Here is a 56,933-nt window from a genome sequence, read left to right on the forward strand (position 1 = left end):
AATTGCGGAAGACGCCGGACTGTTGGAGAAGCTAGCCAAGCTCCTGAGGCCGCTTGTCCGCTTCCTGTTTCCCGGCATTCCGGCCGATCACCCGGCGCTCGGCTACATCATGTCCAATATGAGCGCCAACATATTAGGGCTAGGCAATGCAGCTACCCCGATGGGCATCAAAGCCATGCAGGAACTGCAAAAGCTGAATGGGCACAAGGAAATCGCAAGTCCCGCCATGTGTACGCTGCTTGCGCTCAACACGTCGAGCATCACGCTTGTTCCGACGACGCTGATCGCGATCCGAATGAATTTCCAGTCGCTCAATCCGGCCGAGATCGTCGGAACGACGCTCATCGCTACCGCCATATCGACAACCGCGGCCATTGTCGCCGACCGCTGGTACAGGCGGCAATATATTCGCAATCTGCGTTAAAGCGGATGTTCAAAAAGACACCTTATGATCACGATGAGTTTCGAGAAGTGGATTCGACATCGAATCTTGCGTTCAACTTCGAAGTCTGGTGCTCATTTAGGTTTTGCCTAAACTCCGCTCCTCCTTCTTCAGCTTCACGCAACCTTCTCGGTGCTGATAAGTCGACTTTTTGAACTCGCACTTTTAGCGGCGCTTGCCGCCGCAGTTTCATTCGTGTTCCGGAAAGGGGAGTATACCGTTGTACGCATTGGTCTCGCTCATTTCGGCTTGGGCTATCCCGGTCATTATCGTCTTCATTCCTCTTTATGCGGCTTACAAAAAAATACCCGCCTACGAATCCTTCGTAGAAGGAGCCAAAGACGGCTTCGATACGGCCATAAAAATAATTCCGCATCTTGTCGGCATGATGGTCGCCATTACCGTTTTTCGCGCCTCGGGTGCAATGGATCTTCTTGTCGGCGTCTTCCGGCCGCTTCTGGATAAAGTGGGCATCCCGGGAGAGGTGCTTCCTCTCGCCGTACTGAGGCCCATAACCGGAGCGGGCTCGCTCGCGTTTACGACCGACCTGATTCGCGAATTCGGTCCGGATTCGATGATAGGACGTATCGCCTCGACCATTCAAGGGAGTACCGATACGACCCTGTACGTGCTGACCGTTTATTTCGGAGCGGTAGGCATTCGCAAGGCGGGCTATGCGCTGAAGGTCGGACTTATTTCGGATGCGGTAGGCTTTATCGCGGCTATTGCCATTTGCTTTCTCGTCTTTGCCTGAGTTTTCAAGAGGGAACGGCAGAACATTCGCCTTGACGCGCACATATACTGCTAGCACTAGAATGCGTTAGAGGTGAAGGGCATGCAGGTAACGGGCATCATCATTCACGATTCGGCTTGTTCGTCCATTAACGGCAAAGGCTACGATTTCTATATTTCCAAGAGCGGCTCGATTTTTCCGGCATCCGACCGGACGGATTCGGAGTATATCCATATTTGCGTGGAGGGCGATTTCGCCAAGCCGCATACGGTTTCTGTTCCTGAACTGAAGGAGCAGATTTTTTTGTTGTCTAAGCTTATCGTTCGCGTATCCGAATCGTTCGGTTTCTCCCATGAGCGTATTTTTCCGCACGGTCATCGTTGTCCCGGCAAGTATTTTCCTTGGGCGGAACTTGTGATTTCGGACAATGATCGTTATCATTAGCATATCGTCTATGCGAGCGCGAACTGCGTATGGCCTAATGCTCGCGTTTAGACGCCTCTTACAGGGACAAGCATATTGCGGGCGACCGATAAGGCGTTCCGTTAACATGCACTATTTATTCGTTACGATCATGGAAGGGTGGCACAAAGAGATGGAACGGTTGCAAAAAGTATTGGCACAAGCAGGTATAGCCTCGAGGCGCAAATGCGAGGAATACATAACGGCAGGCAGAGTGACGGTCAACGACATTCCCGTGAAGGAGCTTGGAGCCAAGGTGGACCCGGCGAAAGACCAAATCAAAGTCGACGGCAAGCCCATCAAGGCGCAAAAGAAGCTTTATATTATCATGAACAAACCCAAAGGGGTCATTACGAGCGTAGACGATCCGGGCGGACGCAAAGTGGTGACCGATTTTTTGCATGGCATCACCGAACGGCTGTATCCCGTGGGAAGGCTTGATTACGATACCGAAGGCTTGCTGATCTTGACGAATGACGGCGAGTTCGCGAATATGCTGACCCATCCGAAGCATCATGTGCCCAAAACGTATCATGCCAAGGTCAAGGGCGTTCCGCACGGCTCGTTGCTCGAAAAGCTGGCTAAAGGAGTCAAGCTCGAGGACGGGATGACCGCTCCGGCGGAGGTCGATTATGTCGACGTCGATCCGGCGGCGAATGAAACGGTCATTTCCATAACGATATACGAAGGACGCAACCGCCAGGTGCGGCGCATGTTTGACGCCATCAAGTTTCCGGTAGAGAAGCTGAAGCGGGTCAAGTTCGGTCCGATCCCTCTAGCCGGATTGCAGCGGGGCAAGTTCCGGCATCTTACGGCCGAGGAAATCCGAAGCCTGCAGGATGCGGCCAAGCTGACGCAGAAAGCGGACACATAAAATTCAAAATCAGTAATCTTCCGATTCGGGAAAGTTCGCTATAATGAGTTTAGCTTTGCAAACAATTCTCAAGCGGTTGAAGGTGAATGAAGTGGGAAAAAATAGAAAGTGGATCCAGATTACCATTTTGCTTGCCATCGTGGTCATTGGCGCTTGGACGATTGCCGGAAATTTGTTCAACGAGGACAAAATTCCGAAGGCCGGCGACGAGGCTCCAGGATTCAAATTGGCCGGTTTGGACGGACAAACGCATAAGCTTTCCGATTACGAAGGCAAAGGCGTGATTGTCAATTTCTGGGGCTCCTACTGCGAGCCGTGCCGGAACGAGATGCCAGCGCTGCAACGCCAATCGGAGAAATGGGCTGCAACGGGGCTCACTGTGCTTGGCCTCAATGTGGCTGAGAACAAAATTACGGCACAGGGCTATGTGGACCAGGTGAAGGTGAAATTCCCGATCTTGCTCGACCAGTCGGAGGAAATTCGCAGAAAATACGGCGTTATCCAGTATCCGACAACCTTTTTCATCAAGCCGGACGGCAAGGTTCATACGATTAAAGTAGGCGAAATGACGGAATCGTACATTGATCAGACGATCACCGCCATGCTCGGTAAGTGACGGGAGGGTACACATTGTTTCAGAACACCAAATGCGAATGCGGACATCAGAACCCGGTCGGCACCGTGCTTTGCGAGTCGTGTGGCAAGCCGCTGTTGGAGGATGATGGAACGGCGCCTCTTGAAATGCGTTACGATGGCATGGCAAGACGCTCGCAGAAGCATAATCCGAACGTGATCGACAAAGTGTGGAACTTCTTTTCCTCCGTTAAAATCGCCGTCTATCTGATTATCATTACGCTTGTCGCTTCTGCGCTCGGCACGGTTTACCCGCAGGAAAATACGTTCATCAACACCGATTTCTCCGTTTACTACAAGGACACGTACGGCACCTGGGGCCATCTTTATTATTTGCTCGGACTCTCGCATACGTTCGAATCGTGGTGGTTCATCACGCTGCTCTTCATGATCGGCACATCGCTCGTCATCTGCAGCTTGGACCGTGTGCTTCCTCTCTACAAAGCGCTGAACAAACAGCAAATCCGCAAGCATCTAAGCTTCATTATGCGGCAAAAGGTGTCCTATCAAACGGATCTTGGAGAAACGGATCATCAGGCTTGGATCGAACAAGTGTCCAAAAAGCTGCAAAAGCGCCATTACCGCGTACATACGGACGGAACCGCGCTGCTCGCCGAGAAGTACAGGTTCAGCCGTTGGGGGCCTTATATTAACCATATCGGGCTCATCGTTTTTTTGCTAGCCGTTCTGGCAAGGAGTATCCCGGGCTGGCATATGGACCAATACATGGGCTTTTTGGAAGGCCGTGTCGTCAAAATACCGGAAACGCCTTATTATTTGAAGAATGACCGGTTTACGGTCGAGTATTACACGGAAGAAGAAATGTCGGAGGATTTCAAAAAACGCGATACGTCCGTGCCGAAAATATACGAAACGCAAGCGATTTTGTATACCTGCACAGCCGACTGCGACGACCCGAGCAAGAAGCCCCAGCTCGAGGAAGTGCACAGGCAAAACATTATCGTCAATAAACCTTTTGAATACAAAGGGCTTCTGGCGTATCAGTTCGATTATAAGGAAACGCCGATGCTGCTTGCCGCTACGCCCAAACTCAAAAACAAACAAACGGGCGAAGTGTACGGCGAGTTCGAACTCGATATGTTCAATCCGCAGCCTTCGTATCAGGCGGGACCGTACAAGCTTGACGTTAAGGGGTATTTCCCGGATTTCGGGCTTGACGATAAAGGATTGCCGATGACCAAGACGAAGGATCCGAACGCACCGGCGTTCATTTTCTCGATTACCGGTCCCGAGCTTGCCAAGGAAGGCGAACTGTTCATGTACTTTCCGAAGCAGATCGACAAAGAAACGTTCCGCCAGAACGATATTAACGGCGCGATCGGCACGAAGCTCGACATTGCGGTAGGCACGATGGATGACGTCAAAATCGCGGCTTACACGAGCTACCTGAATATCAGGAAAGACCGCGCCATGCCGTATATTTGGATCGGCGCGACCATCTCTATGATCGGATTATTGATGGGCACCTACTGGCAGCACCGCCGCGTCTGGATTCGCATCGATAACGGCCGGATGTCGATCGGAGCGCATACGAATAAAAACTGGTTCGGTATCCGCAAAGAGGTTGCCGACAGTTTGAAGCAGACAGGTATCGCGGTTGACTTGAAGCAACTGGCGGAAAAAGGAGGAAGCTAGTCTTGACGATCTTCAATGATTTGATGGACGCCGTCAGCGCGTACAATGACACGTTCTTTACGTTAACGTTCTTGTTGTATTGCCTGGGGTTTATGTTATTTGTAATCGCCGTCGCAGGGAAGAAATGGAGCGGAACCAATCCTGAGGCGCATATGAAGCGGTGGGGAAGAATCGCTTTCATCACCACGGTAGCCGGTTTTGTCAGCCATCTGTTGTTTTTCTTTACGCGATGGTATTTAGCCGGGCACATTCCGACGAGCAACATGTTTGAGTTCATGACCTTCCTCGGCATGATGATTATTTTTGCTTATATCATTGTGTATCTGATATACCGCACGCTTGTCATCGGAATATTCGCGCTGCCGATCGGAGTCATCATACTCGCGTATGCCGCTGTTTTTCCGCAGGACGTACAGCCGCTCATCCCGGCTCTGCAAAGCTATTGGCTCAAAATTCACGTCACTACGGCTGCGACCGGAGAAGCTTTCTTCGCGGTCGGCTTTGCAGGCGGTCTGATGCACCTGCTGCGGACGATCGATTTTACGGGTACTTCGAAATCGTCCCGCAGAGAACAGCGTGGAGTCGAGTTTACGATCTTTTTCATGATTATGATCCTTGCATTCGTCGCCGCCGTTTTCGCATTCAACGGGGCAGGATACAAGGCGCGCTTCACCGTCGATGTGACGCAAACGGATAAATCCGGCGTCGAGCAAACGATCGCGAGAGAGACGGTTTACGTGCTGCCGCCGCTTATTAAACCTCACGGCTCGACTCAGCTGGAGATGACGCCATTCCTCGGAATGGAAGAACCGCCTTTCGAGGCGCCGTCCTGGCTCGCCGCTCGGAAGACGAATACCGTCATTTGGACGATTGTCGCCGGTTTCCTGTTGTACGGACTGCTTCGCTTGATCGTTCGCAAGCCGCTCAGCCGGGCGATCAGCCCGGTGCTGAACGGGATCGATGCCGAAGACCTCGACGAGATCAGCTACCGTGCGATCGTTATCGGTTACCCGATCTTTACGCTGGGTGCCCTTATCTTCGCGATGATATGGGCGCATGAAGCGTGGGGCCGGTTCTGGGGCTGGGATCCGAAGGAAGTATGGGCGCTTATCACCTGGCTCTTCTATGCCGCCTATCTTCACCTGCGGTTGTCGAAAGGCTGGATGGGCAAGCGGTCGTCATGGTTGTCGGTTCTAGGGTTCCTCGTCGTCATGTTTACGCTGATCGGCGTTAACCTGGTTATCGCGGGCCTGCATTCTTACGCAGGAGTTTAAGGTTTTTGCAGGAATCAGCGTGGTGATTGTCGAAAAATGTAAGTAGCCATTCATGCAGGCCTGCCGGTACATGGCGGCGATTAGCGCCGTTGCCGGCGGGCTTGCGGTTAAAAGAAGGGTTTTCAGATAGAGATGGGAGGCTGCATGCGATGACGGAAATGAAAGCGAACATTTTGATCGTCGATGACGAAGAACGGATTCGGCGGCTGCTTAGAATGTATCTCGAGAAAGAAGGTTTCGTGATTGACGAAGCCGAGGACGGCGAATCCGCGCTGAGAAAAGCGGTCGAACGCGACTTCGATCTCATTCTGCTCGATTTGATGCTGCCGGGCATCGACGGCATAGAAGTATGTACCCGCCTTCGCCAGCAAAAGGCGACGCCGGTCATTATGCTGACCGCCAAAGGCGAGGAAGCGAATCGCGTAAGCGGCTTTGAGGTAGGTGCCGACGATTACGTCGTCAAGCCGTTCAGTCCGCGCGAGGTTATTTACCGGGTGAAGGCGATTCTGCGCCGCTCGTCGGCTACGGCTTACTTGGTGAAGGACGTAAGCTCGAGCAACAACATCGTGTTTCCTCATCTCGTGATCGAGCACGATGCGCACCGGGTAACGGCCGGAGGACAGGAAATCGCGCTCACGCCGAAAGAATACGAGCTGCTGCATTATTTGGCGATTACGCCGGATAAAGTGTTTTCGCGCGAGGAATTGCTCAAGGACGTATGGAATTACGAGTTTTTCGGCGATTTGCGCACAGTCGATACGCATGTGAAGCGTCTGCGGGAGAAGCTGAACAAAGTATCGCCTGATGCGGCCGCGATGATTACGACCGTCTGGGGCGTCGGCTATAAGTTAGAGGTGCCGAAATAGTGTTTATATTCCGAAGCGTAGTAGGCAAGCTGTGGATGACCATCATTGGGCTAGTTGCCGTAGTGCTGATCATACTCGGCTTGTTTTTATTTAAGTACATCGACACCAGCTTCCCGCGCGAGCATGAACAGGAGCAGTCACTATCCCGCCTTGCCGGGGAAATTTCGAAGGAAGCGTACCGGCATATCGGTACGGGCGGCGATACGAAGGAAGCGTACGTCGAATCGATGAACGAGCTGCTTGTCGCCCAGGAAACGGGGATGGCGCTTGTCGATCGTAAAGCGGTCGATACGGGGATGCCGATTTCCTTCGGCGGACAAACGATCGGCATTTTGGACGATATCATTCATCAGTCGGATCTTCAAGTCGTGTTCGCGACCGGCAAAGCGGTAAGCAAATCGTTCGGCGATTACTTCGCCGTCATCGTGCCGCTGCAAGACGCCTCGAAGGCCGAAACGATCGGCGCGATCGTCGTGTACCAGTCGAAAAAGTCGGTAGAGGATACGCAGCTGTATGTCAAAAAACTGTTTGCGCTCGTCTCCTTCATCGGATTTTTGCTCACGACCTTTTTTGCTTTCTTCCTGATTACGCGGATTACGAGGCCGCTTGTGCAGCTGAAGCAAGCAGCGGTGGAAATCACCCAAGGGGAATACGGCATCCGCGTAGCGCCGCTAACGAGCGATGAAATCGGGGAGCTTACGAATACGTTCAATCATATGGGCGAGAGGCTGGAGCAAACGGTCAAAGCGCTCAACCACGAAACGGAAAATTTAAGCAGCGTGCTTAGAAGCATGGCCGATGCAGTCATTTCGTTCGATGCGGTCGGCAACATCGCGTTTACGAATCCGCAGGGGGAAGCTCTGCTGGAGGAATGGCGGGCTATTCAGTGGGATGATGTGGAGGGGGAAGGCAAGCAGGTTCCGGAACCTCTTCTGCAGCTGTTCGAGAGCGTGGCTCAAGCGACCAGGCAAATAACGACGAAGCTGCACGTTCAGAACGGGGTATGGTCGGTTACGATGGCTCCGCTCTATTCGCAGGAGGCCGTACGGGGCGCCGTTGCCGTTCTTCGCGACGTCACGGAAGAACACCGGCTGGACAAGCTCCGCAAGGACTTCGTCGCCAACGTTTCGCATGAGCTGCGTACGCCGCTATCTATGCTCCAGGGCTACAGCGAGGCGCTGCTTGACGACATAGCCGCTACGCCGGAAGAGCGGCAGGAGCTCGTACAGGTCATTCATGACGAGTCTCTGCGAATGGGGAGACTGGTGCGCGATTTGCTCGATCTGGCGCGGATGGAAGCGGGACATATGGAAATGACATTCCGCGAAACCGACTTGGACGGCCTGCTCAAGCGGGTGTACCGCAAATTTTCCGTACTCAGCAAGGAAAGGGAAATTAAGCTGAATGCCGATTTCCGCGTCCCGAATGCGACGCTCCTGCGGGCGGACGAGGACAGGCTCGAGCAGGTGCTGACGAATCTGATGGACAATGCGATCCGCCATACGCCTCCCGGAGCCGAAATCACGATGCGAACGTTTACGGTGCTCGTCAAAGGGAAGCGCTGCATTCAAATCGATATGGAAGACCAGGGGGAAGGGATTCCTCCCGACGATCTGCCGTATATATTTGAACGTTTCTACAAAGCGGACAAAGCGCGGACGCGCGGCTCATCAGGCTCAGGCGGGACCGGGATCGGACTCGCCATCGTGAAAAACATCGTAGAATCGCATCAGGGCACGATACAAGTAAAAAGCACGCTGGGCAAAGGGACGATATTCTCGATCATGCTCCCGACGGAGATAAAAGGATGAAGAACGGCGGCCAAGGAAATAGGGTTCCGTAAGCCTTTCGGTATGAAAAAAGAAGCTATCCTTTCGGGCAGAGCAATCTGCCGGAAGGATAGCTTCTTTAGTCTTTATAGACGGAACCGCCTGGCGATTCCGTCACTTTGTGAGGTTATTTGTAGAAATGTCGAGGAAAATCTTGTTGCCCGTGGAACATCGAGCCCGCCGTATTACAGCGCAAGTTCCTTCACGTGCATGATTTCCGGCAGCTTGGTCAGCTCTGCAAGCACGGCGTCGGTCGCATGATTGTCGATCGTCAGCATCATAATTGCCGAGCCCCCGACCACTTTCCGTCCGACCTGCATCGATGCGATGTTGACGTTGTTGCTGCCGAGCAGCGTTCCCACGCGTCCGATAATACCCGGTTTATCATTGTGCGAGATAAGCAGCAGGGTGCCTTCCGGCGCAATGTCGACCGGATATTGGTCGATCTGCACGATCCGCTCGCCGTAGCCGGAAAGCAGCGTGCCGGAGAGGGTGCGGTCGCCGTTTTTCGTTTTGAGCGTTACCGTAACGAGGTTCGTAAACGTTTGAGCCGCCGACGACTTCTGAACGACGACGTTAACGTCGCGGTTTTTGGCCAGATGCATCGCGTTAACGATATTGACTTCGCCTGCCAGATGGTTGGACAGTACGCCTTTTACAATGTAACGGGTAAGCGGCGATACGTCGACGTCGACAAGCTCGCCGGAATAGCTGACGTTAATTTCTTTGACAGCGCCGTCCGCGATTTGACCGGCAAACCGGCCGAGCTTCTCGCCGAGATTGAAATACGGCTGCAGGATGTTCAGCACGCTTGCCGGTACCGGAGGCATATTGACCGCGTTTTTGAACGGCTCGTCGCGCAAAATATGAAGTACTTCCTCGGAAACGTCGATGGCGACATTTTCTTGAGCTTCGACGGTCGAAGCGCCAAGGTGAGGCGTTACGATAATTTTCGGGTTGTTCAGGAAAGGGTGATCCGGCGCCGGCGGTTCCTCGACGAATACGTCGAATGCCGCACCGGCAACGATGCCGCCGTCGATCGCGTCAACGAGCGCTTTCTCGTCGACGATACCGCCGCGGGCGCAGTTGATGATGCGCACGCCTTGTTTCATAATCGCAAACTGGTCTTTACCGATAATACCGCGCGTTTCATTCGTCAGCGGCGTATGAACGGTAATGAAATCGGCTTGCGCCGCGATTTCGTTGACGGTCCCCAGCTTAACGCCCATTTTCTCGGCGCGCTCCTCGGACAGGAACGGATCGTAGCCGATTACGTTCATGCCGAAAGCTTTGGCGCGCTTGGCGACTTCTCCGCCGATCCGGCCCATGCCGACGACGCCCAGCGTCTTGTTGCGAAGCTCGACGCCGACGAACGTTTTGCGGTCCCATTCGCCGCCGACGGTTTTCTTGTACGCCTGCGGAATTTGCCTGGCTACGGACATCATCATCGCGAACGTGAGCTCGCAAGTGGCGATCGTGTTGCCGTCCGGTGCATTGATGACGACGATTCCCCGTTTGGTGGCTGCTTCCAGATCGATGTTGTCGACGCCTACGCCGGCGCGGCCGACGACCTTCAGCTTTTTGCCGGCTTCCATGATGCGCTCGGTTACTTTCGTTTGGCTGCGAACGAGAAGGGCGTCATAATCGCCGATGATGGCAACGAGCTCGTCTTCGGAGAGGCCGGTCTTCTTGTCGACCGTGACATCCTCCGCGTCGTGAAGCTGTTGAATGCCCATGTCGCTGATCGGATCGGATACGAGTACTTTAAACATTTGGTTATTCCCCCTGTGCATAATGTTTGAAAATAAAAAACTCCCGCTCTTCATACGGATTACGTATGAAGGGACGAGAGTTGATTTCGTGGTACCACCCTAATTCGCCGAACGCTTTCGCGAACAGCCTCATTGGTTTTTGCAAACCTGGAAAGGTAACGGTTTCCTGCCGACAGCGCCTATTGAACGGAAGCTTTACTCGCAACTGTCGTTCAGCGCCATGACTCGGGAATGCTCCGCATCGATCAAACCGCCGGGTTCCACCAATAACCGGCTCTCTGTAGGTAATCCTTGATGCTTGGTTCCTTCATCGTCGTTTCTTGCTATCGTTTTTCATAATTTATCACGATGGATTCAGGCATGTCAATAGACTACCGCCAAAATGTCACAATATTGTCTTTAATATGAGCGAAGGCGTCGGCATCTATACGAGCGTGAACGCTTCACTTTTGTTGCGATTATTGCTATTCTTCAAGTAAAGAAAATGATCGAGGGGGAGGACGGAGCAATGAAACAGATCGATCCCGAACAGCTGCTTGCGCTGATGGCGGACGGCTCGCTCGATGAGGCGCAGCTGGTGGACGTCAGAGAGCAAGAAGAATGGGACTACTACCATCTGGGGGAGGCCGAGCTGATCCCGATGCAGACGATACCCGGCAGGCTTGGCGAAATCGCCCGCGACAAGCCGGTATACGTCATTTGCGCTCACGGCGTCCGGAGTATGATGGTGTGCCGCTTTTTGGAAGAGAACAGTGTCGGCGACGTTATCAATGTGAATGGCGGCATGGCGGCGGTAGCAAGCTTGAGAGGTTTTCAATACGATTGATTGTCGCCGGAAACCGTTAGGACGACAAGGTACACCAAAAACCTCCATGCGCTTAACAGCGGTGGAGGTTTTTGCTTTACTATGATGACAGGCTGGATCCGGCGACGCAAATTAGGTGGTGCGTCTGGCAGCACCCGATCATTTCGATTCCGAAAAGAAAGGCAGCTGCGGCAGCGTTTCGTTCGCATACCACTTCGCTTTGCCGCCGAGGAAGTCCCCTTGCCGGACGGCTCCCGTTCCGACTAAAATATCGACGGTTTGTTGAACGCTTCCGGCGTTCATCTTTTTCGCTTGACCGGACTTGATCATCTGGTCGACATGGTAGACGAGATCTTGCGGGTTGAACGGTTTGAACGTTTTGCCCGTAACGAGTAAACTGGAAATATAGCTGTTCTTGAGATTCAAATTCAGCTGGTTCCACTCGTCGATGGTAAGAGGGGCGTTCTTGAGCAGCTCCGCAGCCTTCAGTTCTCCGCCGGCCGATTCGTTCCATTTGACGATCGCGTCATAGTACAGCTTCTGACCTTGGAGCGCGAACAGCTTGGCATCGGCGAACGCCGCATCCTTCTCCATTTCGCCGGCCAGCACGCTGCCTTTGACGGAATTGGCTTTGGACTGAAAGCTCTTGGCGGCATGGGCGAAAAGCTTCAGGCTTTTCAGGTATTGCTCGTGCGCTTCCTTCAGCAAAGGCGACGATTCCGGCATCGTATTCGTCACCATGCTTTCATACTTCTCGTCGGCGAGCTTGCCAAGTTCTTTAATGATGGATGCGGGGTCGACGGAGCCGCCCTGCGATTCGATTTCGTTCCAGCGCATGAACCACTTGTTCTGGAAATCCTTATACGGGAGAAAGACGGTATGATAGAATGAGACCAAGTACGTTTGATGGTAAGCGGTGAACCCCTTTGCCTCTTCCTCTTGCTTCGCTAAGATCGCTTCGTATTTGGCTTCCGCGCGTCCCTTGCCCATGCCGAATCCAAGGAAAAAAGATCCGAACGCGCACAGCAGCAAAAAGATAACGATAAAGACGAATATGTAGTCAAAGCGTGTCAATTTTCTCTCCATAAGCAGCTCCTTTCGGGCGATGATGTAGGCGCGTGTTTCGACGGCGCAAATTGCGTGTTTCCTCTTCCATTCGACAAATTATAGGTCGATAAGCCTAGTATAGGGGATCCCTTGCCAAAAAGGAATATGCCGTCCACGCGGAGCAGCGACACAACAGACTTGCGACTTACCAACTTTATGGCGTGAAAAGGCGGGAATGCATGAAAAAATGGAAGTTTCTTAAAAATATCCGTTTCCAGGTTCGCAATATCGACGAATTGGACGACCGCTTTTTGCTCGCGAATTTGTATCTGACACAGGCGCTTACTCTTATTATCGGAATGATCGTCTTCTTTTTTCAGAAAAATAAATTTTGGGAACATTTATCGTTCGCGGAGCCTCTTCGCATCGTGCTTTGGGGACTTGGATTCGCCGCCGCTTTCATCGCGGTCGACATGCTCATCTCGCGTTTCGTTCCGGAAGACGTCGCCGACGACGGCGGGATTAACGACAAGCTGTTCGGCCGAAGACCGATCTGGCATATCGCGCTAATATCCCTGGTGGTGGCGGTTTGCGAAGAGCTGCTTTTCCGCGGTGCCGTCCAGCACGCATTCGGTCCTTACTGGACGAGTATCCTGTTTGCCGCGATCCATATCCGGTATTTGCGGCATTGGATTATGACGGGGCTCGTGTTCGGCGTCAGCTACGGCCTCGGCTTGATCTATGTGCAAACAGGCACGCTATGGACGCCTATTATGGCTCATTTTGCGATCGATTTCGTAATGGGCTGCATGATTCGTTTTCGGAGGGAAGCAAATGACAAGGAGTAAAAGACATCATGGCGCTGCCGCCGGCGATAACAAAGAAGAGGGAAGCGGACTGCCGCCGCGAAGCGTCTCCCATCCGGCGGAGAGCGGCAAGTGGACGAAAATATTTTACAGGACGCTGCTGGCTTTGTTCATGCTGCTCATCGCGTCGTTGATCGGGTGGTTTTTATGGGAGAACCGGGAAACGTAAATCGGGACTGTTCGTATCTGAATTGCAACTGTTATATAACTTTTGTACGCTGTTATATATCGTGACAGAGGCCTAGGGCCTCTGTTTTTTTATGGAAATATCGCGGAACACCGCGTCATTACTAAGGGTTGAGAATGATTTTCAATTGTGTCTAAAATGTGTCACAAATCTGTTGCCCCTTTAATGCTCAACTGTTATAATGTTTTTAAACAAATTGTGGATGCCACGGAAACGGGTTCGCAAGCTTGTATGATCGAGAAGGCTGCATCAGTGATTACCCGCAAATTGCCTTGTACGGCAAGGCGCCAAAGCTCGATCTGTCGGTAATGGACGTCTGTAAAAACGTTTTCATTCATTGAAGGGGAAGAAAGGGGAACGAGCAACATGACCATCCTGCCCAAGAAGAACGAGCTTGGTTTTTTTGAAATTCGCCTCGAATCGATCGGTGGTCTAGGCGCGAACTTAGCGGGTAAAATGCTTGCGGAAGCGGGCGTCGTCGGAGTCGGGTTGAACGGTGTCAGCTTTTCGTCATACGGTTCGGAGAAGAAGGGGTCGGCGGTAAAGGCGCACATCCGGTTTTGCGATATGGAGACGCCGATTCGCGATACGTCGCCTGTCGAGCGGCCTCATGTCGTGGGTGTTTTCCATGAGGCGCTTTCCAAGACGATCAATGTCACCAGCGGAATTTACGAAGACAGCGTCGTGCTTATAAATTCGACCAAATCGCCGGAAGAGCTAAAAGAGAAAATGCATATGGTCGGAGGAACGATTGCGGTCATCGATGCGATCGGCATTTCGCTTGAGGAGAACAATCGCGTCAACATGGCGATGCTGGGCGCATTGTTCCGGCTTTGTCCGTTCCTGGATCCGCAAATCATGAGGGACGTTATCCGCAAGTCGCTGGAGAAAAAGTATCCGCAAGCCGTCGATCCCGCTCTGCGTACGTTCGACCGCGGCTACAACGAAGTGAAGTTCCAGACGTTCTCGCTGCCGGAAGGCGTCACGATGCCGGCATTCGTCCGTCACGATACGCCGGTACTCGGTTACGAAACCCAGCCGATCGGCGGTATGGTTTCGAATCCGGGCAACAGCGTGCTGAAGGATTTGAGCATTTCCCGTTCCGGCATGATGCCGCATTATTTTGAAGATAAATGTATTCATTGCGCCGCTTGCGATAACGTTTGCCCGGATTTCTGCTTCGTTTGGGAAGAACTGCCCGACAAGAAGGGGCGTCCGCAAATGTTTCTGCAGGGGATCGATTACCAATATTGCAAGGGCTGTTTGAAATGCGTTGCCGCTTGTCCGACCGAAGCGCTGGATAGCGCAAGGGAAACGGATGGCTACGGCGAAGCGAACCGAGTGCCGCACAAGTTTGATTTGGCAGTGAATTCTTAATCACTAGAGAAGGGTGTGAATTCGATGGCTATCGAAATCAAACGCGAGCTCGGTCAAGGGAAAGTCGAGCAGCGCATGGTGTATGAGTCCGGCAACGAGATGGCAGCCTATGCCGCGCATCAAATCAATTATCATATCATGGGTTATTTCCCGATATCGCCTTCTACGGAAGTGGCGCAGTTTCTGGATCTGATGAAGACGAGCGGGCAGCATGACGTCGTGCTGATTCCGGCCGACGGCGAACACGGCTCGGCAGGGGTGTGCTACGGCGCATCGACGGCCGGCGGGCGGGTTTTCAACGCGACAAGCGCGAACGGCTATTTGTACATGCTGGAGCAAATGCCGGTGCAGTCCGGAACGCGGTTCCCGATGGTGCTGAATCTCGTTTGCCGTTCGGTTTCCGGTCCTCTCAACATTCACGGCGACCATTCGGACTTGTATTACGCGCTGAACACGGGTTGGCCAATTCTTATGTGCCGCGATCCCCAAGCCGTCTACGACATGAATATCATGGCGATTAAATTGGCGGAAGACCCGGAGGTTCGCCTGCCGGTAATGGTTGCTTCCGACGGTTACTTCACGTCCCATCAGAAGCGCAGGGTGCAAACGTTCGCCCACCGGGCGGATGTGCATGCATTCGTCGGCGAGAAGCCGCCGGGCGGCTACCCGGACGTGCTCGACCGGAACAATCCGATCACCGTCGGACCGTACATGAACGAGCCGGACTATATCAACAACTGCTATCAGCAGTCTGTCGCCATGTATAACGCGGAGAAGGTGTTTGACCGCATCCGGGAGGAATACAAGGAGCTGACCGGACGCGACTATCCGATTCTTGACCTGTACCGGATGGATGACGCGGAGGTTGCCGTCTTCCTGATGAACTCCTCCTCGGAAATCATCAAGGATGTCGTCGATCAGCTCCGCGAGCAGGGCATTAAGGCAGGCTCGATCGCGCCGAACATGATTCGTCCGTTCCCGCAGAAGCAGATTGCCGAGGCGCTCCGCAACGTCAAAGCCGTTACGGTAGGCGACCGTTCCGATTCGTTCGGCGCATACGGCGGTAACATGACGAACGAAATCAAAGCGGCATTGTTTACGCACGGCAATAAGGATACGATGGTTGTCAGCCGTATTTACGGCTTGGGCGGCAAAGATTTCTACGCCGAAGACGGTCATGCCATGTTCCAGTATGCGCTGGACGCGATTAAAGCGGGGAAGGTCGAAACGCCTTTCGACTATCACGGCCATACGCCGGGGGATCCTTCCAAGGCGCCTAAACGGGTGCTGAACCCGATGAAGTTCGAGGATTTGAAAACAGGCCTGATTACGGTTACGCCTGACGAAACAAGCGGCAAGCTGAATGTCAAAATTCCGCCGCTCCGTTCGCTGACCAAGAAGCCGAAGCGGATTGCTCCAGGTCACGGCGCTTGTCCGGGCTGCGGCATTTTCTCCGGACTCGAGCTGTTCTTCAAGGGAATCGAAGGGGATATCGTATCGCTCTTCCATACGGGCTGCGCGATGGTCGTCACGACGGGGTACCCGTACAGCGCGCACAAGGCGACTTACATCCACAACCTGTTCCAGAACGGTGCGGCAACGCTGTCCGGCGTCGTAGAAATGTTCTGGGAACGCAAGCGCCGCGGCGAGCTCGATCATCTGAACTTGAAGGACGATTTCACGTTCGTCATGATCACGGGCGACGGCGGCATGGACATCGGTATGGGACCGGCAATCGGCGCCGCGCTGCGGAACCATAAAATGATCATTCTCGAATACGATAACGAAGGATACATGAACACGGGAGCGCAGCTTTCGTATTCGACGCCGCTCGGTCACCGCACGTCGACCTCCAACGTCGGCAAGCATCAAGGCGGCAAGTTGTTCCACCATAAAGACACCGCGCAAATTATGGCGGCGACGAACATCCCTTATGTATTCACGGGCTCCGAGGCTTACCCGATGGATCTTGTGAAGAAGGCTGCTAAAGCGCAATGGTATGCGCAGAACGAGGGGCTCGTTTACGGCAAAATCCTGATCACTTGCCCGCTCAACTGGCTGTCGGAGGAGAAGGAGGGCACGTCGATCATCAATTATGCTGTAGACTCCTGCTTCTTCCCGCTCTATGAAATTGAACGCGGCGTAACGTCGATTACGTTCAATCCGGAGGACAAGGGCAAGCGCGTGCCGGTTGCCGAGTGGCTCAAAACGATGGGCAAAACGAAGCATATGGTGAAGCCGGAATACGCCGAATCGCTCAAAAGCTTCGAGGACGAAGTGGAACGTCGCTGGGTGCGGCTGAAGGCTCGTCACGAAAACGAGTATTTGTAAGATACGCTAAAAGAGGCTGTGTCCGAAGCGGGGAATCCGCTTTGGCTCACAGCCTCTTTTACGTGCCTAGCTTTTCGGAATAACCGCCAGCTCCGCTGCCAGACTCCGGCTGATCGGGGTCATCGGTAGGCGAAGGGTCTCCGACTCAATGATGCCCTGTTGCGATAGCAGCCATTTCAGAGGAGCGGGATTCGGCTCTTGGAACAGAAGGCGGATTAAAGGCAGAAGCGCCTCGAAAGCTAGCTTCGCCTCTTGGATGCGATTCGCGCGGAAGAGTTCATATACGCGGACGAAACGCTCGGTTCTCACATTCGCGGAAGCAAGCATTCCGCCTTGAGCGCCGCAGCACAGCGATGCGAAGAAGCAGGCATCGTCCCCGCACAGCACCGGTTTCGGAGAGACGAGCGAGAGCTCCGATACCATTTGAAGACTGCCGGAGCTGTCTTTTAACCCGATGACGCCATCCATTTCCATAATCGTTCGCGCGGATTCCAACGTCAAGCCGACACCTGTGCGATGAGGAATGTCGTAAGCGATGACCGGTAAACCGACGGCGGCTATCCTGCGAAAGTGCTCGACAATACCTTCCTGGGAGGGCTTGTTGTAATAAGGGACGACGGCTAATGCCGCATCGGCGCCTTGGCTTGCCGCTTGCTCCGTCTTCTTTACCGCGTCCGCCGTGTCGTTGCTACCGGTTCCGGCTATGACAGGGATCCCTTTGGGGGAGACCGCCGCTTTGGCTGCCCGGATGAGAGCCGCCGCTTCATCTCCGCTAACCGTCGGACACTCTCCGGTCGTTCCATTCACGACGAGGCCGTTTATTCCGCTTGCGGTGACTTGCTCGGCAAGGTTATGGAAGGAAGTCCAATCGATTTTGCCGTCTGCATGAAAGGGAGTGACAATCGGGACGTATATTCCTCGTAATTGTTCTGCGGTCAGCATATGCAACAACCTCCGGTTTGGAATTGCTACTACTATACCATGGCTATAATCATCGAAGTTATCTATAATGTTTGATAACCACCATCGAAAATATTGATAAATAGGGAGGCGGCCGTTTTGGAATTGGATTACTACCGGTCTTTTCGCGAAGTAGCGAGACGCCAAAGCATGACGAGAGCGGCTGAATCGCTAGGCTACGCCCAATCGAGCGTGACGACGCAAATTCAGAAGCTGGAAAAGCATTATGGCGTTCCGTTGTTCGAAAGATGCGGCCGCACCTTGCGATTGACGCCGCCAGGGGAGATTTTGCTCAAGCTTGCATCCCAAATGCTGGAATCTTATGAAATTTCGCTCGAAACCGTAGGGAATCAAGCGTCAGGTACGCTGCTGATCGGTACGATCGATTCGCTAGCGGCATACTACCTACCACCCTACCTGCAGCAGCTTAGGCGATTGTGTCCGGAGCTTAACGTGCAGCTTCAGCCGGAAAGAGAGGATGTGTTAATAAAGAAAGTAAAGGAGGGGGATGCGGATGTAGGACTGCTGCTGGAGCGGGGGCCTGCCGATTCCGCACTGCGCTGCTTACCGGTAAGAGAAGAGCCGCTTGTTATCGTCGTGCCGACTGACCATCCTTTGGCGCAACTTGATAGAATAGAGCCGGCAGATCTAGAGGGAACGGAGCTGATCGTGTCCGAGGAAAGCTGCGTGTACCGAGGATATTTTGAACGAGCTTTAAAGGAGCGGCAGGTGCCTTACCGAATCGGATTCGAGCTGGGGAGCCTTGAGGCGATCAAGCAATGCGTTATTAACGGGCTAGGGGTCGGATTGCTACCGCAAATCGCGGCTGCGGAGGAAGCGAAGAACGGCAGGCTGAAGGCTCTGCCGCTTGTTCACCCCGATCTCCGTGTGGATATCCAACTGCTGATCCATCCCAAAAAGTGGATGAACCGGCCGCTGCAATTATTGTTGACGCTGCTTACGGGTTCCGATCATTCGATCTCGATCGCTCGCGGATCGACAAAGCCGTAGCCCTTCTCCTCCAGCTCGGTCAAGAGACCGTCTAGCGCTTGAACGGTCCAGGGAAGCTCGTGCATGAGAATATTGCTGCCTGCATGAAGCTGGTCGAGCACTTTTTGAATGACCAGCTCGGGTGTTTTTTTCGTTTCTTTTTCCTCCCAATCGAGCGAACCGTTCGACCAAGTCATGAACAGCATGTGCTCGGCTTTCGCTTTTTCTTTGACGTACTCATTAGAGGAGCCGAACGGCGGCCGGAAAAATTGCGGCGCGAAGCCGAGCGTATCTTTTACGATCGTCTGTACGTCCCCCAGCTGTTTATCGATGGAAGCATTCGATTCCTTCTTCAGATCGATATGGTCCCAGGAATGGTTGCCGATAATCTGGCCGCGGTCGTGAATGAGCTTCAGCAGCTCCGGATGCTGCTTAACCCGATAGCCGTTTACGAAAAAAATCGCTTTGGCCTTATGCTTGTCAAGCGTGTCGATCAAGCCGTCGATCATTCCCTTTTCTTTAGGTCCATCGTCAAAGGTGAGCAGAACAACCTTCTTATTCGAAACGTTAGGATCGATCGGCACAATATCGTAATTTTTGTTCATCCGGTACGTTTTGGCGATCGTTTGCTCGGCCGGCTTCGCGGGTTCCGGCATCGGAGTCGCGCTTGCCGAAGCGGATGGCTGCGCACTGACGGCTGCTGTCGGCGACGGAGCCGCCGGGGTTGCGGAAGCGGATGGAGAGGAAACGGCATCCTGACCCGAAGAGGAAGGAACATCGGCTCCGTTTTGGCAGGAGGCTGTAAACAAAGCAAGCGAGACGACTGCTGCTAATGTCAAACGGTTCATCGGTATCTCCTTTGCGCACATACCCTTGGTGAAGGGATCTGCCGGTTTATGGATAGGGCTGTGTTCTTGTATTGTACCACAAGGTTGCCGGTTCGCTTCCATGGCACCCTTTATTTTGTCGGCATAGATCCCTCCCGGCGGCGAAAACTAGAAGTGCGCCTTAAACAACGAACATAAGGAGGAGTACGCAGTGAAAATTGGTGCCTTTATGCTTGGCGGACTTGTAGGGGCGGCCGCGGCCGTCATGTTGAGCCGAAACAACCGCAGCAAGTGGATGATGGCCGGTTTAAGCTCTGCGGGTGAATCCGTGGGCCAAATGTTAAACAAAAACAATTGGTTAGCCGGTAACCGCGATTCGCGCAAATGGAGCTCGGATGCGGAAAACGGACAAGCGACGCCTATCAAGCACGGCTCCAGCCATGCTGCGGGCGCGGGACATGAGCACGTACAATCGCACGCCCAAACGGTGGCAAAATCGGATACGCATGCCGATGAGAAAGGGATCTTGAATCAAGTCAAAGAAATCGTGGACAAGGATCTCGAACTCAAAAAGCATGTTTCGCAAATCTTATCCGAGAATGAGACGCATTCGGCATTCAACAGCCATTAACGGCTCATGAAAAAAGTCGCCTTCATTCGAAGCGAAGCGATTTGTTGCACGTCCCAAAAAGCAGTACCGAGCAGAAGGTTAAGCGCTGGAGCGGCGCGGCTTTTGCCGGTGCTGCTTTTTTTATTTGCATGAGGGATATTTGCGGTTTTTCTTTATATTTCTTAATAAGGGCCTCTTCGGGCAATCGCCCGTTTTCGAAGGTGACGAGGCCGAATAAAAGAGGATGAATCCTGCTGCCGAACGGATTTTTTGACTATGAATGAAATTGGTATTTGGCCAAAAATAGTGATAACATGGTATAATAATTGATAGGCAGAGTACATGCATATACGGCACCTTTCGGTTGCGGCATCATATTCTGTATATTATATGCGGTTTTGCGAACCGCCGCCTGCAAGAGGGAGGATCCTGTATGAAAATAGAACGCTTAAGCCCAGATAAAATAAGGATTTTCCTTACCTTTGACGATTTGACGGAACGCGGCATTCAGAAAGAAGATATGTGGAGAGAAATTCCGAAAGTCCACGAGCTGTTCAGTGAAATGATGGAACAAGCATATTCCGAACTAGGGTTTGACGCGACAGGGCCTTTGGCGGTCGAAGTGTTCGCGCTTCCGGCGCAAGGAATGGTCGTAATCGTTACCAAAGGAAAGTCCGACGGAAATCGCGCGAGCGAGGAAACGGACGACGAGGACGAAGAAGTTTATGAAATGGAAGTGACGCTTGAGCACAGCGAGCTGATCTCCTACGCCTTTCACGAATTTGAGGACTTGCTTCGCATGGCGAAGGTCATTTTGCCGATCGTCGAGAACGACAACGGAGGAATCTTGTTTTCCTATCAAGGGAAATGGATTTTGCAGCTGGAGCCTCAAGACATCGACGAGAAGGACAGCCGTTACCAGGCGATCATTGCCGTTCTGTCCGAGTTCGGAGAAGCGACTTCGGTCACAAGAGCCGTTCTCGAGGAATACGGCAAAACGGTCATATCCGAGAACGCGATTCATGTTCTTTGTGAACATTTTAAATAATAGGATAGGCGTCAGGGGTACCCGATACCGATTCGCAATCATTCCTCCAGTAGGATAGGTATAAATGAGGCACTAAACAAGCGTCAGGCAACCTTGCGTTCGCCGGATGCTTTTTTGACTGAATAGAACATGCGGCGATAGCTAGTAGTACGGAACAATCAAGGCGATTGCCGGGCGGAAGACGAAGTTCATGCCAAATTGAAGGAAGTCGTGGAAAAAGCGTTCGAAAGTGTCTATAATGTTCATCAGAGCCGTAAAGTCGATATGCGCCAAGCCGTCATAAGTAGGCGAGCGGAATATGAGGGATGCAGCCCGTTTTAGGATGGGGGCAATGCCATATTCACGGTGCGCATGCGATGGAGAGGGGGGAAGCAGCATGATGACGCTATCTGTGCTGACGGCAGCGATTGCACCCGGAGTAGCGCTTTTATCGTATTTTTATTTGAAGGACCGCTACGAATCGGAGCCGATCGGAATGGTGATTCGCGTCTTCCTGTTTGGAGCACTGCTAGTTTTCCCGATCATGATGCTCCAGAGGGCGCTTGTGCTTGGCTTCGGCGAGAATCCGTTCGTTTTTTCGTTCCTGTTCTCATCGGGAATCGAGGAACTGCTCAAATGGTTTGTTGTCTATTATGTCATATATAAGCACGTGGAATTTGATGAGCCGTATGACGGAATCGTATACGCTGTCGCCGTATCGCTGGGTTTCGCGACGATCGAGAACGTGATCTACTCGCTGCTCAACTTTACGACGTTCTCAAGCTTATTGATGAGGGCTCTTTTACCGGTTTCCGGGCATGCGCTGTTCGGGGTCATGATGGGATATCATTTGGGGAGAGCGAAATTTCAACCGACCAGCGAGAAGAAGCATTTGTTGTTTTCGCTTGCGCTGCCTATTTTTTACCACGGCATGTTCGATTATATTATTTTGATGTCCAAATCGAATTGGATGTGGCTTATCCTGCCGCTTATGATATTTCTTTGGATCAGAGGGCTATGGAAGGTCAAGCATGCGAATGCAAGATCGCCTTTTCGCGTCGTGAGGCGGGAAGACGAGATTAAAATTTGATCCGTTTGTCAATAATGGGGGTACAGCCGTTAGTTCGATAGGAGGCGCCCATGACAGCCAATCGGGTAAAAGTGAGAATTCGCTGCATGCACTGCGGGGAACGGTTCATTTTGAAAGGCCGCAGAGACAAAGGGAAGGTGGATACCGGATTCCGCCAGTGCATTTGCAGCAATGAGCATGATTTCGATGTTGAAGTTCAGGACTACTGACTGAAGGCTATGCCTTGAAGTCGGTTCCTTCGATCGCCATTATCGGCCGAATTCGGCTAATACGGATCCATAACCCAAAGAGGCTCCCAAACGGGCCTCTTTTTTGCGTTCAACGCTTCGCTTCACTTTGTGGGGGTTGTAATTCGGGGCTCCCCGCAAAGTAATCGGAATAAGCTGCAACGTTTCGCTTCACTTTGTGGGGGTTGTAATTCGGGGCTCCCCGCAAAGTACTCGGAATTAGCTGCAACGCATCGCTTCACTTTGTGGGGAATGGTTGCATAATCGTTTGCCAATCAACGAAAGCTATTACCAACATTGGTTTGAAAGGGGAACGTTTCCATGTACAAACGATTGAGTGCGGTGCTGTTTCCTGTTTGTGCGCTTGGCCTTGTGGGGGCAGCGGTATGGGGTTATCAGGAGAATCAAGAGAAGAATGCGATTCTGATCAAAGCGGAAAACCAATATCAGCGCTCCTTTCACGATTTGTCTTACCATATGGAAAAGCTTAACTCAGAGCTTGGCAACACGATGGCGCTCAACACGACATCCAACGACATGTACCGGAAAGGGCTGATTAACGTATGGAGGTTGACGAGTCAGGCGCAAAATGAAATCAGCCAGCTGCCGCTGACGCTCTTGCCTTTTAGCAAGACCGAGGAGTTCCTTGACAATATCGCGAAGTTTACTTATGCGACCGCGGTTCGCGACTTGTCCAAACAGCCGCTGTCCCAGGAGGAAATCAAAACACTATCCACCCTGCATGAGCGCTCCAAAGAAATCAAGAACGAGCTGCGCTCGGTCCAATCGGAGGTTCTCGCCAAAAATTTGCGCTGGATGGATGTGGAGGTAGCGATCGCTTCGGAAAGCAAAAAGATGGATAACGTCATTGTGGACGGCTTCCAGCTGGTGGACAAAAAGGTCGGCGAGTACTCGGATGTCGATTGGGGACCGACGCTGGCCAGCATGAATCAGAAGCGGAATTTCTCCATGCTTTCCGGCAATGACGTAACGGCCGACGAGATCAAGGATAAGGCGGCTCAGTTTCTTGGCGACGGCACGCCGTTGACCGTAACGGAAAACGGGGCGGGCACCGAAACGAACACATTCAGCGTGACGGGCAAGCGTCCGGGAAGCGGCGAAGACGTTTACCTCGATTATGCGAAAAAAGGCGGCAAGCTTCTTTTCTTCATGTCGACGCGCGACGTTAAAAACAAGACGCTCGATATACGCGGGGCGCGCGACGCGGCGCTCGAATTCCTCGACAAGAACGGTTATGACGGCATGACGATCGTAAGCGCCGACGAATACGAGAATGTGGCGAATTTGACGTTTGCGGGCAAGCAGAACGACGTTATCCTTTATCCGGATAAGCTAACCGTCAAGGTTGCGCTTGATAACGGCGAGGTCACGGCGTTTCAAGGAACGGATTACGTCCTTCAGCATAAGGAGCGCAAGCTTGACGGCGCCAAGCTGACGGAAGAGCAAGCCAAAAAACAGCTGAATCCGAGCCTGGCCATAGAGTCTCATGTTATGGCACTGATTTTGAACGATATGAACGAGGAAGTGCTCTGCCACCAATTTACGGGCAAGCTGAACGGGGCGGATTACAATATTTATTTGAACGCCGATACCGGTATGGAAGAGAAAATCGAGTCCATTCCGCAGGCCGCTAAGCAAGCGGGCGCATAACGGCGGCTCACAGAAGATCGTCAATCCTTAGCGGTCAAGCTATAGGATTGGCGTTCTTTTTTTGTGCGCCTAGACGAACTCCTCGAATATCATGGCGTTATCGGGTTTTAAGGAAGGAACTTCTGTCGACTTTTGGCGGATTATGGGCTTTCACAAACGGAGCGTCGTGGTATAATCGAACTAGATGAAAGGGGAGGTGCTCTTTTTTTGCTGCCAAAAGTGAATCAGCTGCTTTATCTTCAAGTCAATTCCATCGATGAAGATGAAGCGCAGCAAGAGCTCAAATCACGTATCGCAGAGGTGAGCGATTCATACATAACGATGGAAGTGCCGATCAACGTCCAATCGGGAAGACTTAAGCGGCTTTATGCCGGAGACGAGCTGTCGGTTTATTTTTTGAGCGACGGGGGCGTCAAAAACTATTTTACAACGACGGTTTTAGGCTTTCGCGAAGAAATCATTCGACTCGTTCTGATCCGGACTCCGGAACCCGAAGCGATCACGAAAGTGCAGCGCCGCAGCTTTTTGCGCGTGCCGGCCGATCTTGAAATCGCCATCAAGTTCTCGGATCAGCTCCAGTTTGTCGCGGGTACGGAGGACGTCGGCGGCGGGGGTGTCTCTTTCATTTGCGACGGGAATATCCCTGTCGAGAGTAATATGCAAGCGAGCTGCTGGCTGCTCGTTCAGTATAAGAACGGCAAGCTCGATCATTTGCCTTTTAAGGGCGAAGTGGTAAGGGTTATCCAGATGGAAACGGGCAAACAGCTCGTTATGCTGCGATTCTCCGAAATTTCCGATCGCGACCGGCAGCAGATCATCCGTTATTGCTTCGAAAGACAGCTTGATTTGCGGAAATGATAGCGGAATGAAAGAAGCCCCGTTAGGGAATACTACGTCCGGTTACCGGCCAGATTCCTTAACGAACGGAGACGCATCGATGAAGAAGAAACCATTCGCCTACGAAAACGACTTTATTCGATTTTCGGATAAGGTCGAAAAAATAATCGTCTATGTCGTTTATGCGCTGATCGCCGGCGTCATCGTCTCGCAAGCTCTCCTGCAGCATAGCGCGGTAAGAGAATGGGTGACCCAGGTCGACGCGCTGGAAGGCGTTCATTATGAAGGCGGTTCGAATCGTTGAATCCGCAAGCCTTCTTTGCAAATCGCCGAGTAGATGTGTTATAATTTTCTTCGTTCGCAGGCGTCGCCTGCTTTTTTTACCACGTTCATGACTTGAAAAGTTCGATTGCCGCGAGCGAACGTATCGTCTTCATGTGGAAGAAGATCTCCGTTTCGCTTCCATGCCTGCGGCATTCCATCATTCTGGGAGGGGCAGCATTTGAACAAATTCAACATCGCCCTCGACGGTCCGGCGGGAGCCGGAAAAAGCACGGTTGCCCGGCTTGTCGCGAACGAACTGGGATTCGTGTATATCGACACCGGCGCCATGTACCGGGCGGTGACCTGGAAGGTGCTGGAGCAAAACATTGAGCCGAGCGATACCGCTAAGGTTATCGAAACGGCGCGAGCGATGGACATCGTGCTCAGGCCCGGTGCAACCGGACAACAGGTGCTAGTCGATGGGGAAGATGTCACCGATCGGATTCGATCGGCTGCGATTAACGCTAACGTATCGTTGGTCGCTCAAATTGCGGAAGTTCGCGAACTGCTTGTATCCAAGCAAAAAGCGATGGCCGCATCCAAAGGGGTTGTCATGGACGGCCGCGATATCGGCACGCAGGTGCTGCCTGATGCCGAAGTGAAAATTTTCTTGACCGCGAGCGCGCGGGAACGCGCGGAGCGCAGATACAAGGAAATGGACAAGCCAGCCATTACGCTCGAACAGCTGGAGCAGGAAATCGCAAGACGCGATAAGCTGGACTCCGAGCGTGACGTTTCGCCGCTCTTGCAGGCTCAAGATGCCGTGCTGCTCGACAGCTCGAACATGCCCTTGCAGGATGTCGTGGGTAAAGTGCTGGAGCTTTGCAGAGCTAAAGTAAGCGGAGGGGCATAGGCTATGTTATATCGCATATGTCGGAGGCTGCTGCGCATACTGTTTGCGGTGTTTTACCGGCTGAAAGCCGTCGGGACACATCACGTTCCGAAGCAGGGAGCGGTAATCCTGTGCGCAAACCATATCAGTACGTTCGATCCGCCTATCGTCGGCACGCCGCTTAACCGGGAAGTTCACTACATGGCCAAAGCTGAGCTGTTCGACATGCCGATACTCGGTTGGCTTATTCCACGAGTAGGTGCTTTCCCCGTCAAACGAGGGGGCGTCGGCAAGGAGACCATCAAGCTTACCCTGCAGATTCTTCGAGACGGTCGCGTAATGGGGATTTTCCCGGAAGGCACCCGTAAAAATCCGAGCGGAGAAGGCAAGAAAGGCGCTGCGATGTTTGCGATCCGGACAGGCGCAACGGTCATTCCGGTTTCGATCGTAGGCGAATACAAGCTTTTCCGCAGAATGACGGTTATTTATGGTCCTCCTGTCGACCTGAGCGAATTCGCAGAAGGAACTTCCGAGCAATTGGAAGCCGCTACGGATAAAATCATGAAGACGATTCGCTCGCAAGCGGAAGCTTACAAAAAAACGGCTAGAAATTGATTGCCGTGAATGGAAATGGTATCTTGGAATTATACTACAACATATATTGTTAATCCTGCCCATTATCTTTACAGTGGTTTGGGTCTTCTAAACGAGGAGGTAATCAAACATGTCTGAAGAAATGAAAACACCCGAAAACGAAGTGCAACCGGAAGCCGCGCAAGCGGAAACGGTAAACGAAACCGCAGCTCCAGAAGCCGCGGACAGCAGCGCCGACATGACGAACGTCATGACGATTAAAAAAGGTACTACCGTGAAAGGAAAGATCGTCAAAGTCGACAACGATCAAGCCTATGTTGATATCGGCTATAAATATGACGGCATCATTCCGATTCGTGAGCTTTCCTCCCTGCAGTTGAACAACGCTGCTGACGCCGTTCAGATCGGCCAAGATGTCGAACTGAAGGTGCTTTCGATAGACGACGGCAAAGAAAAGCTGCTTTTGTCCAAACGTGTCATCGACAGCGAGAAAGCTTGGGACGATCTTCAACAAAAGCTGGACAGCAAAGAGATCATCGAGGCAACGGTTGCCGACGTGGTCAAAGGCGGACTCGTCGTGGACATCGGTCTGCGCGGATTTATCCCGGCTTCGATGGTAGAACGTCATTTTGTAGAAGATTTCAGCGACTACAAAGGACGCACTTTGCGCTTGCGCGTCAAGGAACTCGATAAAGAGAAGAACAAAGTCATTCTCTCGCAAAAAGATGTACTGGACGAAGAGTTCGAAGCCAACAAGAAAACGATTATCTCCGGGCTGTCCGTCGGGCAAGAACTGGACGGAACCGTTCAGCGTCTTACGCAATTCGGCGCTTTCATCGATATCGGCGGAATCGACGGTCTCGTTCATATTTCGGAGATGGCTTGGCATCATGTCGAAAAACCGTCTGACGTTGTGAAGGAAGGCGACAAAGTTCGCGTTCACATTCTGAAGCTCGACCCTCAGAACGAGCGGATCAGCTTGAGCATCAGAGCTACTCAGCCAGGTCCTTGGCAAAGTCTCGGAAGCGAGTTCGAGATCGGGGCGATCGTAACCGGTACCGTGAAGCGTCTGGTTAGCTTCGGCGCTTTCGTCGAAGTGGCTCCTGGCGTGGAAGGACTTGTCCACATTTCGCAAATCGCTCACCGTCATATCGGAACACCTCATGAGGTGCTGAAGGATGGTCAAGAGGTTCAAGTGAAGATTCTCGACCTGAATCCGGACGAGAAGCGGATTAGCCTGAGCATCAAAGAAACGGAAGAGGCTCCGGCAGCTGCGCCGAAACCGGAACGCAGCGAACGTGGAGACCGCGGCGATCGCGGACCACGCGGAAACCGTCAGTCCAAAGAAGACAGAGAAGCTGTCGAGTACGCCGAGAAAATGAACCAAAGCTTGAACCTGACTCTTGGCGAGCGCTTTGGCGACAAACTGAGCAAATTCAAGTGATCGATCAGGAATGCGAACATAGGAAGACGGCGGGCCAAGCGGCCCGCCGTCTTTATTTAAGTCTCAGTTCGACTTCTCGGTAAACGCGCCGTCAAAGGACGGCGAAGCCGTTTATCCTTGCCGTTGGATTTGCGTAACGCGGATCATTTGACAGTTGTGCAACGTGCATGTTCGGACAGCGCCTGAATCATACTATGCGAAAGATACTGGGGTTCCCTTTCCATGTATACAGAAAGGAACGTAAAACATGAATCCGGGCTATTTATCGCTAATATGGATGGTCATGACGGTCATTCTCCTTGCAAGCGGCTGGAAGGACGTATTTCTTAGAGATGTTCCGAATGGGAAAATCGCGGTGTTTTTTGCTTTGTGGCTCCCGTTATCGTTCCTGCCTGTCGAAGTCGGGCGGATAACGATCTACGGCATTTACCCGCTACTGGCCATTATCGGGCTTTATGGCCTTGCTGCGCGTGACGCCGGTCAGCGCCGTCTGCAAATGGTTACGGCGATTATTTTACTCGGCACCGTCGATTTCGGGATGCGTCAAACGGAAGGGATTGCGGCTCCGGCGATGCCGGATTCATCCTTCGTTTTGGCTGTTGCGGTGACGCTGCTGGTAAGAAGGCCGGCAAAGCAAATTGCCGTGCTCTCTCTTAGCTTGCTCTTGAGCAGCGCGATGTTTCTGTATGTGACGGGCGGCAGGCTGCCGTCCGTACTCGGCGATGCGCGCTTTCAAGATCACTGGTGGATGACGGTCTGCTTGGCGCGAATATGGACCGTTCTTGCAGAAGGTATAGCCGCTGCGGCGAAAGCGGGGTATTCTTCGATCCTGGAGCGGACCAGACAGTGGCGCAAATAGAAAACGAATAAATATTCGCCAAGCGTGCGCTTTTTTGTTATGATGTAAGTTGTGTGTATGGGAAGAAAGTGCCAAGAATGACCGTGAAGCTGCAAGAAACGTTTGTTTCACCGATTCCCTCGTTGAGGGTAAAATAGCGGTAGACAAGCAGCGCAGCGATTTCTTCACTAGGGAATAGTTCATATGAGGAGTTGAAGGCAGTGGCAAGACCGACGATCGCAATTGTCGGCCGCCCGAATGTCGGGAAATCGACGATTTTCAACCGTATGGTTGGAGAGAGGCAGGCAATTGTTGAAGATAAGCCAGGTGTAACGCGGGATCGGATGTACGGATCGGGAGAATGGTTCAGCAAATCGTTCCATGTCATCGATACGGGCGGTATAGAAATTGACGGCGAGGATGAAATATTGCGCGCCGTAAGAGTGCAGGCGGAGCTTGCCATCGAGGAAGCGGACGTCATTATCTTTATGGTTGACGGCAAAACGGGCATTACGCCGGCGGACGAAGAGATCAGCCAGCTATTGTTCCGATCGGGCAAGCCGGTCGTGCTTGGGGTCAACAAGATCGACAACATCAAAATGCAGGAAGCGATTTATGAGTTTTACGCACTCGGCTTTGGCGACCCGATTCCGATATCGGGCGCGCACGGGATCGGGATGGGCGATCTGCTTGACGCAGCGATTGTTCACTTTCCGGAGTTAGAGGAAGAGGAATATGGCGACGATGTTATCAAGATTGCGGTTATCGGCCGTCCGAATGTCGGCAAGTCTTCGCTCGTTAACGCAATCCTGGGCGAGGAGCGGGTTATCGTCAGCAATATTGCCGGGACTACCCGCGATGCGATCGATACGCCGTTCGAACGGGAAGGCCAGAAATTCGTTCTGATCGATACCGCCGGCATGCGCAAACGCGGCAAGGTGTACGAAGCTACGGAAAAGTACAGCGTTATGCGTGCAATGAAAGCGATTGAGCGCGCCGATGTGGCGCTAGTGCTGATCAATGGCGAGGAAGGCATCATCGAGCAGGATAAGCATATCGCGGGTTACGCGCATGAAGCGGGTAAAGCGGCGATTTTCGTCGTAAACAAATGGGATGTCGTGGAGAAGGACGATAAAACGCTGCACCAATTTACGCAGACCATTCGCGACCATTTCTTGTTCATGTCGTATGCCCCGGTATTGTTCGTTTCCGCCAAGACGAAGCAAAGGCTGCATAAGCTGCTGCCGATGGTCGTAGAAGCGGCCGATCACCATTCCATGCGCATTCAAACGCATCTGCTGAACGAGGTTATTTCCGATGCGGTGGCGATCACGCCGCCTCCGACGGACAAGGGCCGCCGGCTTCGTTTGAATTATGTGACACAGGTATCGGTAAAGCCGCCGACATTCGTTTTATTCGCAAACGATCCGTCATTGATGCATTTTTCCTACGAGCGTTACTTGGAAAACAAGTTACGGGCCGCTTTCGACTTTTCGGGAACGCCGCTGCGCTTGTTTACTAGGAAAAAAACGTCGGGCGAAGAGTAATGCCCCGTTCCGTTCGCACAGCGGGCATTCCCCACAAGTCTTCGGGGAGATGAAGAGATCTCCCCGCATGACGGGGGGATCTTTTTAAAAGGAAAGAGTAAGATTTTAGGGAAACTCACCGAAAAGCGGCCGGATTCAAGAGACGAAGCGTTGCATACCTTTTCGGTGGATCTTAGGAGGTTCGTTGGTGTTAGCCATTGTAAGCGTCATAATCAGTTATTTGCTTGGTTCGATCAGCTTTAGCTTTCTTGCGGGAAAATGGTTGAAGGGGATCGACATTCGCAAGCACGGGAGCGGGAACGCCGGGGCGACGAATACGTTGCGCGTTCTGGGAAAAGGCCCGGCGATTGCCGTTTTGCTGCTGGATGCGCTCAAAGGCGTGCTTGCCGTTTGGGTCGGCATGTGGCTTGTAGAAGGTAATGTTTGGGTTGCCGTAGCATGCGGGCTGGCAGCCATTATCGGCCATAATTGGCCGGTCTACTTCGGTTTTCGCGGCGGTAAGGGCATTGCGACAACGGTTGGCGTCATGGCGACATTGGCGTTTCTTCCTCTATTGATTGCGGGCATCATAGCTATTCTAACGATTGCGATTACCCGGTATGTTTCGCTCGGATCGCTGTTGCTGACAAGTCTGCTGCCGATCATCATCATCCTGATGGATAAACCGATGCCGCTTCTTTGGGCCAGCCTGGTGCTCGCCGTATTTGCGTTTGTGCGCCACCGCACGAATATCGTCAAGCTTGTACAAGGGAAAGAAAATAAGCTGGGCGCTAAAAAGCAATAAGAAAGCAGCATCATTAAAGGAATGGGAGGAAACGTGTTGAGCAAAAAAATGTGTGTGCTCGTCGCCGGCAGCTGGGGGACGGCACTTGCTTCCGTTCTGGCCGATAACAACGCGGACGTGACGCTATGGACGCGAAATGCCGCGCAAGCGGAGGAAATCAACACGCTACATACGAACGGCCGCTTTCTAAAAGGCGCAACGCTTCATCCGAACATCAAGGCGACTACGGATATGGAGGACGCGCTTCGCGATACGGACGCCGTTCTGCTTGCGGCTACCTCTGCGGCGATGCGCGATGTCGCTTCGCGAATGAAGCCGTTCGTGAAACCGGACACGCTGCTGATTCACGCTACCAAAGGATTCGAAGCGGGCACTCTCAAGCGGATGACGGAAGTTATCGCGGAAGAAATCCCGCAAACCGATCCCGATCGGATCGTCGTCCTGTCCGGCCCGAGCCATGCCGAGGAAGTGATCGTTCGCTGTCCGACTACCGTCGTCGTCGCAGCGAAATGTCTGGAGGCGGCGGAGGCGGCACAGGATTTGTTTATGAACGCGAACTTTCGCGTCTATACGAATCCGGATGTGATCGGAGTCGAAGTAAGCGGCGCGCTGAAAAATATTATCGCGCTTGGCGCTGGAATGAGCGACGGACTCGGCTTCGGCGATAACGCGAAGGCCGCGCTTCTGACGAGGGGATTAGCGGAAATCTCCCGGCTGGGCGTAGCGATGGGCGCGAATCCGTTTACTTTTGCCGGGCTCGCGGGCGTCGGGGATCTTGTGGTTACGTGTACAAGCCGGCACAGCCGCAACTGGAACGCTGGAAACCGGCTGGGGCTGGGAGAAACGGTTGAGGAAGTGCTGCAATCGACGGGAATGGTCGTAGAAGGCATCAAAACGACCAAAGCGGCGTATGGGCTTTCCCGCGAATACAAGGTCTCCATGCCGATTGCGGATGCGCTCTACAGGGTGCTGTTCGAAGGTAAAGCCCCGCGTATGGCCGTTGAAGAATTGATGGGACGCGTGCGCACGCACGAAATCGAAGAACTAACGACCGTTTCATGGACCGGCGAAGAGCCTACACCATAAAGGCATCCGACTCATACAATACTCATACCTAAGCCGATGGGAGGAGTATGGATGAGCGGAAAGGATATTTCCAAGAACATATTGAATACGGTGAAGAGCAAGACCGGCAAATCGGTTTCGGAGAAAGATATCAACAAACTGGCGAGCACCGTCAAGCCTTCGACCATGCAAAACGAAGCACAGCTTCGGCAGCTGATCAAGCAGGTGTCCGGTTTGGTCAACATCAACGTTCCGGAGTCGACCGTTAACGATATTGTCAATGCGGTCAAAAACAGTCAATTGAACCCGAATAACCTGGAACAATTGATGAAAATGATATCCAAAAAGTGAACATTGAGCATAAGGCACGCCTTCAGGCGCGCCTTATGCTTTATTTTTTTGCGGTGAGAATGGTATAATCAAACGGGTTGAGTTGGAGAATAGGTGGGTTGTAGACAATGAGCAGTATGGATAAAATGTGGGCGACGATGTATGCAATCGGCTTTATGGTCATCGCTTCGCTGTTAGTCATGTACGCGCGCTATAAGATTAAATACGCTTGGCTTCGCGTGCTGATCATCATTATTGCCTTTATCTTATTGGTGTATGGAGTATTGCTGGCGCTGGCCGGATTGCTTTAACCCCGCGAAGCGGCGAATCGCAACGCAGCATCATCCGAGTATTTGGAACGCAGCTTGAGAGTGAGGAACGTAAAATGATTGAATTAAAAGGGAAACGCGTACATAAAACGGTACCGGCAGAACCCGGCATGACAATCTTGAAGCTCGCACTTAAGCATGATGTCGAGTGGGGGCATCTGTGCACGCGGGGAACATGCTGCCGCTGCAGGTGTCTGGTTACGACAGGTATGAATCATCTCGCCGCGCCGACGAATGCGGAGCTGGATGCGCTTGAACCGGAAGAAATCGAAGAAGGCTACAGACTGGGCTGCCAGGCTGTTTTAACGGGAGAAGGGCCTGTGTCCGTTGCAAACAAAACGTATTTCTAACAGGATAAAGAACGAACTATTTTGCGATGGGAAAGGTTTGACGAACATGGTGTTGTCCGAATCGATCGTACAAGCATTGGCTGCGCTGCACGACCGGCTGAAGCCTGCGAACGTAAAGTGGCTGGTGGGCGGGAGCTGCGGCCTGCTGCTGCAAGGCGTGCCGATCGGCCGCGAGCCGCGTGATTTGGACGTTTATATGGATGAAACCGATGCGATCCCTTTTCACCATGCGCTTAAAGACTTGGCGATGGATGCTCCGCAATTCAGCCGCACGCCGATCTACGAATCCGTCCTGAGCCACTATGCGGTTCCAAGCGTACAGCTGGAAGCTGTCGGCGGATTTCGGGTGCAGGCATGCGGCGCCGAATACCGAGTGGAAATCGGGTCGCTCTTATATGACTTCGGATTTCAAGCGGAAGCTGCAGGTCGGCGTATACCGTTAATGCCGCTGGCGCATGAATTTCTTTTTAACATCCTTAGAGAACGTCCCGACCGCTACGAGGCTATCGCCCCGGTCATCAAGGGGGATTTAGCGTTACATCTTCCGCCGCTTATCGCGATTATCGGCCGGAACCTCATCTCGGCTGAACTGCTCGAGCGGATGAACGGTTTGCTCGGCGTATCGCTACAAGAGAGGATGGCGGTGAAAGATGCCGGAGGTACATTTTCTGCCGGACGATAAACGGGTCCAGGTACGTCCCGGTACGACGCTGCTCGATGCCGGACGCAAAGCCCATGTCAATATTCGCACCCGTTGCGGTGGAAAAGCGGCTTGCCTCATGTGTAAGGTCAAAGTCGACGGCGGGATCGGACTGGCGAAGGCAAACCGGAACGAGGAGCTGAAGCTCGGTTCTTTGCTTGACGAAGGCTACCGTCTTGCTTGTCAGGCAAGCGTTGCCGGCCCCGTCACCGTACTCGTGCCGGAGGATCCGCTCAAGGCTGCCGTACGGGCGCAGCTTCAAAAGCAAAAAGAAGAGGAATGGTAGCTGCTCTCCCAATGGATAAACCATATTGCGGGGAACAGCTTGAAGGAGGCAGGACAATGATTTCCCGAATGACTGAAATCGCTCAGCGAGCAAACCGAGGGCTGCTCTGGAGGCTGGGCGTCACGGCCGTATTTCTGGTGCTGTTATCGGGCTGCATGTATCGGGGAGAGGTGCAAAAGGGGTATTCTTTGGCATCGGGTGAATATTTGACGGTCGTGCAGAACGCCGTCGATACGTACCGGAAAGCGACCGGCGTGCTCCCAATCAAAACGAAACCTCAAGAAACGCCGCTCTACGAAAAATATTTGATAGACTTCAAGAAGATCAAGGACCGTAACATGATCAGCACGGTGCCGACGAACGCCTTTGAAAACGGAGGGACGGCTTTATATGTAATCGTAGACGCCGAAACGAAGCCGACCGTTAAGCTGATGGACTTGACCGCCTATCAGAAGGTTGTCCAGCTGCAAGCGGACGTAGATGCATACAAGGCTAAGAAAGACGTTCTTCCGCTAGGCAGCCAAGTTGCGCCGTCCATGTATTCGCTTGATTTCGATAAGCTGGGCCAGAAGATGGAACAGTTTCGAAGCCCGTATTCCAATCAGTTCTTGACGGTCATCCTTAGCGAATCCGGCCAGGTAGCGATCGATTACGGCCCGGAAATCATGAAGCTGATCAACAAAAAGTCGATAAAGCCGGATCCGTCGCAGGATCTGAGATCTCTGCTCGTAGAGGAAGGCTTTTATGTTCCCGTCCGTTCTTTTCCTTATTATTGGTCCGATAATCAGCCCGTCGTCAAGCAAGAATAGCCGAAGCCCTAGGCGCATGCATGAGCATGCCCGAGGGCTTTTTTTTTGGAAAAAGAGGCATCTTTTTACGAATAGGAGGAGAGGATCGCTCATATAAGTTATTCGGAAGCCGTTAAACGGCAGCGCCGAAAGGTATACGAGGAGTTGATAGGATGTACAAAAAGTAGTCATATTCTTTGCAAGACGACATATATTTTTACTAGTCAAAAAGATTGTACGAGTGTGGTCGCATGGCGAGCCCGAAGGAGCGTCCTTTACCGGTTCGTGCTTCGGTCACCGGCATGTTTCATCTTAACCTGTAGGAGGGATCTCTTTGGAAAAAGTGGACATCTTTAAAGACATTGCCGAACGGACCGGCGGGGATATATACCTGGGGGTCGTCGGTGCAGTCCGCACGGGTAAATCGACCTTTATCAAACGCTTCATGGAGACCGTCGTGCTGCCGAACATCAAGAACGAGTCGGACCGTATACGCTCGATTGACGAGCTCCCGCAAAGCGCGGCAGGCCGCACCATCATGACGACGGAACCGAAATTCGTGCCAAATAATGCGGTGCAAATAACGGTGGCCGAAGGCTTGAACGTCAATATCCGGCTCGTCGATTGCGTGGGCTATGCCGTCGAAGGAGCCAAGGGCTACGAAGACGAAAACGGTCCCCGGATGATATCTACGCCGTGGTTCGACGAGCCGATCCCGTTCCAGGAAGCGGCCGAGATCGGTACGCGCAAAGTCATTCAAGAGCATTCCACGCTCGGCGTCGTCGTCACGACGGACGGCAGCATTGCGGAAATTCCGCGTTCTTCTTATGTTGAGGCAGAGGAGCGCGTCATCGCCGAACTGAAGGAAGTCGGCAAGCCGTTCATTCTCATCATTAACTCGATGAAACCGCAAAGCGAGCCCGCTCAGGAGCTTAGGAACGAGCTTGCGAGTAAATACGATATTCCGGTCATGGCGATGAGCGTGGCGACGATGGGCGAAGAGGAAGTTATGTCCGCGCTTCGCGAAGTGCTCTATGAATTCCCGGTTCACGAAGTGAATGTCAATCTGCCTAGCTGGGTGATGGTGCTTCAAGATAACCACTGGCTGCGCAGCAATTTTGAAAATTCAGTCCGCGATACGGTGCAGGATATTCGCCGATTGCGCGACGTCGACCGCGTCGTGAGCCAGTTCTCGGATTACGATTTTATCGACCGGGCTGCGCTTGCCGGAATGAATATGGGGCAGGGCGTAGCCGAGATCGACTTGTATGCGCCGGATGAGCTGTACGATAAAATTTTGATGGAAGTCGTCGGTGTGGAAATTCGCGGCAAAGATCATCTGCTCCAACTGATGCAGGAATTTACGCATGCCAAGCGAGAATACGATCAATTCGCCGAAGCGCTTGAGATGGTCAAAACGACCGGCTACGGCATCGCGCCGCCGACGCTTGCCGAAATGGCGCTCGACGAGCCGGAGCTGATCCGGCAAGGTTCGCGGTTCGGCGTCAGGCTGAAAGCGACGGCGCCGTCCATTCACATGATCCGCGTCGATGTCGAGTCGGAATTCTCGCCGATCATCGGAACGGAGAAGCAAAGCGAAGAGCTGGTGCGGTACTTAATGCAAGACTTTGAGGATAACCCGCTGAAAATTTGGGAATCCGACATATTCGGCCGTTCGCTCCACTCCATCGTTCGCGAGGGCATTCAAGGCAAGCTGGCCATGATGCCGGACAACGCCCGTTACAAGCTTCAGGAGACGCTTGGGCGCATCATCAACGAAGGTTCCGGCGGTTTGATCGCGATTATTTTGTAGTTCCCAACCGAATAGAATCGCCAAGGGACGCTAATAACGACTTACTTGTTATGGCGTCTCTTTTTTTGTGCGGAAAGCGCCTAAAGTGAAGTATTGCAAAACGAAGCCTGCTATAATAAGATAAATTTGTTCGTTTTCGCTGCTGCATACGTATATTTTAGGCTGAAACGGTTAACACAGAAAGTAAGAGTATGCACTTAACGCATATGGGGAGGTGAAAGCTGTGAACAAATCTGAATTGATCAACAAGGTTGCCGAAATTTCCGACATCTCCAAGAAGGATGCAACGAAAGCGGTTGAAGCCGTTTTTGAGGCGATTTCCGATGCGCTGCAAAGCGGAGATAAAGTACAATTGGTAGGCTTCGGTAACTTTGAAGTTAGAGAACGCTCGGCACGCAAAGGACGCAACCCGCAAACGGGCCAAGAGATTGAAATTGCCGCCAGCAAAGTGCCTTCGTTCAAACCGGGTAAAGCGCTTAGAGACGTCATTCAATAAGCCGCCGGTTTCCGTTACATACAGGTTTGACCTAACTGGCCGTCTTCCATGAGGAAGGCGGCTTTCTATTTTTAATAGGGAGCTTGCGGGGCTTTGGTATACAGCGCTTACAAACTCGGATTCTACGCTTGACGATTTCTCGAATATCATATAAAATCTTCCTTGCAGCATAGGTTTAGCATCGTCGGGGTATAGCGCAGCCTGGTAGCGCGCACCCTTGGGGTGGGTGAGGTCGCACGTTCAAATCGTGTTACTCCGACCATGGAGAAGACATCGTAAATTCGATGTCTTTTTCTCATTCATGCGAATTTCTTGATCTACGAAAGGGAGAGAGTCGATGCCGAAGAAGGCCAATATCGGATGGAACCCGCTTGATTGGACGATGATTGGCATTGTGGTTTCCATCTACTTGACGTGGCGCATCGGCGTCGTCGGCGGCTGGAGCGAGGAGTGCTGGATTTTACTGCTCTTGTGTCTGGTTGGGATCAGGGCGGATCAAGCGGATATCGAATGGCGAAAGTTTTTTTGGGCCGGTATCCCGCTGCTGGGCATATTTTATTATTTCTACGGCTCCGGCAATTCGTTCTGGTGGAAAATCGCCAACTGGATGTTCGAGAACAACCGGCATCCGTGGAACTGGGACGATTGGATGAACGGCATTCCGCTTAATCATGCCATGTGGGCGCGCGTCATCCACTTTCCCCTTCTCGACAGGGCGATGGTTTGGATCTACAACTACGGGTTTGTGCTTTCCTTATGGATCTGCATCGTACGCAGCTTCTGGACCAGGAGCGTCAAAAAAATGCTGTCTTATGCGCTATCCGGCCATCTTCTCCAGTTTCCGCTCATCCTGCCGTTCTACAATCTCATTCTGCTGCGCGAGGTATGGTGGGTGAAGGGTCAGCCGGATTTGCTCAAAAGGACGTTTGCCGATCAGAACGAGCTGCTTGTAAGCGTCATGAATTGTTTTCCGAGCATGCATACGTCCATCTCTTTCGCGATGCTGCTGCTTGCTTTGCGGGAGAAAGATTTTATTTTCAAATGGCTGATGGTCGTGTATTGCTCGGCTATTATTTTCTCGACGATGTATTTGCAAATTCATTGGGTGCTTGACGTGATTGCGGGCATGGCGTTCGCATACGGCGTAGTGAAGCTGGCCGATTTCCTGATCCGCTTCGTTTCGGCCAGGCTGCCCGTGCGGCTGCTGTCCTTCTATGGAACGAAATCGGCAAATGCGAAGATGGAGACGTCCGCTTAATGGCTTTGTTGACTTTGTAGGCGTTTTCCATCATCATAAGAGAAGCGCAAAGGGGATTGGCAGCCGTTTAAGGCATGATTTAACGGGGGAGGCGAGAAGGTTGGAAACAAGTCAAAGCGATTATTTCGTCGTGAAAGCGAAGGAAAACGGGGTTCAGGTCATCGGTCTCACCCGTGGTCAAGATACGCGGTTTCACCATACGGAAAAGCTGGATAAAGGGGAAGTGATGATCGCGCAATTCACCGATCATACATCCGCCGTCAAAATCCGCGGTAAAGCGGTCGTGATCACGAAGCACGGCATGATCGAAACCGATCAATAATTTGCTCCTGCAGGCATAGCCTGCTTTTTTTCGTTGTACAATGGGTAATAGATACAGATAAGGCAGACCTATTTTCGGGAGGGATTGCGTACGATGAGCAAGCTTGCCGGGATTGGGACCGCGCTGTTGATATCCGTATGTATTGCCCTTGCGATGTCCATTGCATTTAGGGGATCGACGGACAGTACAGGAGCGCTTGCGGCGAATCGGTCTCCCGTTCCAACGTTATCCGACGACAATATGGTCGATATGCTGAGCGCTCTTCCGCTCCAGTTGTCCATCAAGAAGGCGGACTGGCATCAGTCCGTGCTTTCGGTCGATTTGCTGATGCCCTCCGCGGCATCCGGTATCGAGCGCGTTTACCGGGATCTGTACACGTTGTCCGAATTCGGATTCCAGACCTCGAACGTGCGTCAGGTGCTAGTGCGGGTGCTGGAAGGACGCAAGGAAGCAGGCGCGGCAGAATCAGGCTATCCGCTGCTTGTCGCCATGGATGCCCGCAAAGCGAGCCGCAGCAGCTCGTGGAAGCGCGAGGGAGAGGGCGCTCAAACGCTGCAGGATTACTTGCAGTCGCATTATCGCATCACGTACACGAAAAAATGGCAGACGTCCTGATGGGTATCGTTCCCTTGGGCTTACAGGATATGGGTAGGTGCCGGACGAAATGCGCGGGCTGAACGATTTCCTGCCCGCGGAACGTGCGGCAGGTTACCTGTTGTGTTATAATGAGTTGCTGTAGATTTTTTGCTATCGTTCGGAGGCTCTCGATGACTACGTTTCGAATTCATGAAATGGCTAAACCATACATCGATTACGATATGATTCGCATCCATACGGAGCTGCCGGATTTTCCGGAGCTGCGGACTCGTCTTTTGTTCGCGTTCCTCGGCAGCAGCGGAACAAATGCGGACAATCGTGAGGTGTATGCGCTGGCGACTTCGCTCGTGCAGATGGGACTTGACACCCACGACATGGTTCCGATCACGAATGTCGCCAAGGAGAAGGCGGAAGCCCGCTCCCGGCAGCTTAAAGTGCTGGCAGGCGATTATTTTAGCTCGCGTTTTTATCAATTGCTGGCGCAAGCGGGGCAGATCGAGATGATCAGGCTGTTATCCCAAGCGGTATGCGAAGTGAATCGGATGAAGATGAACTTCTATAACTTGGTCAAGCAGCTCAAAATGACGGCAGAGGAATATTTGCTTCAGTCGACGAGCATTCGTTCCCAGCTGTTTTTGTCGTTTACGCGGGGGATGGAAGGGCTAGGCCAGAAGCTGTGGCCGGATATCCTGATCAGCTTTACGAGATGCGAATTGATCTCGAACGAGCTTGCCCGATTGGATTCGCTGCAGAACATTCGCGGCAGTTGGGCATACTGGCATATTATGCAAGCCGGAACGCGCGAAGACAAGAAGATCCTGCAAGCCGAAGAGTCCGATCTTTCGAGAACGAAGGCGATTTTACACAAGTACAATATTAGCTCGCAGCTGTATCATATGCTGGATACTCAGGTCAAAAGCCTATGGGAACAAATCCGGCAGCTGGACTCGGAGAAATTCGGCGAAGAGCTGTTCAAGATCGTGGAGCCTTTCGCGAGTTACCTGAACAGGCAAAAAGTGCTGTTGGAAGAGCTACAAGGGGATCTGCGATGAAATCGAAAGAGCAATTTGTGCATTCCGTCTTCGAGCGGATTGCGCCCAAATACGATTTGATGAATTCGGTGCTCAGCTTCCGCCGGCACAAGTATTGGCGAAAGTTTACGATGGCCAAGCTGAACGTGCGGGAAGGCAGTGCGGCGATCGACGTTTGCTGCGGAACGTGCGACTGGACGATCAGCCTGGCTCAGGCAAGCCGAAGCGGGCCGGTTGTCGGACTCGACTTCAGTCAGAATATGCTTGACTTCGGTGCGGAGAAGGTAAATGCTCTCCATCTGGATCAGCAGATTACGCTAGTTCGCGGCAATGCGATGAGCCTTCCTTATGCCGACGATTCGTTCGATTACGCGACGATCGGTTTCGCTTTGCGCAATGTGCCCGATCTCGTTCAGGTGCTGAAAGAAATGCAGCGCGTGGTCAAGCCGGGTGGGCTTGTCGTTTCGCTTGAGCTTTCCAAACCGACGTGGGAGCCGTTTAAATCCATTTATTATTTTTATTTTCAGAAGGTGCTGCCGCTTATCGGTAAAATGCTCGCCAAAAGCTATGAGCAATACAAGTGGCTGCCGGAGTCGCTGAGAAGCTTCCCGGACCATAAGCAGCTGGCGAACATTTTTCGCGAGGTCGGATTGGAGAAAGTGGAAGCTTACCCGCTCACCGGGGGCATCGCTGCGCTTCACATCGGCGTAAAGGCGAAAACGATGCGGGAGTGAGCTCATGACTAATAAAATTAAAGTATTTCTAGAAATGATTAAAATCGAGCATACGCTTTTTGCGCTGCCGTTCGCGTATATGGGCGCTTTGCTCGGATCGGTCGCAACAACCGGAGAGCTTCCGTCATGGGTGCAAATCGGCTGGATTACGCTAGCGATGGTTGGGGCCCGCAGCGCGGCTATGGGACTGAACCGCGTCATAGACAAGGCGATTGATAAGAAAAACCCCAGAACCGCCATGCGGGCGATTCCGGCGGGGCTATTATCGTCGATCGAAGTGATCGGATTTATTATCGTTTCATTCGTTCTGTTGTTTATCGCAACATCGCAGTTAAGCTCGTTATCGATGAAGCTGCTTCCGCTTGCCGTATTTTTTCTCGTTATCTATTCGTATACGAAGCGCTTCACATGGGCATGCCATTTGATACTGGGACTGACGATCGGACTTGCGCCGCTTGGGGCATGGGTGGCGGTAACGAACGAGTTTAGCGCGGCATCGCTTGTTTTGTACGTCTCCATCGCACTGTGGATCGCGGGCTTCGACGTCATATACGCCTGTCAGGATACGGAGTTCGACCGGAACGAGAAGCTGCATTCGATTCCGAGCCGTTTCGGCGTGGCCAAGGCGCTCCTTTTTGCCAAGGCGTTTCATTTGCTGACGGCGGTTGGTTTGATGTTCGTCTTTTTTATGACCGATTTGAGTTGGGTGTATTTCGCGGGCTTAGTGATCGCTTACCTGATCTTGTTCTACGAGCATTGGATCGTATCGCCAAGCGACTTAAGCAGGTTGCAAACCGCATTTTTCACGATGAACGGCGTTCTTAGCGTCGTAGTGTTTGCATTCACATTGATCGATTTGGTGGTGCAGCGATGGACAAGCCTTGGGTAATCGGAATTACGGGAGCGAGCGGAGCCCCTTACGGCGAGCTGCTCTGCCGTCACATGCTTTCCCTTGGCGAGACGGTTCATCTCGTCATTAGCGATGCCGGCTGGCGCGTGCTGCATGACGAGCTCGGCTGGAACGTTTCCCGCCGGCAGGAAACGCTGGAACGCCAGTTTGGCGAACTGCCGGGCAAGCTGATCTATCACCCGAATCAGGACATCGGCGCAAGCATCGCTAGCGGAAGCTTCCGGACGAAGGGGATGGTCATCATCCCCTGTTCGATGGGGACATTGTCGGGAATCGCGCACGGCTCGTCCGACAATTTGCTGGAGCGGGCGGCAGACGTTATGCTTAAAGAGGGAAGACGGCTCATCATCGTCCCCCGTGAAACGCCGCTTCATGCGATTCACTTGGAAAACATGCTGAAGCTGTCCCGTCTAGGCGTAACGATCATTCCCGCGATGCCGGCTTTTTATCAGCAGCCGAAGTCGCTTGACGACATCGTGCGTTTTCTGGTCGGCAAAGTGCTGGATACGATGGACGTGGATCACGAATTGTTCAGAAGATGGGGCGAGGACAATGGGACATCATGAGCGCATAAGCATCGGGCGCATTAACTATACGAACGTTTGGCCGATTTTTCACCATTTTCCGGAGGACCGGTTTGCCGGGGAAGTGTTGTTCAGCCTCCAGGTTCCTACGGGGCTTAACCGGGCGATGGCCGCAGGAGAAGTCGATATGGGGGCGATGTCCTCCTTCGCTTACGGGGCTAATTTCGACGACTACATGCTCTTTCCGGGCTTATCGGTAAGCGCGTTAGGTCGCGTGAATTCGCTCCTGTTATTTCACAGGGAGCCGCTCGAGAAGATCGCCGGCGGCACGTTTGCGTTATCGACGGCTTCCGCCACGACAGTCAATCTTTTGAAAATTTTGCTTAGTAAACGGTTTGGAGCAAATCCTACTTACATCTCCATGGCGCCTTCGCTGGAAGCCATGATGGCTGCAGCGGACGGCGCGCTGCTGATCGGCGACGATGCGATACGCGCCAGTTGGGCTGACCACGGCTACATGGTGACGGATCTCGGCGAGTTGTGGAAGGAATTTACAGGCGAGTGGATGACATTTGCTGTATGGGCCGTCCGCAAGGATACGATCCGTCGCAATCCACAGCTCGTGTCGCGGATTCACGAAGCGTTTCAATGGAGCAAGGAACACGGGCTTCGTCATCCGGAAGGCATGATTGCCAAAGCGCAGGCGACGATCGGCGGTACGGAGGCTTACTGGCGCGGGTATTTCAGCCAGCTGACATACGAATTCGGGCCTGATCAATGGCGGGGACTGTCTTTATATTTCCGCTACGCGAAGGAGCTCGGACTGCTTGAACGCGATGTGCCGATCCAAATATGGGAAGAGCTTCCCGCAAAGTAAGTAAGTACCGAAGTCATGCTTCTCTAGGGTGGAAATCTTAGTCTTTCCGGGGCTCCCCGCAAAGTGCTCGGAATAAGCTTCGGAGGCACGCTTCACTTTGTGGGGATTAGTATATACTACTGTCGATCAGGTGAACGAATGAAAATTGTTGACATCTACACGCGTCTCAAAAAAGATCTGAATGCCATCGAAAAAGAGCTTGAAGCGAGCATCTATTCCGAGCATGCTATGCTTAAGGAAACGTCGCTTCACCTGCTTAAGGCGGGCGGAAAGCGGATACGTCCCATATTTGTGTTGCTGTCCGGGCAGTTCGGCTTGTACGAGATCGATAAAATGAAGAAAATCGCGGTTCCGATGGAATTGATCCATATGGCGTCTCTCGTTCATGACGATGTCATCGACGATGCCGAAACGAGGCGGGGCCAGCTTACCGTCCGCTCCAAATGGGACAACCGGATCGCCATGTATACGGGCGATTACATTTTCGCCAAGGCGCTTAGCGTGGTTACCCAGCTGAGCAATCCGAGGGTTCATCAGATCATGTCGCATGCGATCGTCGAGATGAGCATCGGGGAAATGGAGCAAATCCGCTACTTTTTTCATTCGAGCCAGCGCGTAAGGGACTACTTGCTTCGGATCAAAAGAAAAACGGCGCTGCTCATTGCAATCAGCTGCCAGTTGGGCGCAATCGCGGCCGGCGCGCCCGAGGCCATTTCCCGCAAGCTGTACGACTTCGGCTACTATGTCGGGATGACGTTCCAAATTCGCGACGACGTGCTCGATATTTGCGGCACCGAAGAGCAGATCGGCAAACCGCCGGGCAGCGACATCAAGCAGGGGAATATTACGCTTCCCGTTCTGTATGCATTACGGCAACCCGGGCTTCGAGACCGGCTGCTTGCCGAACTGGATCGTATCCGGAAGCTGGACGGACAGACGGATGTAAGCGAGTTTTTGCAACTTGTGCGCGGCAGCGGCTGTATCGAACAGGGGGAGAGGCTTGCGGAGCGTTACATCCAGAAAGCGATCCGATCGCTTGACGGTCTGCCCGATATTCAAGCCAAAAAGGATCTTGTTCGCATTGCCCACTTCGTGGCGAGCCGCACCAATTAACGGGTTTGCGATCAGGCCGACCGCCTGGTCGCGCTTGGCAAACCGCGTGCAAGTTGACTTGCTGTACCAACGTAGGATACACTGCATCATGCAGGTTCCGATACATAATCATAACGAATTCAAGGAGTGGTCACTATGGAAAAAACATTTCTGATGGTAAAACCGGATGGCGTACAACGCGGCCTGATCGGCGAGATCGTCAAACGCTTTGAGCAAAAAGGATTTCAGCTCGTCGGCAGCAAGCTGATGGTCATTACCCGCGAGCAAGCGGAATACCACTACGAAGAGCACAAAGGCAAAGGCTTCTATGAAGAGCTCGTAAGCTTCATTACGTCCGGTCCTGTGTTCGGTATGGTTTGGGAAGGCGATCAAGTCATTACGCTGTCCCGTACGATGATGGGCAAAACGAATACGCTTGACGCGCTGCCTGGAACGATTCGCGGCGACTTCGCCGTGCATACGGGCCTTAATATCATTCACGGCTCCGACTCCGTAGAGAGCGCGGAACGCGAAATCAACAATTTCTTCAAGCCGGAAGAAATCGTTTCGTACAGCAAAGACGTTAACAAATGGGTTTAGTATAAATCCCGCAAAGTGAAGAGTATGCTGACGTAGCGTATTCCTATTACTTTGCGGGGCCCTGGAAAATGCTCCGACGAAGGAAATTGGAGGATTTTGTCGAACTAGAAGGAAAATCACGCTCCCGTATCGAACTATTGGGATAACTCGCAGCTTGCGGTTATGTCGACAGCTTGATCAGGAGCGTGATTTGTTTTGATGGAAGACCGCGATTTCTCGTTATTCGTACAAAAAATGAAAAGCTTTACGACGATCGATCTGAATTTGTACAAGGAAGCGCAAATGAAACGGAGATTGACGACGCTGCGCAATAAGCGCGGCTATACGTCGTTTACCGAGTATTTTGAGGCGCTGGCGAAGGACAAGGCGCTGCTTCATGAATTTTTGGACCGGATGACGATCAACGTCTCCGAATTTTGGCGTAATCCGAACCGCTGGGAAGTTCTGGAGCAGAAATTCATTCCGGAGATGATGCGCGCCTCGCGTCGGCTGAAGGTTTGGAGCGCCGCTTGCTCGACGGGCGAAGAGCCTTATACGCTGGCGATGATTCTGGCAGAGGCAAAGGTGCTGTCCGACTCCACGCTAATCGCTACGGACATCGATGACGGAGCGCTTGAGAAGGCGCGTACCGGCGTTTATTTTGACAGATCCGTCCGCGACGTACCGGTTAATTATTTGCGAACCTATTTCCGCCCGGATAACGCGTTATATCATATTAGTCCCGATCTTAAGAAGCATATCAAGTTCCAAAAGCAAAACCTGCTGACGGAGCGGTTTGAGTCCGGCTTCGATCTGATCGTCTGCCGGAATGTGCTGATTTACTTTACGGAAGAAGCGAAGCATCTGTTGTACCAGAAATTTGCCGACGCTTTGCGTCCGGGAGGCATTCTGTTCGTCGGGAGCACCGAGCAGATCTTCACGCCCGCCCAGTACGGACTTGAGACGGCGGAGACGTTTTTTTACCGAAAAAAATAAGCGCAGCGTATAGCCCTTTCCAAAAATTCCTATACTAGGGATAGCTGGCAAGAGGCCATTGTGCTTATGTCTTTTGCCGAATGCTCGAGGAGGGCTTCCCCCATGGACAAGCGGAAGGTGATCAACGCCTACCGAAGAGGTTTTATTTCGATGAAAGAATGCGCGCAAATTCTCGGCATCGATTCGATGCAAATCATGGGAATGGTGAACGATCCGAAGCATGCGGAACCGGCAAGGATTCTTCAGCGGCATTCTTGAATTAACGCTTGTTTCCTGCGATGCTTTGATGCGGCGAATGGTTTGGCATAACCGAAAAGCGTGCTGTCCGGCGGCCGAGCCGGGCGGCATGTTTTTTTTCATTTTATTAGAAAGTATAACGTGGAAGCCGCTCTAAATCTCGGTAAACGCGCTTGTCCCTAAAAGGACGGGGAAGCCGTCTATCCTTAATATCCCGGAAAGATAAATGTTTCGCTGATGGTTCGATTTCACGGTAAACGTCCGGCATCAAAGACGCCGAAGGGCGTTTATCCTTGTTTGCGTATAATTGAAAGCGATTCCATTACTTGTCGTTCCTTGTCAAACCGGAATGCCTATACTATAATGAGCACATAAAAGCGCTAAAGCGCTCGAATGACGCGATCGGAAAGAACGAAACCGGATGCTTGCGATTTGTTTTGCCTGAATGACAGCGCCGCGGCGCTAACGAATGAGTTCGGACAGGCAGAATGATTAGGCTTATGCTTGGGATGTTCGTTTGACGATGCTTAGGGGGAACTTACAATGAGATATTTGACAGCCGGCGAGACGCACGGTCCGCAGCTAACCGCCATTATAGAAGGAGTACCGAGCAATTTGCCGCTGCTTCCCGATTCCATCAATGAGCAATTGGCACGCAGGCAAAAAGGATATGGCCGCGGATTGCGGATGCAAATCGAGAAGGACGCCGCCAATCTGGTCGGAGGCGTACGCCATGGGATGACGACCGGAGCGCCGATTGCGCTCGTCGTCGAGAATAAAGACTGGACGCACTGGACGAAAGTCATGGGCGTCGAACCGGTAGACGAGGATAACGAAGGACGCCGCCGCATTCACCGTCCGCGCCCGGGCCATGCCGATTTGAACGGCGGCCTGAAATACAACCAAAAAGATCTGCGCAATATTTTGGAGCGCTCGAGCGCCCGCGAAACGACGGCGCGCGTCGCATGCGGAGCGATTGCCCGCCAGCTTCTGGCACAATTCGGCATTAAGACAGCCTGTCATGTCGTACGTATCGGCGAAATCGTCGCCCAGCGTCCTGAATTGACGATTGACGAATTGAACGAGGTTACCGAAGAATCGCAAGTACGCGTCGCCGACAAAGAAGCGGAAGCCAAAATGATCGCCGCGATCGATGCGGCCAAAGCCGAAGGCAATACGCTCGGCGGCGTCGTCGAGGTCATCATAGAAGGCGTGCCGGTCGGCCTTGGAAGCCACGTGCAATGGGATCGCAAGCTTGACGGACGGATCGCGCAGGCAGTCGTCTCGATCAATGCGTTCAAGGGCGTGGAATTCGGCTTGGGTTTTGAAGCAGGCAGCCTGAAAGGCTCCGAGGTTCACGATCCGATCATGCACGAAGAAGGACGCGGGTTTTACCGCGCCAGCAACCGTGCTGGCGGCTTCGAAGGCGGTATGACGACCGGTGAGCCGATCGTCGTTCGCGGAGTTATGAAGCCGATCGCAACGCTGTATAAGCCCCTGCCATCCGTGGATATCGACACGAAGGAGCCGTTCACTGCCCAGGTTGAGCGTTCGGACACTTGCGCAGTGCCGGCAGCCGGCGTCATTATGGAAAATATCGTAGCTTGGGAAGTTGCGAATGCTTTCCTCGAAAAATTCGGCGGCGATTCGATCGAAGAAATCCGCGCGAACCTGGAAAACTACAAAAAACAAGTGGAGCGTTACTAATATGCGCGAACTGACGGTTGATCTGGGGGATCGCTCCTATCCGATCTACATCGGACAGCATTTGCTGAACGACATCGCGCCGCTTTTCGAGAAGCACGGGATCCGCAAGGGATCCCCGCTTCTGATCGTATCGGACGACCGCGTGGCGCCGCATTACTTGCAGCCCGTCACAGGACTTCTTGAGGCGGGGGGATACACGGTTTCCTCCTATATCGTACCTGCCGGGGAGAAATCGAAATCGCTCGCCGTGCTGGAGCAAATCGTAGGCGTCGCGCTCGAAGCCGGACTTGACCGCAATTCGTCGGTCATTGCGCTTGGCGGCGGCGTAGTAGGCGATTTGGCAGGCTTCGTAGCCGCCAGCTATATGCGAGGCGTACGGTTCGTTCAGATTCCGACGACGATCCTCGCGCATGACAGCAGCGTCGGCGGGAAAGTAGCGGTCAATCATCCGCTCGCCAAGAACATCATCGGCGCGTTCCACCAGCCGGAGCTCGTTCTTTACGATACGGCAACGCTGCAAACGCTGCCGGAGCGGGAAGTGAAGGCAGGGCTGTCCGAGATGATCAAGCATGGCTTGATTTGGGATGCGGCGTTCGCTTCCTGGTGCGAAGAGAATGCGGACAACTTGCTAGCGCTAGATCCGGAGGCGCTGGAGTACGGTTTATATCAAGGCTGCAAGGTGAAGGCCCACGTCGTTTCCCAAGACGAGCGCGAGAACGATTTGCGCGCGATTCTGAACCTCGGGCACACGATCGGACATGCGCTTGAAGCCGTTGCCGGCTATGGCGAGCTTGTGCACGGCGAAGCGATATCAATCGGCATGGTCGGGTCAGCCAGGTTAGCTCTGAAACTTGGTAATCCCGAGCATATATATGTGACAACGAAACGGATATTGGGCAAGTTCGGATTACCGACACGTTTGCCTGCGCATATGGATACCGATGCGATCATGTCGGCCATGCTGCACGATAAGAAGTTTAAAGAAGGCAAAATGGTATTCGTCGTTCCGACGGACATCGGCAAAGTGGAAGTCAACAAAAACGTATCCGCCGACCTCGTGAGGGAAGTCGTGGAACAATTGAAGCAGGAGGCGTAAGGCGATGTGGGTTCGGGGAATTCGCGGTGCGACAACCGTGGAGCTTAACGAGGAGAAGCAAATTTTGCAGGCTACGGCGGAAATGCTTCATGAAATCGTAGCGGAGAACGGGGTTGTACCGGAAGACATTTGCAGCGTATTCGTCACGACGACGACGGATTTGGACGCGGCGTTTCCGGCAAGAGCCATCCGCCAACTGGAAGGATGGGAGCTCGTGCCGATCATGTGCTCCGTGGAAATTCCGGTACAGCCAAGTTTGCCGAAATGTATCCGACTGATGGTACATATCAATACGCCGAAAGCGCAGAATGAAATCCGACACGTGTACTTGAACGAAGCGAAGCGGCTTCGTCCGGATATCGTAAAGCAATAATCAGAAATGGCTTGACGATTTCAGCGGCGCAGGTGTATAGTTGACGTAGTTGAGAGAGTTAGCAAGCAGGAAAGAGTAGAGCAGTTGAGCGCAGTGCAAGCAAAGAGAAGACAAGAAGAGTAGAGCATAGCTGAGTGGAGTCGAGCATAGAAGAGTCGAGCCGAGTGTCTTCGTACGGGGATCTTTTTCGCCGTTTGCGAGTCATTGCTGTTGATTTTGGCATCGTTCATTCTACTATCGATTTTAATCAGAACCTCTACTTTCGGGTAGAGGTTTTTTATTTATTTCGCTTAATGGGGAAACTCCCCTATAGCCCTATTGTTCCATCCAGATTGCCGCCGATAAGGAGAGGTGCCCATGTATACGCCCGAATTAACCGAAGTGATCCGACTCGCCAAACAGTACAATGTCATTCCGGTCGTACGCGATTTGCTCGCCGACACCGAAACGCCGATCCGTCTTTTTCAACAATTTTATGACAGCAAGCACGCGTTCTTGCTGGAAAGCGTAGAGGGCGGCGTTAAATGGGCGCGTTATTCGTTTATCGGCTCCGATCCTTTTCTCATGATTACAGCGAAGAACGGCAAAATATCGATTACGAACGAAGCGGGAACGACAGTTACCGCGGAAAAGCCGCTTGAAGTTCTTAAAGCCTATCTGCGCGCTTACTCGAGCCCTCCGCTGCCGAATTTGCCGCGTCTGACGGGCGGAGCGATCGGCTTCTTCGGATACGATCTGCTGCAATATTACGAGAAGCTGCCGAAGCACAAGATCGACGATCTGCAAATGAACGACATTCAATTTATGTTCTGCGATCAGATTATCGTTTTCGATCATTTCAAGCAGCAAATCAAAGTCATCGCGAACGTTCATATCCCGCAGCACGGAACGGACGCGGACATAGCGCGCGCGTATGAGGCGACATGCCGCAAAATCGACGGCATGATCGAACGGCTAAGACGGCCGCAGCTGCAGCTGCACGCAGCGAACCGGTCGATCCCGGAGGATGTGGAGCTAGGCGTCATTCAGTCCAATCAAACGAAGGAATCGTTCATGGCGAATGTCGAGCAGGCCAAGGAGTACATTCGCGCCGGCGACATTTTCCAAGTGGTGCTTTCGCAGCGCTTTGAGATCGAAACGGATGTTTCGCCGCTTCAGGTGTACCGTATGCTGCGGACGATGAATCCGTCCCCCTACATGTACTGCTTGAAGATGGACGACGAGGTCATCGTCGGCACATCGCCCGAGATGCTCGTTCGGGTTGAAGACGACAAGGTCGATACGAGGCCGATCGCAGGCACGAGGCCGCGCGGCAAAACGCCGGAAGAGGATTTGGCGCTGGAAAAAGATCTGCTCGCCGACGAGAAGGAACGCGCGGAGCATCTGATGCTGGTCGACCTGGGACGCAACGATATCGGCCGCGTCGCCGAGTTCGGTACGGTGAAATGCGATTCGTTCATGGAAATCGAACGTTACTCCCACGTCATGCATATCGTCTCGAACGTGACAGGCAAAATGCGCAAGGATAAAGACTTCTACGACGCCTTCATCTCCTGTATGCCTGCAGGCACCGTATCGGGCGCTCCGAAGCTGCGCGCGATGGAAATCATCGCAGAGCTGGAGAACGAAGCGCGCGGCGCTTACGCCGGAGCGATCGGTTACCTTGGATTCTCGGGCAACATGGATACGTGCATCACGATTCGGACGATTATTTTCAAGAACGGCAAAGCTTACGTTCAAGCCGGAGCCGGCATCGTATGGGACTCCGTTCCGGAGAAGGAATACGAAGAAACGGTCAACAAGGCGAAAGGGATGTTGAAGTCGATCCGGATGGCGGAAGCGGTGTTCCTGTCCGAGAAACAGCCGCAAGCAGCCGTTATCAATAGCGATTACTAACAGTAAAGATTAATGGTTATGGGGCCCGCGCAAAGCTACAGGATTAAGCTTCGAAGTTTGACTTTGTGGGGATTAATTTAGAGTGAGGGGCGTTACGGATGAGTACGTTTACGGTGCAGCAAGCGATCGCCAAAATCGTCGGCGGCGAGCATCTCCTGCGCGGCGAAGCGCGCGAAGTGATGTCGGTAATCATGGACGGGCAATCGACGCCGTCGCAAATCGCAAGTCTAGTGACGGCTTTAAGAATGAAAGGCGAAACCAGCGAAGAGATTACCGGCTTTGCCGAGACGATGCGAAGCAAAGCAAGCCGCGTACAGACGGCTGACGGGGATTTGCTGGACGCGGTCGGAACGGGCGGGGACGGCTCCAATACGTTCAATATTTCGACGGCGTCGGCACTCGTAGCCGCCGCAGGCGGCATTCGCGTAGCCAAACACGGCAACCGCGCCGCAACGAGCAAAACGGGGAGTGCGGACGTCCTTGAAGCGCTTGGCGTCAACATCCAGCTGAACAACGAGCAAGCGGCCCGTTGCCTGGACCAGATCGGCATTTGCTTCATGTTCGCTCAGGTATTTCATCAATCGATGAGGCATGCGGCCGTTACGCGCAAGGAAATCGGCATTCGGACGATATTCAACCTGCTGGGTCCGCTAACGAATCCGGCCGGTGCCAATCTGCAACTGCTCGGCGTCTACGACCGGAATAAGACGGAGCTGCTTGCCGAAGTCATCAAAGCACTGGGCATGAAGCGCGGAATGGTCGTGTCGAGCCACGACGGGCTTGACGAAATCAGCATTTCGGCGCCGACCCGCGTAACGGAGCTGAAAGACGGCGTGCTGCGGACTTACGACCTGACGCCCGACGAGCTCGGTTTACGGGCAGCCGGCATCGAAGCGGTCAAAGGCGGAGACGCGCAAACGAATGCGGATATTATCCGCCGTATATTGGACGGGGAACGCGGCGCTTACCGGGATATCGTGCTGGCCAACGCCGGCGCATGTTTCTATGTGGCAGGCCGTTGCTCCACCTTGCAGGAAGGTGTAAAATTAGCAGCGTCGGTCATCGACATGCGGCTTGCGAGTGACAAGCTGCAGCAACTAATCGCATGTACGGGAGAACTGAGCCATGTTTCTTGATCGGATTGTCGCTACCAAACAGAAGGAAGTTGAAGCGCTTGCGGCGCATTTCTCATTAGCCGAAGCGGAGAAAGAGATCGCCGGCATGCCGGCATGCCGCGGATTTATACGCGCGCTCACCGAAGGGCGCAACCGCAATATGGGGCTTATTGCCGAAGTCAAGAAGGCTTCCCCATCCAAGGGCTTGATCCGCGAGGATTTCCATCCGGTGACGCTTGCCAAGGCATATGAGCAGGCGAAGACGGATTGCATATCCGTTCTGACGGACACCGATTATTTTCAAGGCAGCAACGCTTACCTCAGGCAGGTGCGGGAAGCCGTCGGCGTTCCGATCCTGCGCAAGGATTTCACCACCGATTACCGGCACATTTATGAAGCGCGGCTGATCGGCGCGGATGCCATATTGCTGATTGCCGCCATCCTTACGACGGAGCAGATGCGGGACTATTTGCAGCTGAGCCGGGACCTGGGACTTGACGCGCTGGTGGAAGTGCATGACGAAGAAGAGCTTAGCCGCGTGCTGGAGCTGGATGCACAGCTGATCGGCATTAATAACCGGAACTTGAAGTCGTTCGTCACCGATTTGAAAACGACCGAGCAGCTGATCGGGATGATTCCGAAAGGCAAAACGATCGTAAGCGAGAGCGGAATTTCGCGTCCGGAGGAGATCGCCTACTTGAGCTCCGTCGGCGCTCATGCGGTGCTGATCGGGGAACATTTTATGCGGCAGCCTGAAGTAACGCAAGCGGTACACGACCTGCTGGATGTGCCTGCGGCGGGCGGGGTGGTTTAACGTGGGTTCGCAAATAGCGGCTGCCACAGTCAAAATATGCGGCATCCGTACATACGGCCAGTTGCAAAGCATCATCGATTTGCCGATCGATCATATCGGCTTCGTTTTTGCCCGCAGCAAGCGTCAGGTGACGGCCGATGAAGCGGCACCGATGGTGGAGCTGCTGAGCAAGAGGCGGGAAGCAGGGACTGCTCCGCTTAGCGTAGGGGTGTTCGTAAACCCTACGCTTGAGGAGCTGCGCGCTGTAATGCGGCAAGCGCCGCTGGACGTCATCCAGCTGCACGGGCAAGAATCTCCGGCTTTCTGCGCCGAGGTGAAAGAAGCGTTCGGCTTCCAAGTATTCAAAGCGCTGCCGATCGCAAGCGGGCAGGAGAAGGAAGGGGGCGCTTCGGCAGGCTTGTCCGGCGAAGGCGTTACCGACGAAGAGAGAATTGAGCATCTGCTCGGTCCATACCGCGGGACCGTCGACGCCATCCTGCTCGATACGTATGATCCGGTGATCGGGGGCGGCTCCGGCCAAACGTTTGCTTGGGACCGCATCCCTCCGTATTTAAGCTGGACGAAGTCTGCAGGAATGAAGCTGATCGTGGCCGGAGGGCTGCACGCGGGGAATGTCGGCGATCTGATCGGCGAATATTTGCCGGACGGGGTGGATGTTTCGAGCGGAGTGGAAACGGACGGCATCAAAGATATCGATAAAATTGCAGCATTTGTGGAAAGGGTGAAGTCATCGTGAAGCAAGTACCTGACGAACACGGGCGGTACGGCCAATTCGGCGGCCGTTATGTGCCGGAAACGTTGATGAATGCGCTGATTGAGCTGGAGGAAGCGTATAAGAAATATTCGCAGGATCCCGATTTTATTGCGGAGGTAGACGGACTGCGCCGCAAATATTCCGGCCGTCCTACGCCGCTCTACTACGCGGAACGCCTGACCCAAACGCTGGGCGGTGCCAAAATTTATCTGAAGCGCGAGGATTTAAACCATACGGGCGCTCACAAAATCAACAACGCCATAGGCCAAGCCGTTCTTGCCAAACGGATGGGCAAAACGAAAGTCATCGCCGAAACCGGCGCAGGTCAGCATGGCGTGGCTACCGCAACGGTGGCGGCGCTGCTGGGGCTGGAATGCAAGGTATTCATGGGCGAAGTCGATACGAAACGGCAGCAGTTGAACGTTTTCCGCATGAACCTTCTCGGCACGGAAGTCGTTCCGGTTAAATCCGGCAGCCGCACGCTGAAAGACGCATGCAACGAAACGCTTCGTTACTGGGTGAGCCACGTTGAAGACACGTATTATATTTTGGGCTCCGTTACCGGCCCTCATCCTTACCCGCTCATCGTACGCGATTTCCAGAGAGTCATCGGCGACGAAACGAGAGCGCAAATGCTGGAAACGGAAGGCAGGCTGCCCGATGCGGTCATCGCCTGCGTTGGCGGGGGCAGCAATGCGATCGGTATCTTTTATCCGTTCGTAAACGATGAATCCGTTCGGCTAATCGGGGTTGAAGCGGCAGGCAAAGGCGTAGATACGGAGGAGCATGCGGCTACGTTTGCCAAAGGGCGGCATGGCGTGTTTCAAGGCTCGCTCAGTTACGTGCTGCAGGACGAATACGGCCAAGTTACGGAAGCCCACTCGATATCGGCAGGCCTGGACTATCCGGGCGTAGGGCCGGAGCATGCTTATTTGCGCGACTCGAACCGTGCGGAATACGTGCCGATTACCGACAAAGAAGCGCTTGACGCACTCCAGCTCCTGAGCCGCACGGAAGGCATTATTCCGGCGCTCGAAAGCTCGCATGCGCTCGCTCAGCTGATTAAGGTCGCTCCTACGATGTCCAAGGACGAGATTATCGTCGTCAACCTCTCCGGACGCGGCGACAAGGACGTGGAAGCGATTATGAGCTATTTGGGAGGTGGCGAGCATGAATCGCATTGATCAGACGTTTGCCAAGCTTCGCGAAGCGAAGAAAGCGGCGCTCATTCCATTTCTGACGATCGGCGATCCCGATGTGGGGACATCGGTCCAAATCATTCTTCAGATGGAGCAAGCCGGAGCCGACATTGTCGAACTGGGCGTCCCTTATTCGGATCCGCTAGCGGACGGGCCGGTCATCCAGCGTTCATCGGAACGCGCGCTTAAGCATAAAATCAACATCCTTGACTGTATGAAGGTAGCTCGCCAATGCCGAGACGCGGGTTCGCAGCTTCCGTTCATTTTGTTCACTTACTACAATCCGGTGCTGCAGTTGGGGCTCGCCAATTTCTTCGAGCTGCTTAGGGAGAATGACATCAGCGGGATGATCATTCCCGATCTGCCTATTGAAGAAAGCGACGAGGTTTACCAGCTTTCCGTAAAGTATAATATCCATCTCGTGCCTCTGGTGGCGCCTACTTCCAAAGACCGCGTTGCCAAAATCGCCGCGCAAGCGGCCGGATTCATTTATTGCGTATCTTCTTTAGGCGTTACCGGTACCCGCTCTAGCTTTTTCGGCGGCATTGAAGATTTTATCGGTTCGGTTAAGCAAGCGTCCGACATTCCAGTCGCTATCGGCTTCGGCATCTCGAGCAGGGAGCATGTCGCGCGGTTCGAAGAGATGTGCGACGGCGTTGTCGTCGGCAGCGCGATCGTGCGCAAGATCGAAGAAGCAGGGCCACTATTGGCGTCGCCGGCTACGAAAGAAGAAGGACTTGCGCAAATCCGCGAGTTCGTTAAACAGCTGAAAGGGTAAGCGAATTCCCGTCATTCCGAGCGAATGGCGGGCTTTCTTTTTGCCTGACGTTCGATTGGCGCCCTTCGTGCAATCAAAAAACTGTTTGTATCTGAAAAAAAATTGTGAGACAATAAAAGGTATAGTTGTTT

The 56,933-nt window shown here is 53.0% G+C and carries 62 protein-coding genes, 1 tRNA gene and 1 other annotated feature (1 of these 64 cut by a window edge); of the genes, 59 read left to right on the plus strand and 4 right to left on the minus strand.

The window, feature by feature from the left end:
- The 9 genes from ACKGJP_RS15725 to ACKGJP_RS15765 all read left to right on the plus strand — a co-directional run.
- Positions 1-424, plus strand: the 3' portion of a protein-coding gene (locus tag ACKGJP_RS15725) for a nucleoside recognition domain-containing protein (RefSeq protein WP_409346561.1). 167 nt of this gene lie to the left of the window's left edge; 424 of the gene's 591 nt are visible here — the last part of the coding sequence; the start codon falls outside the window, past its left edge; the stop codon is at positions 422-424.
- A gap of 238 nt (positions 425-662) precedes the next feature.
- The gene (locus tag ACKGJP_RS15730) at positions 663-1,196 is read left to right on the plus strand and encodes a spore maturation protein (protein WP_409346562.1); all 534 of its coding nucleotides are present in this window, start codon (positions 663-665) and stop codon (positions 1,194-1,196) included.
- Positions 1,197-1,277: 81 nt separating this feature from the next.
- Positions 1,278-1,619, plus strand: a complete 342-nt coding sequence (locus ACKGJP_RS15735) for a hypothetical protein (protein WP_409346563.1) — start codon at positions 1,278-1,280, stop codon at positions 1,617-1,619.
- A gap of 151 nt (positions 1,620-1,770) precedes the next feature.
- Positions 1,771-2,511, plus strand: a complete 741-nt coding sequence (locus tag ACKGJP_RS15740; protein WP_409347175.1) for a pseudouridine synthase — start codon at positions 1,771-1,773, stop codon at positions 2,509-2,511.
- Positions 2,512-2,602: 91 nt separating this feature from the next.
- The gene (gene resA / locus ACKGJP_RS15745) at positions 2,603-3,127 is read left to right on the plus strand and encodes a thiol-disulfide oxidoreductase ResA (protein ID WP_409346564.1); all 525 of its coding nucleotides are present in this window, start codon (positions 2,603-2,605) and stop codon (positions 3,125-3,127) included.
- 14 nt (positions 3,128-3,141) lie between these two features.
- A complete protein-coding gene (locus tag ACKGJP_RS15750; RefSeq protein WP_409346565.1) occupies positions 3,142-4,800 on the plus strand; it encodes a cytochrome c biogenesis protein ResB in 1,659 nt (552 codons plus the stop codon).
- Positions 4,801-4,823: 23 nt separating this feature from the next.
- A complete protein-coding gene (ccsA, locus tag ACKGJP_RS15755; protein ID WP_409347176.1) occupies positions 4,824-6,074 on the plus strand; it encodes a cytochrome c biogenesis protein CcsA in 1,251 nt (416 codons plus the stop codon).
- 149 nt (positions 6,075-6,223) lie between these two features.
- The gene (locus ACKGJP_RS15760; RefSeq protein WP_409346566.1) at positions 6,224-6,940 is read left to right on the plus strand and encodes a response regulator transcription factor; all 717 of its coding nucleotides are present in this window, start codon (positions 6,224-6,226) and stop codon (positions 6,938-6,940) included.
- Positions 6,940-8,751 carry an ATP-binding protein gene (locus ACKGJP_RS15765; protein ID WP_409346567.1) on the plus strand — a complete coding sequence of 604 codons (1,812 nt, stop codon included), beginning with the start codon at positions 6,940-6,942 and terminating at the stop codon, positions 8,749-8,751. Before ACKGJP_RS15760 ends, ACKGJP_RS15765 begins: the two co-directional genes overlap by 1 nt.
- A gap of 203 nt (positions 8,752-8,954) precedes the next feature.
- Here the strand turns inward: ACKGJP_RS15765 and serA are convergent, their stop codons facing one another.
- Complete coding sequence (serA, locus tag ACKGJP_RS15770) at positions 8,955-10,541, minus strand: phosphoglycerate dehydrogenase (protein ID WP_409346568.1); 1,587 nt, start codon at positions 10,539-10,541, stop codon at positions 8,955-8,957.
- Positions 10,542-10,607: 66 nt separating this feature from the next.
- Positions 10,608-10,861, minus strand: a binding site (T-box leader).
- Between the two features lie 188 nt (positions 10,862-11,049).
- Here serA and ACKGJP_RS15775 point away from each other — a divergent pair.
- Complete coding sequence (locus tag ACKGJP_RS15775; RefSeq protein ID WP_409346569.1) at positions 11,050-11,367, plus strand: rhodanese-like domain-containing protein; 318 nt, start codon at positions 11,050-11,052, stop codon at positions 11,365-11,367.
- A gap of 138 nt (positions 11,368-11,505) precedes the next feature.
- Here ACKGJP_RS15775 and ACKGJP_RS15780 read toward each other — a convergent pair whose 3' ends face one another.
- On the minus strand, positions 11,506-12,432 hold the full coding sequence (locus ACKGJP_RS15780) for a hypothetical protein (RefSeq protein WP_409346570.1): 927 nt from the start codon (positions 12,430-12,432) through the stop codon (positions 11,506-11,508).
- A 200-nt stretch (positions 12,433-12,632) separates the two neighbouring features.
- On the opposite strand from ACKGJP_RS15780, the gene ACKGJP_RS15785 reads away from it, so the two are divergent.
- The 4 genes from ACKGJP_RS15785 (at position 12,633) to ACKGJP_RS15800 (ending at position 17,154) form a co-directional block, all read left to right on the plus strand.
- The gene (locus ACKGJP_RS15785; protein ID WP_409346571.1) at positions 12,633-13,241 is read left to right on the plus strand and encodes a lysostaphin resistance A-like protein; all 609 of its coding nucleotides are present in this window, start codon (positions 12,633-12,635) and stop codon (positions 13,239-13,241) included.
- A complete protein-coding gene (locus ACKGJP_RS15790) occupies positions 13,228-13,428 on the plus strand; it encodes a hypothetical protein (RefSeq protein ID WP_409346572.1) in 201 nt (66 codons plus the stop codon). Before ACKGJP_RS15785 ends, ACKGJP_RS15790 begins: the two co-directional genes overlap by 14 nt.
- A gap of 384 nt (positions 13,429-13,812) precedes the next feature.
- The gene (locus tag ACKGJP_RS15795; RefSeq protein ID WP_409346573.1) at positions 13,813-14,823 is read left to right on the plus strand and encodes a 2-oxoacid:acceptor oxidoreductase family protein; all 1,011 of its coding nucleotides are present in this window, start codon (positions 13,813-13,815) and stop codon (positions 14,821-14,823) included.
- 24 nt (positions 14,824-14,847) lie between these two features.
- On the plus strand, positions 14,848-17,154 hold the full coding sequence (locus ACKGJP_RS15800; RefSeq protein WP_409346574.1) for a thiamine pyrophosphate-dependent enzyme: 2,307 nt from the start codon (positions 14,848-14,850) through the stop codon (positions 17,152-17,154).
- 66 nt (positions 17,155-17,220) lie between these two features.
- Here ACKGJP_RS15800 and dapA read toward each other — a convergent pair whose 3' ends face one another.
- The gene (gene dapA, locus ACKGJP_RS15805; RefSeq protein ID WP_409346575.1) at positions 17,221-18,096 is read right to left on the minus strand and encodes a 4-hydroxy-tetrahydrodipicolinate synthase; all 876 of its coding nucleotides are present in this window, start codon (positions 18,094-18,096) and stop codon (positions 17,221-17,223) included.
- 117 nt (positions 18,097-18,213) lie between these two features.
- Here dapA and ACKGJP_RS15810 point away from each other — a divergent pair, with 117 nt between their 5' ends.
- Positions 18,214-19,125, plus strand: coding sequence for a LysR family transcriptional regulator (locus ACKGJP_RS15810; protein ID WP_409346576.1), 912 nt, complete (start codon positions 18,214-18,216; stop codon positions 19,123-19,125).
- Here ACKGJP_RS15810 and ACKGJP_RS15815 read toward each other — a convergent pair.
- Positions 19,086-19,952 (minus strand): polysaccharide deacetylase family protein, encoded by an 867-nt coding sequence (locus tag ACKGJP_RS15815; RefSeq protein WP_409346577.1) that lies wholly within the window; start codon positions 19,950-19,952, stop codon positions 19,086-19,088. The two genes, ACKGJP_RS15810 and ACKGJP_RS15815, sit on opposite strands and share 40 nt — an antisense overlap.
- Positions 19,953-20,142: 190 nt before the next feature.
- Here ACKGJP_RS15815 and ACKGJP_RS15820 point away from each other — a divergent pair, with 190 nt between their 5' ends.
- From ACKGJP_RS15820 to trpA, 44 genes are all read left to right on the plus strand, one after another.
- The gene (locus ACKGJP_RS15820) at positions 20,143-20,562 is read left to right on the plus strand and encodes a hypothetical protein (protein WP_409346578.1); all 420 of its coding nucleotides are present in this window, start codon (positions 20,143-20,145) and stop codon (positions 20,560-20,562) included.
- Positions 20,563-20,974: 412 nt separating this feature from the next.
- Entirely contained in the window at positions 20,975-21,589 is a 615-nt protein-coding gene (locus ACKGJP_RS15825; RefSeq protein WP_409346579.1) for a genetic competence negative regulator, read from the plus strand.
- Between the two features lie 376 nt (positions 21,590-21,965).
- The gene (prsW, locus tag ACKGJP_RS15830; protein ID WP_409346580.1) at positions 21,966-22,658 is read left to right on the plus strand and encodes a glutamic-type intramembrane protease PrsW; all 693 of its coding nucleotides are present in this window, start codon (positions 21,966-21,968) and stop codon (positions 22,656-22,658) included.
- A gap of 50 nt (positions 22,659-22,708) precedes the next feature.
- Positions 22,709-22,867 (plus strand): hypothetical protein, encoded by a 159-nt coding sequence (locus tag ACKGJP_RS15835; protein ID WP_409346581.1) that lies wholly within the window; start codon positions 22,709-22,711, stop codon positions 22,865-22,867.
- Positions 22,868-23,206: 339 nt separating this feature from the next.
- On the plus strand, positions 23,207-24,556 hold the full coding sequence (ypeB, locus tag ACKGJP_RS15840) for a germination protein YpeB (protein ID WP_409346582.1): 1,350 nt from the start codon (positions 23,207-23,209) through the stop codon (positions 24,554-24,556).
- Positions 24,557-24,763: 207 nt separating this feature from the next.
- Positions 24,764-25,414, plus strand: a complete 651-nt coding sequence (locus tag ACKGJP_RS15845; RefSeq protein ID WP_409346583.1) for a flagellar brake protein — start codon at positions 24,764-24,766, stop codon at positions 25,412-25,414.
- Between the two features lie 79 nt (positions 25,415-25,493).
- Positions 25,494-25,697, plus strand: a complete 204-nt coding sequence (locus tag ACKGJP_RS15850) for a hypothetical protein (protein WP_409346584.1) — start codon at positions 25,494-25,496, stop codon at positions 25,695-25,697.
- 198 nt (positions 25,698-25,895) lie between these two features.
- Positions 25,896-26,570: a (d)CMP kinase gene (gene cmk, locus ACKGJP_RS15855; protein WP_409346585.1), complete on the plus strand. Its 675-nt coding sequence runs from the start codon at positions 25,896-25,898 to the stop codon at positions 26,568-26,570.
- A gap of 3 nt (positions 26,571-26,573) precedes the next feature.
- A complete protein-coding gene (locus ACKGJP_RS15860; protein WP_409346586.1) occupies positions 26,574-27,164 on the plus strand; it encodes a lysophospholipid acyltransferase family protein in 591 nt (196 codons plus the stop codon).
- A 109-nt stretch (positions 27,165-27,273) separates the two neighbouring features.
- Positions 27,274-28,587 carry a 30S ribosomal protein S1 gene (rpsA, locus tag ACKGJP_RS15865; RefSeq protein WP_409346587.1) on the plus strand — a complete coding sequence of 438 codons (1,314 nt, stop codon included), beginning with the start codon at positions 27,274-27,276 and terminating at the stop codon, positions 28,585-28,587.
- 247 nt (positions 28,588-28,834) lie between these two features.
- Complete coding sequence (locus ACKGJP_RS15870; RefSeq protein WP_409346588.1) at positions 28,835-29,446, plus strand: hypothetical protein; 612 nt, start codon at positions 28,835-28,837, stop codon at positions 29,444-29,446.
- A gap of 200 nt (positions 29,447-29,646) precedes the next feature.
- Positions 29,647-30,972, plus strand: a complete 1,326-nt coding sequence (gene der, locus ACKGJP_RS15875) for a ribosome biogenesis GTPase Der (RefSeq protein WP_409346589.1) — start codon at positions 29,647-29,649, stop codon at positions 30,970-30,972.
- 184 nt (positions 30,973-31,156) lie between these two features.
- Positions 31,157-31,756 (plus strand): glycerol-3-phosphate 1-O-acyltransferase PlsY, encoded by a 600-nt coding sequence (plsY, locus tag ACKGJP_RS15880; protein WP_409346590.1) that lies wholly within the window; start codon positions 31,157-31,159, stop codon positions 31,754-31,756.
- A gap of 36 nt (positions 31,757-31,792) precedes the next feature.
- Complete coding sequence (locus tag ACKGJP_RS15885; RefSeq protein ID WP_409346591.1) at positions 31,793-32,842, plus strand: NAD(P)H-dependent glycerol-3-phosphate dehydrogenase; 1,050 nt, start codon at positions 31,793-31,795, stop codon at positions 32,840-32,842.
- Between the two features lie 51 nt (positions 32,843-32,893).
- Complete coding sequence (locus tag ACKGJP_RS15890; protein WP_409346592.1) at positions 32,894-33,172, plus strand: stage VI sporulation protein F; 279 nt, start codon at positions 32,894-32,896, stop codon at positions 33,170-33,172.
- Positions 33,173-33,279: 107 nt separating this feature from the next.
- Positions 33,280-33,462 (plus strand): DUF2768 family protein, encoded by a 183-nt coding sequence (locus ACKGJP_RS15895; protein ID WP_409346593.1) that lies wholly within the window; start codon positions 33,280-33,282, stop codon positions 33,460-33,462.
- Positions 33,463-33,536: 74 nt separating this feature from the next.
- Positions 33,537-33,830 (plus strand): 2Fe-2S iron-sulfur cluster-binding protein, encoded by a 294-nt coding sequence (locus ACKGJP_RS15900; protein ID WP_409346594.1) that lies wholly within the window; start codon positions 33,537-33,539, stop codon positions 33,828-33,830.
- A gap of 46 nt (positions 33,831-33,876) precedes the next feature.
- On the plus strand, positions 33,877-34,512 hold the full coding sequence (locus tag ACKGJP_RS15905; RefSeq protein WP_409347177.1) for a nucleotidyltransferase domain-containing protein: 636 nt from the start codon (positions 33,877-33,879) through the stop codon (positions 34,510-34,512).
- On the plus strand, positions 34,481-34,816 hold the full coding sequence (locus tag ACKGJP_RS15910) for a 2Fe-2S iron-sulfur cluster-binding protein (RefSeq protein ID WP_409346595.1): 336 nt from the start codon (positions 34,481-34,483) through the stop codon (positions 34,814-34,816). The genes ACKGJP_RS15905 and ACKGJP_RS15910 overlap by 32 nt, the downstream gene beginning before the upstream one ends.
- 56 nt (positions 34,817-34,872) lie before the next feature.
- Positions 34,873-35,625, plus strand: a complete 753-nt coding sequence (locus ACKGJP_RS15915) for a hypothetical protein (RefSeq protein ID WP_409346596.1) — start codon at positions 34,873-34,875, stop codon at positions 35,623-35,625.
- Between the two features lie 313 nt (positions 35,626-35,938).
- A complete protein-coding gene (gene spoIVA, locus ACKGJP_RS15920; protein ID WP_409346597.1) occupies positions 35,939-37,417 on the plus strand; it encodes a stage IV sporulation protein A in 1,479 nt (492 codons plus the stop codon).
- Between the two features lie 223 nt (positions 37,418-37,640).
- Positions 37,641-37,913 carry an HU family DNA-binding protein gene (locus ACKGJP_RS15925; protein ID WP_409346598.1) on the plus strand — a complete coding sequence of 91 codons (273 nt, stop codon included), beginning with the start codon at positions 37,641-37,643 and terminating at the stop codon, positions 37,911-37,913.
- 185 nt (positions 37,914-38,098) lie between these two features.
- Positions 38,099-38,175, plus strand: a tRNA-Pro gene (locus tag ACKGJP_RS15930).
- A gap of 75 nt (positions 38,176-38,250) precedes the next feature.
- Positions 38,251-39,171 carry a phosphatase PAP2 family protein gene (locus ACKGJP_RS15935; RefSeq protein ID WP_409346599.1) on the plus strand — a complete coding sequence of 307 codons (921 nt, stop codon included), beginning with the start codon at positions 38,251-38,253 and terminating at the stop codon, positions 39,169-39,171.
- A gap of 100 nt (positions 39,172-39,271) precedes the next feature.
- Positions 39,272-39,493: a trp RNA-binding attenuation protein MtrB gene (mtrB, locus tag ACKGJP_RS15940; RefSeq protein ID WP_409346600.1), complete on the plus strand. Its 222-nt coding sequence runs from the start codon at positions 39,272-39,274 to the stop codon at positions 39,491-39,493.
- A 93-nt stretch (positions 39,494-39,586) separates the two neighbouring features.
- Positions 39,587-40,108, plus strand: a complete 522-nt coding sequence (locus tag ACKGJP_RS15945; protein WP_409346601.1) for a hypothetical protein — start codon at positions 39,587-39,589, stop codon at positions 40,106-40,108.
- Positions 40,109-40,260: 152 nt separating this feature from the next.
- Complete coding sequence (locus ACKGJP_RS15950; RefSeq protein WP_409346602.1) at positions 40,261-41,142, plus strand: heptaprenyl diphosphate synthase component 1; 882 nt, start codon at positions 40,261-40,263, stop codon at positions 41,140-41,142.
- Positions 41,139-41,855 carry a demethylmenaquinone methyltransferase gene (locus ACKGJP_RS15955; protein WP_409346603.1) on the plus strand — a complete coding sequence of 239 codons (717 nt, stop codon included), beginning with the start codon at positions 41,139-41,141 and terminating at the stop codon, positions 41,853-41,855. Before ACKGJP_RS15950 ends, ACKGJP_RS15955 begins: the two co-directional genes overlap by 4 nt.
- A 4-nt stretch (positions 41,856-41,859) precedes the next feature.
- A complete protein-coding gene (locus ACKGJP_RS15960) occupies positions 41,860-42,744 on the plus strand; it encodes a UbiA-like polyprenyltransferase (RefSeq protein ID WP_409346604.1) in 885 nt (294 codons plus the stop codon).
- Positions 42,726-43,331: a UbiX family flavin prenyltransferase gene (locus ACKGJP_RS15965; RefSeq protein ID WP_409346605.1), complete on the plus strand. Its 606-nt coding sequence runs from the start codon at positions 42,726-42,728 to the stop codon at positions 43,329-43,331. The genes ACKGJP_RS15960 and ACKGJP_RS15965 overlap by 19 nt, the downstream gene beginning before the upstream one ends.
- Entirely contained in the window at positions 43,318-44,166 is an 849-nt protein-coding gene (locus ACKGJP_RS15970) for a menaquinone biosynthesis protein (protein WP_409346606.1), read from the plus strand. Before ACKGJP_RS15965 ends, ACKGJP_RS15970 begins: the two co-directional genes overlap by 14 nt.
- Positions 44,167-44,304: 138 nt before the next feature.
- Entirely contained in the window at positions 44,305-45,279 is a 975-nt protein-coding gene (gene hepT / locus ACKGJP_RS15975) for a heptaprenyl diphosphate synthase component II (protein WP_409346607.1), read from the plus strand.
- Positions 45,280-45,414: 135 nt separating this feature from the next.
- Positions 45,415-45,858: a nucleoside-diphosphate kinase gene (ndk, locus tag ACKGJP_RS15980; RefSeq protein ID WP_409346608.1), complete on the plus strand. Its 444-nt coding sequence runs from the start codon at positions 45,415-45,417 to the stop codon at positions 45,856-45,858.
- Positions 45,859-46,056: 198 nt separating this feature from the next.
- Positions 46,057-46,833 carry a CheR family methyltransferase gene (locus tag ACKGJP_RS15985; RefSeq protein ID WP_409347178.1) on the plus strand — a complete coding sequence of 259 codons (777 nt, stop codon included), beginning with the start codon at positions 46,057-46,059 and terminating at the stop codon, positions 46,831-46,833.
- Positions 46,834-46,935: 102 nt separating this feature from the next.
- Positions 46,936-47,091 carry a hypothetical protein gene (locus tag ACKGJP_RS15990; RefSeq protein WP_409346609.1) on the plus strand — a complete coding sequence of 52 codons (156 nt, stop codon included), beginning with the start codon at positions 46,936-46,938 and terminating at the stop codon, positions 47,089-47,091.
- Between the two features lie 522 nt (positions 47,092-47,613).
- A complete protein-coding gene (aroC, locus tag ACKGJP_RS15995; RefSeq protein ID WP_409346610.1) occupies positions 47,614-48,777 on the plus strand; it encodes a chorismate synthase in 1,164 nt (387 codons plus the stop codon).
- 1 nt (position 48,778) lies between these two features.
- A complete protein-coding gene (gene aroB / locus ACKGJP_RS16000) occupies positions 48,779-49,873 on the plus strand; it encodes a 3-dehydroquinate synthase (protein WP_409346611.1) in 1,095 nt (364 codons plus the stop codon).
- Positions 49,874-49,877: 4 nt separating this feature from the next.
- Positions 49,878-50,246: a chorismate mutase gene (gene aroH / locus ACKGJP_RS16005; RefSeq protein WP_409346612.1), complete on the plus strand. Its 369-nt coding sequence runs from the start codon at positions 49,878-49,880 to the stop codon at positions 50,244-50,246.
- A 357-nt stretch (positions 50,247-50,603) separates the two neighbouring features.
- On the plus strand, positions 50,604-52,142 hold the full coding sequence (gene trpE, locus ACKGJP_RS16010; protein ID WP_409346613.1) for an anthranilate synthase component I: 1,539 nt from the start codon (positions 50,604-50,606) through the stop codon (positions 52,140-52,142).
- Positions 52,143-52,240: 98 nt separating this feature from the next.
- A complete protein-coding gene (trpD, locus tag ACKGJP_RS16015; RefSeq protein ID WP_409346614.1) occupies positions 52,241-53,278 on the plus strand; it encodes an anthranilate phosphoribosyltransferase in 1,038 nt (345 codons plus the stop codon).
- Positions 53,268-54,071 (plus strand): indole-3-glycerol phosphate synthase TrpC, encoded by an 804-nt coding sequence (gene trpC / locus ACKGJP_RS16020; RefSeq protein WP_409346615.1) that lies wholly within the window; start codon positions 53,268-53,270, stop codon positions 54,069-54,071. Before trpD ends, trpC begins: the two co-directional genes overlap by 11 nt.
- A complete protein-coding gene (locus ACKGJP_RS16025; protein WP_409346616.1) occupies positions 54,043-54,807 on the plus strand; it encodes a phosphoribosylanthranilate isomerase in 765 nt (254 codons plus the stop codon). The genes trpC and ACKGJP_RS16025 overlap by 29 nt, the downstream gene beginning before the upstream one ends.
- Complete coding sequence (trpB, locus tag ACKGJP_RS16030) at positions 54,804-56,009, plus strand: tryptophan synthase subunit beta (RefSeq protein ID WP_409346617.1); 1,206 nt, start codon at positions 54,804-54,806, stop codon at positions 56,007-56,009. Before ACKGJP_RS16025 ends, trpB begins: the two co-directional genes overlap by 4 nt.
- Positions 55,996-56,802 carry a tryptophan synthase subunit alpha gene (gene trpA / locus ACKGJP_RS16035; RefSeq protein ID WP_409346618.1) on the plus strand — a complete coding sequence of 269 codons (807 nt, stop codon included), beginning with the start codon at positions 55,996-55,998 and terminating at the stop codon, positions 56,800-56,802. The genes trpB and trpA overlap by 14 nt, the downstream gene beginning before the upstream one ends.
- Positions 56,803-56,933: the final 131 nt, after the last annotated feature.

Origin of the sequence: Paenibacillus litoralis, from assembly GCF_046244365.1 — a bacterium.
Classification (GTDB): Bacteria; Bacillota; Bacilli; order Paenibacillales; family NBRC-103111; genus Paenibacillus_V.

Coding starts and splice junctions, on each gene's coding strand:
- ACKGJP_RS15735 (WP_409346563.1), top strand. CDS start 1,278: ATGCAGGTAACGGGCATCATCATTCACGATTCGGCTTGTTCGTCCATT.
- ACKGJP_RS15740 (WP_409347175.1), top strand. CDS start 1,771: ATGGAACGGTTGCAAAAAGTATTGGCACAAGCAGGTATAGCCTCGAGG.
- ccsA (WP_409347176.1), top strand. CDS start 4,824: ATGGACGCCGTCAGCGCGTACAATGACACGTTCTTTACGTTAACGTTC.
- ACKGJP_RS15760 (WP_409346566.1), top strand. CDS start 6,224: ATGACGGAAATGAAAGCGAACATTTTGATCGTCGATGACGAAGAACGG.
- serA (WP_409346568.1), bottom strand. CDS start 10,541: ATGTTTAAAGTACTCGTATCCGATCCGATCAGCGACATGGGCATTCAA.
- ACKGJP_RS15775 (WP_409346569.1), top strand. CDS start 11,050: ATGAAACAGATCGATCCCGAACAGCTGCTTGCGCTGATGGCGGACGGC.
- ACKGJP_RS15780 (WP_409346570.1), bottom strand. CDS start 12,432: ATGGAGAGAAAATTGACACGCTTTGACTACATATTCGTCTTTATCGTT.
- ACKGJP_RS15785 (WP_409346571.1), top strand. CDS start 12,633: ATGAAAAAATGGAAGTTTCTTAAAAATATCCGTTTCCAGGTTCGCAAT.
- ACKGJP_RS15790 (WP_409346572.1), top strand. CDS start 13,228: ATGACAAGGAGTAAAAGACATCATGGCGCTGCCGCCGGCGATAACAAA.
- ACKGJP_RS15795 (WP_409346573.1), top strand. CDS start 13,813: ATGACCATCCTGCCCAAGAAGAACGAGCTTGGTTTTTTTGAAATTCGC.
- ACKGJP_RS15800 (WP_409346574.1), top strand. CDS start 14,848: ATGGCTATCGAAATCAAACGCGAGCTCGGTCAAGGGAAAGTCGAGCAG.
- dapA (WP_409346575.1), bottom strand. CDS start 18,096: ATGCTGACCGCAGAACAATTACGAGGAATATACGTCCCGATTGTCACT.
- ACKGJP_RS15815 (WP_409346577.1), bottom strand. CDS start 19,952: ATGAACCGTTTGACATTAGCAGCAGTCGTCTCGCTTGCTTTGTTTACA.
- ACKGJP_RS15825 (WP_409346579.1), top strand. CDS start 20,975: ATGAAAATAGAACGCTTAAGCCCAGATAAAATAAGGATTTTCCTTACC.
- prsW (WP_409346580.1), top strand. CDS start 21,966: ATGATGACGCTATCTGTGCTGACGGCAGCGATTGCACCCGGAGTAGCG.
- ACKGJP_RS15835 (WP_409346581.1), top strand. CDS start 22,709: ATGACAGCCAATCGGGTAAAAGTGAGAATTCGCTGCATGCACTGCGGG.
- ypeB (WP_409346582.1), top strand. CDS start 23,207: ATGTACAAACGATTGAGTGCGGTGCTGTTTCCTGTTTGTGCGCTTGGC.
- ACKGJP_RS15850 (WP_409346584.1), top strand. CDS start 25,494: ATGAAGAAGAAACCATTCGCCTACGAAAACGACTTTATTCGATTTTCG.
- ACKGJP_RS15860 (WP_409346586.1), top strand. CDS start 26,574: ATGTTATATCGCATATGTCGGAGGCTGCTGCGCATACTGTTTGCGGTG.
- rpsA (WP_409346587.1), top strand. CDS start 27,274: ATGTCTGAAGAAATGAAAACACCCGAAAACGAAGTGCAACCGGAAGCC.
- ACKGJP_RS15870 (WP_409346588.1), top strand. CDS start 28,835: ATGAATCCGGGCTATTTATCGCTAATATGGATGGTCATGACGGTCATT.
- ACKGJP_RS15890 (WP_409346592.1), top strand. CDS start 32,894: ATGAGCGGAAAGGATATTTCCAAGAACATATTGAATACGGTGAAGAGC.
- ACKGJP_RS15895 (WP_409346593.1), top strand. CDS start 33,280: ATGAGCAGTATGGATAAAATGTGGGCGACGATGTATGCAATCGGCTTT.
- ACKGJP_RS15900 (WP_409346594.1), top strand. CDS start 33,537: ATGATTGAATTAAAAGGGAAACGCGTACATAAAACGGTACCGGCAGAA.
- ACKGJP_RS15905 (WP_409347177.1), top strand. CDS start 33,877: ATGGTGTTGTCCGAATCGATCGTACAAGCATTGGCTGCGCTGCACGAC.
- ACKGJP_RS15910 (WP_409346595.1), top strand. CDS start 34,481: ATGCCGGAGGTACATTTTCTGCCGGACGATAAACGGGTCCAGGTACGT.
- ACKGJP_RS15915 (WP_409346596.1), top strand. CDS start 34,873: ATGATTTCCCGAATGACTGAAATCGCTCAGCGAGCAAACCGAGGGCTG.
- ACKGJP_RS15935 (WP_409346599.1), top strand. CDS start 38,251: ATGCCGAAGAAGGCCAATATCGGATGGAACCCGCTTGATTGGACGATG.
- ACKGJP_RS15945 (WP_409346601.1), top strand. CDS start 39,587: ATGAGCAAGCTTGCCGGGATTGGGACCGCGCTGTTGATATCCGTATGT.
- ACKGJP_RS15950 (WP_409346602.1), top strand. CDS start 40,261: ATGACTACGTTTCGAATTCATGAAATGGCTAAACCATACATCGATTAC.
- ACKGJP_RS15955 (WP_409346603.1), top strand. CDS start 41,139: ATGAAATCGAAAGAGCAATTTGTGCATTCCGTCTTCGAGCGGATTGCG.
- ACKGJP_RS15960 (WP_409346604.1), top strand. CDS start 41,860: ATGACTAATAAAATTAAAGTATTTCTAGAAATGATTAAAATCGAGCAT.
- ACKGJP_RS15965 (WP_409346605.1), top strand. CDS start 42,726: ATGGACAAGCCTTGGGTAATCGGAATTACGGGAGCGAGCGGAGCCCCT.
- ACKGJP_RS15970 (WP_409346606.1), top strand. CDS start 43,318: ATGGGACATCATGAGCGCATAAGCATCGGGCGCATTAACTATACGAAC.
- hepT (WP_409346607.1), top strand. CDS start 44,305: ATGAAAATTGTTGACATCTACACGCGTCTCAAAAAAGATCTGAATGCC.
- ndk (WP_409346608.1), top strand. CDS start 45,415: ATGGAAAAAACATTTCTGATGGTAAAACCGGATGGCGTACAACGCGGC.
- ACKGJP_RS15985 (WP_409347178.1), top strand. CDS start 46,057: ATGGAAGACCGCGATTTCTCGTTATTCGTACAAAAAATGAAAAGCTTT.
- ACKGJP_RS15990 (WP_409346609.1), top strand. CDS start 46,936: ATGGACAAGCGGAAGGTGATCAACGCCTACCGAAGAGGTTTTATTTCG.
- aroC (WP_409346610.1), top strand. CDS start 47,614: ATGAGATATTTGACAGCCGGCGAGACGCACGGTCCGCAGCTAACCGCC.
- aroB (WP_409346611.1), top strand. CDS start 48,779: ATGCGCGAACTGACGGTTGATCTGGGGGATCGCTCCTATCCGATCTAC.
- aroH (WP_409346612.1), top strand. CDS start 49,878: ATGTGGGTTCGGGGAATTCGCGGTGCGACAACCGTGGAGCTTAACGAG.
- trpE (WP_409346613.1), top strand. CDS start 50,604: ATGTATACGCCCGAATTAACCGAAGTGATCCGACTCGCCAAACAGTAC.
- trpD (WP_409346614.1), top strand. CDS start 52,241: ATGAGTACGTTTACGGTGCAGCAAGCGATCGCCAAAATCGTCGGCGGC.
- trpC (WP_409346615.1), top strand. CDS start 53,268: ATGTTTCTTGATCGGATTGTCGCTACCAAACAGAAGGAAGTTGAAGCG.
- ACKGJP_RS16025 (WP_409346616.1), top strand. CDS start 54,043: ATGTGCCTGCGGCGGGCGGGGTGGTTTAACGTGGGTTCGCAAATAGCG.
- trpA (WP_409346618.1), top strand. CDS start 55,996: ATGAATCGCATTGATCAGACGTTTGCCAAGCTTCGCGAAGCGAAGAAA.